Origin of the sequence: Devosia sp. (assembly GCF_028290435.1) — a bacterium.
In the GTDB taxonomy this organism is placed as follows: domain Bacteria; phylum Pseudomonadota; class Alphaproteobacteria; order Rhizobiales; family Devosiaceae; genus Devosia.
The window spans coordinates 54,893-109,238 of sequence record NZ_JAQGJV010000095.1 but is presented as its reverse complement, the minus strand read 5'-3'; the positions used below and the strand labels follow the sequence as shown (position 1 = coordinate 109,238).

Genomic DNA, 54,346 nt, shown 5'->3' with positions numbered 1-54,346 from the left:
ACGCCATGCGCGCCCAGGAAATCGCCCTAGCGACGCCCCTGCTCGATTATCTGCGCGGCAAGAATTCCGTCCGCCTCATCGGCCCCGACGATCCCGCCCTACGCGCCCCCACCATCGCCATCGCGCTTGACGAACCCGGCGCCGCCGTCGCCGCGCGCCTCGCCAAGCACGGCATCATGGCCGGCGGCGGCCACTTCTACGCCTATCGCCTGCTCGAGGCCCTCGGCATCGACCCCAGTCACGGCGTCCTGCGCCTGTCATTTGTGCACTACACCACGCCCGAGGAAATCACCCAGCTCATCGCCGCGCTGGATGCCGAGCTGAAGTAAAGACACCCTCACCCGGCCTCCGCTTCGCTCGGCCACCCTCTCCCCGAGGAAACATGAGAGGTCGCTGCCTTTCTATTCTTCTCCCCGTCGGGGAGAAGGTGGCGCGCAGCGCCGGGTGAGGGTGTCTGCCCTCCCAGCGCTCTCATCAAACCACCCGAAAGTCCCCATGCCCCGTCCCGCCGCCATTGCCCTGCTCCTGTTCTGCACCATGCTCTGGGGCTTCGCTTTCGTGGTGCAGAAATCGGCCATGCAATCCATGGGCCCGCTGACCTTTATCGGCCTGCGCTACCTGCTTGGCGGTCTCGTCATCCTGCCCGTCGCCCTGTTCGAGCGCCGCCGCCAGGCCGTCCATCTGACGCGCAACAACTGGCTGTTCATCGGCCTCATGTCGCTGGCCTTCTTCATCGGCTCCTGGCTGCAACAGGTGGGCCTGCTCACCACCACTGTCACCAATGGCGGCTTTCTCACCAGCCTCTATGTGCTGTTCGTCCCCGCCATTGCGCTGATCGCCTTTCGCACCTGGCCCCACCCGATCGTCTGGGTCGGCATGCCCATGGCGCTGATCGGCATCTACTATCTCAATGGCGGAGGGCTCGATCGCCTCAATGGCGGCGACCTCTGGATCATCATCAGCGCCCTGTTCTGGGCCTGCCACGTGCTGATGCTCGGCCATATCGCGCGCACCACCGGCCAGCCCATCCTGATTTCGTGCGTCAGTTTCCTCGCCGCCGGTGCCGTGGGCCTAGTCCTTGCCTTCATCCTCGAAACACCCAGTTTCGACGGCATCATGAATGGCTGGATGGAAATCGCCTATGCGGGCATTTTCTCCACCGCCATTGCCTTCACCTTTCAGGCCGTCGGCCAGCAATATGTGCCGCCCGCCAACGCGGCGATCATCCTGTCATCCGAAAGCCTGTTCGCCGCGCTCGGCGGTGCCCTGCTGCTCGGCGAGCGCCTCCCCGCCATCGGCTATGCCGGCGCCGCGCTGATCCTGGTCGCCATATTACTGGTCGAGATCGTCCCCGCGCTCAACGCGCGCCGAACACCCGCACCCGAGGGTCATTCCGCATAACGAAAGAGCCGATAGGTCTTGCAGATCACCAGCGCCACGCAGCCTCTCAGCTCAATCTCATCGTCGCCCACCTGGGTGATCGTCCCGCCCGCCGATTGCCCGAACAGGTGTAGGTCGCCCTTCCACTCGTTCGGCCCCGTTGCCTGCGCATGGTCGATCAGCAGCGTGTTGAGATAGGGCAGGTTCTCCGCGTTGTCGGCGCCATTGCCCAGCCAGATCAGCGTGCCGCACAGCTGCGTGCCGTCGCCGCACAGCTCCACCCGGTAGCGCGAGTCGCGCATCTCGATTTCCCAAGTGCCCACCGGCGATGCCGCAAAGGCCGCCGGCGCGATCGCCAAAACGGCCACTGCCACGGCACCGCAAAGGGCACGACGGACCCTCACTTGTCGTGCCGATACATCTGGTAGGTCTTGCACACGACCACGAACGCGCACCCTGAAAGCGTCATCTGATTCTCGCTCTGCTGGGTGATGCTGCCGGACATGTCGTATCCGAGCAGCCGGAGCTTGCCCTTCCACTTGCCCTCGCCCGCCTGCGCCATGCCGGTCGTCACCGGCGTATTCAGATAGCGCTGATACTGCTTGTTGTAATCGGCGTCGGACAGCCAGACCAGCGTGCCGCACAGCTTGGTGCCATCGCCGCAAAGCTGCAGCTGGATGCGCGTATCGCGCGTCTCCAGTTCCCACACCCCATTGGGCGACGCCAAAGCAGGCGCCACGCTTGCCACCACCAGTCCCACCGCGACGATCGCCTTACCAAAACCCCGCATGGAAATCTCCTGAACGCAAAGCCACCGATCGGTTCAGCCTGCCGTCACCAAGCTGAATGCCCGCTGAACAAGGCGGTTCCACCAGCCTGTCCACAGTCACATGCCCGTCATTGCCCTGTCATGCCCCGCTCATAGGCTGGTCTCGTTCCGGCCTTACCCCATTCGGCCCGAACCGCCCGGCCCCGCGTTTCCCCAACGCCGCACCGGGCATCTTAGAGAGCTTGGGCCGCCAGCCTAGCTCGGCCGACCCTAATCGGCATCTGGGCCGCCTTTCGGGGCGGCCGCTTTTTATGTGGACCAATCGCGTTTGCCCTCGCGCAAACCCCGCCGCTGCGGCACAACGAGCGCTGATCAATTCCCTGACGCGCGGTCCATGGCCAAACTCTATTTTTCCTACGCGGCAATGAATGCGGGCAAGTCCACCCTGTTGCTGCAGGCTGCCTATAATTACCGCGAAAGCGGTATGCGCCCCCTGCTGTTCACCTCCGCCCTCTATGCCGAAGGCGACGTCGGTCTCATCAGTTCGCGCCTGGGCATTTCCGAAGCCGCAGAACTCTATGGCGATGGCGACGACCTCTATCAGAAGATTCGCGATCACCAGGACGAAGCCAAGGTCGATTGCGTCTTCGTCGATGAGGCTCAATTCCTCACCCATGACCAGGTCTGGCAACTCGCGCGCGTCAGTGACCGGCTCAAGATACCGGTCATGTGCTTCGGCCTGCGCACCGATTTTCAGGGCAAACTGTTTCCCGGCTCCTCCGAACTGCTTGCCATTGCCGATGTCCTGCGAGAAATTCGCACCATCTGCTCCTGCGGCGCCAAGGCCACCATGGTGGTGCGCCAGGGCATGGATGGCCGCGTACTGACCGATGGCAACCAGGTTTCCATCGAGAAATCCGTCTACCTGTCCCTTTGCCGCCGGCACTGGGAAGAAGCTGTCGGCCGTTGGCCAGTCAAAGGACCCTGATCATGGACCGCTCGGCCACCGAACCCAAGGGCGACCTCACCATCCGCACCCTGGCCATGCCCGCCGATACCAATCCGGCCGGCGACATTTTCGGCGGCTGGGTGATGAGCCAGATGGATATTGCCGGCTCAATCGCGGCGCACGAGCGCACCAAGGGCCGCACCGTCACCGTGGCGGTCGAGGGCATGACCTTCATCTCGCCCGTCAAGGTCGGCGACGTGCTCTGCGTCTACACCACCGTCGAGCGTGTCGGCACCACGTCCATCACTGTCAGCATGGAGGCCTGGGCCCGCCGCAATCGCCTTGGGGATCGCGTCAAGGTCACCGAAGCCCGCTTCGTCTACGTCGCCCTCGACGATCACGGCATGAAGCGCAAGATCGAAGCCTGAGAAGCCGTTTGAAAACTTGCTTGGTGAGTGAGGTGGGTTTCGAGGACCAGAGCGCACCGTACTCCAGCCCATGAGCACCCGAAGGTCCGCGCTGCAAATACCACCGCAGAAGACCGCCAGAATGGAATTTCCAAGCAGTCTCTGAGCCTGCCTCCCTTGAATGGCCATAATGCTGAACGAATCCGTTCAGGTCGCGTTCAGCCTGTTCATGCTCAAACGTCATCAGGTCGCCATTGCGATCGCCATCGGGAGCCCCTCATGCCCACCTTCCGCCTTGCCATTGCCGCCTTCGCCGCCGCGATGTCCCTGATCGCCCTCGCCACTCCGGCTTTTGCCACGCCCGGCGTCACCCGCCAGGATGCCCAGGTTCTGTCCGAGCCCAATTCCGGCGCTGCATTTCTCGGCACCATTGGCGCATCGCAGCAGCTTGATATAATTGGCTGCAACGGCGTGTGGTGCAAGGTATCGGGCGGCGGTCTGACCGGCTGGATCGGCAAGGACTTCATCACCTTCAAGGGCATCATCCCCACCCCCACTATCGGCGTCGATTCCGGCAGCCAGCCGCCACGGCCCGGCAATAACGGGAACAATGGCGGCAACAATAACGGCCCCAGCTTCAATTTCGATTTCGGCTTCGGCAACGACAATCCAGGCCCATTCCCGCCGCAGCAGCAGCCGCGTCCGCCGCGCCCCCAGCCCTCGCAGCGCGCCCAGGCCTGCTTCTATAGCAGCACCAATTTCCGGGGCGACAGCTTCTGCGTCGATCGTGGCCAGAGCTACGCCTATCTGCCGGACGATTGGGACAATGAAATCCGCTCGGTTGAAATCTTTGGCCGCGCCCGCGTCGATCTGTGCCGCGACGAGGATATGGAAGGCGCCTGCGCCACCCTGCGCTCCAGCCAGTCGCGCCTGCCCAGCCAGATCGACCGCCGCGTCTCCTCGCTCGAGGTCTACTGAGTTCAGGGCTGCCGACCGGCGGCCCGGCAATTGGCCGGTGCAGGAACCCTTTGCACCGGCGCCCCGTTCCTAGCACAACATCCCACCTAATCTTCCGCGTGCCCGATTCCTGGGCACGCCGACTAAGCCCATCCATGGAGCGCCTTGATGAACCGCCAAACTCGCAGAATGCTGCTGAACCTTGCCACCGGCTTTGCCGTGGCCGCCGCTGCCGCACTCACCTTCCTCCCCGCAACCCAGGCAGCGCCGGGCGTCATTACCTCCAACGTCAATGTGCGTTCCGGCCCCGGTACCAACTACGCCGTTGTCACCGCCGTGCCGAGCGGCACGCAGGTCGATGTGCAGCGCTGTGACTCTGGCTTCTGCTATGTCGAAGGCCGTCGCATCTCCGGCTGGGTTTCCGCCCAATACCTCAGCGCCGGTGGCCGCCCCGTCAATCCGAGCAATCCGGGCGTGTCCTTCGGCTTCTCCGTCGGCGGCCCCGGCGGTCCCAACATCAATATCGGTGTCGGCAACGGCAATAACGGCCCCGGCCCCCGTCCGGGCAATAATGGCCCCTTCCCCGGCAATAACGGTCCATTCCCCGGCAATAACGGTCCATTCCCCGGCTTCCCCGGCAATGGTAACGGCCCCGGCCCGCGCCCCGGTGACAACTTCCCCGGCAATGGCCCGGGCACGCGTCCTCCCGTCTATCAGGATGCCGAAGTCTGCTTCTACGATCGCAGCCGCTTCCGCGGGAACAGCGAATGCTACCAGTCGGGCGACAGCGTCCGCGACCTTGGCCGCATGGCTGGCACCTTCCAGTCGATGGAAAATGAGGACGGCTTGAGCGTCCAGGTCTGCGCCGATCGCAACTTCCGCGATTGCCGCACCTACACCACCAGCGCCTCCTCCCTCAGCAGCTTCGGCGACGTGTATTCGGTCCGCATTCGCTAAAATGCTCTAACGCCACATCAAGCGCCGCCCCCTGGGGGTGGCGCTTTTTGTTTGCCTTTGGTAATTGCGGCTTGGATGTGGCAACCGCCCGCGCTACTATCGCGCCATCTTACGCCGATCCTGGGAGCCTTTATTCATGGTACTGCGCACGCGCCAAATCCTGCTTGCACTTATTGCGCCTTTGGTCCTGCTGTTCGCAGTGGCACCCGCAATGGCCGAAGGTCCCGGATACGGCACGCCCGCCTGGAGCACTCAGGACCTGACCCTACGCCAAGGTCCCGGCGGCCCTTATGACGTTGTCGGCGCCATCGCCGCCGACCAGGCCATCCTGGTCTATCGCTGCACCGTGCGGTGGTGCGTGGTTGGCCAAGGCCATGAACGCGGCTGGGCCCAGATCTCCAAGCTGAGCTTCGGTCTGTCCTCGGCCGGCCCGCTGAGTGGCCCGCGCCTGAACTATGGCCATGGCGGCCCCGGCCAAATCTGCTTCTTCGAAGGCCGCAACTATACCGGCGCCTCGGTCTGCATGACCTCCGGCAATGTCTACAACGACCTGTTGCTGTCCCACCTCGATAATCGCTTCTCCTCGGTGACCGTAGAGGGCCATGTCTCCGCTGCCGTCTGCCGCGACGCCGATTTCCAGTCCTATTGCACCCGCATCATCAAGAGCGAACCGGTGCTGGGACGCTATCTGAACGATGCCGTCTCCTCGATCCGCGTCTATTAGCTCAATAAAGCCAGCCGTTTATCGGCTGGCCCTCGCCACACATCATTAACTAGCCGGGCCGTAATCCGCCCGATTTCGATCACGTTATTTTCGCCTTCATAGGGTTTTTACTGACCCGCCCTGATGGTCTAGGTAATTAACGCCGAGACCATTATGCAAACTGTCCTCTCCACGCTGTTCTTCCATCACGACTTGCGCCTCGTGGTCCTTGCCGCTCTCATCTGCGCGCTATCCGCCTTCGCCGGCGTCACGCTGCTAAGTCACGCGCAAAAACTCAGGCCCGGCCGCACCCGCGCCATTTGGCTGGCGATCGCTGCCGGTTCGGTCGGCTTTGGCATCTGGGCCACCCATTTCGTGGCCATGCTCGCCTTCGCCATCGGCATGCCGACCGGCTATGACCTGTGGATGACGCTGCTCTCGCTGGCGCTCGCCATCGTGGTGACCGGCGGCGGCTTCTGGGTGGCCACGGCCGGCAGTCGACGCTCCGACAAGGCCTTGGGCGGCGCCATCGTCGGCATCGGCATTGCGGGCATGCACTATGTCGGCATGGTCGCGCTGATGATCGGCGGCAACATTGCCTGGGACACCACGCTGGTTGCTTCGTCGCTTCTCCTCGGCATGGTGTTCGGCGCCGCGGCCCTGCTGGTTGCTGCGCTCGGCACCGGCGTCAAATCCCGCTTCGGCGGCACGGCCCTGCTCACTCTGGGCATCTGCGCCATGCACTTCACCGGCATGGGTGCCGCTGGCATGCAAAACTGCTACGCCATCGTCAGCGCCGCCGATGCGACCCCCGAATATCTGGGAATAGCGGTGGCCATCGGCAGTATCATGGTCCTGCTCACCGCCCTCATGGCGCTGCGCCTCGATTTGCGCGAAGAAAAGCGCGCCGCCCTTGAAGGTCACCGCATGCGCGGCCTCGCCGATGCCGCCGTCGAGGGCCTGATGGTCTGCCTCAACGACAACATCGTCACGGTCAATGCCAGCTTCCGCACTCTGGTCGGCCAGAGTGACGACGAAGTCACCGGTAAGCCACTGTCGGCCTATTTCGATGAGACCACCTGCGCCGCCCTGCTCGCCCGGCACAATGTCGCCGTCGAAACCGATCTCGTGGGCCCCAAGGGCATGCGCATTCCGGTCGAGGTCATCCTGCGCAAGGTGGACTATAGCGGCAAGCCGCACCACGTTGTGGCCGTCCGCGATCTCAGCGCCCGCCGCCAGGCCGAGCAGCATATCCGCTTCCTCGCCCATCACGACGCGCTGACCGGCCTGCCCAACCGCGCCAGCTTCAATCGCCACCTGGAAAGCGAAATCGCCTTGGCGACGCGCCAGGGCCAGAGCTTTGCCGTGCTGTGCCTCGATCTCGACCGCTTCAAGGAGGTCAACGACCTGTTCGGCCACCCCTCCGGCGATGCCCTGCTGAAGCGGGTCGGCGAGTCGCTGCTCGCCACCATTGGCGACAAGGGTTTTGCGGCGCGCATCGGCGGCGACGAGTTCTCCGTCATCATCCCCGATATCGGCAGCCCGGCCCGCGCCGGCCGCATTGCCGAGCGCATTCTCGACGGCTTCCGTGACGCCAACCAGAACGCCGCCGACGGCACCCTGATCTCCGCCTCGATCGGTATTTCGCTGTTCCCCGACAATGCCGAAGACCCGCAACACCTGGTCACCCATGCCGATACCGCGCTCTACCGCGCCAAGCATGACGGCCGCGGCATCTACCGCTTCTTCGAAACCGAAATGGGCACCGCCGTGCGCGAGCGCCGCCTGATGGAAAACGACCTGCGCCACGCCATTTCCCGCCAGGAACTGCATCTGGTCTATCAGCCCCAGGTCGATATCGCCTCGGGCCTGGTGACCGGGTTCGAAGCACTGGTGCGCTGGGCTCATCCGGACCATGGCCAGATTTCGCCCAGCACCTTCATCCCCGTCGCCGAGGAAAGCGGGCTGATCATGCAGATCGGCGAGTGGGTCATGCTCACCGCCTGCGAGGAGGCCGCCTCCTGGTCCAGCCCCCTCTCCATCGCCGTCAATGTCTCGGCGGTGCAGATGCAGAGCGCCCAATTGCCCGAAATGATCGCCGAAATCCTGCGCAAGACCGGCCTGGCCCCCGAGCGCCTCGAGATCGAGATCACCGAGACGGCCCTGGTCCGCGATATCAACCGCACCCTGATCAGCCTGCGCCAGATCAAGGCCCTGGGCGTGCGCATCGCCATGGACGACTTCGGCACCGGCTATTCCTCGCTGGCCAACCTGCGCGCCTTCCCGTTCGACAAGATCAAGATCGACCAGTCCTTCATCAAGTCGGTCGACAGCAACGAGCAGTCCGCCGCCATCGTCCGCGCGGTCCTCGGCCTCGGCGCCGGCCTCAAGCTGCCGGTGGTGGCCGAAGGCATCGAACGGCGGGAAGAGCTCGATTTCCTGCGCGGCGAAACCTGCGGCGAAGCCCAGGGGTTCCTCCTCAGCCGCCCCGCCGCCATCGCCACTTTCGCCAATATCACCGAGGGTCGCGAAACCACTATCGAGGGCCTGGGCTGGGACACGCCGAAACAACTGCGCATCGTGAGCTGACTGTCGGCGGTCGCCTCCGGGCGGCCGCCCCACTATTCGCCAGCAGCGCCATTTCCCCAAAATCCAAATCCTGAGTATGCCAATGCGTCTCGGGCGCCACGGCAGAAACATCCTGCTTTTTGCTGGCAACAACCATGGCGAAGACTGAACCGCGCCTATAGATCACCTTGCGCCGTGGGAAACATACGCGCTGCAAGGAGACAAACATGAAACTGGTAAAGTCGATTATTGCTTTGGGCCTGCTGCAGCTGGCAGTGATGACCCCAACCTTCGCGCAGTCCGGCCTCGACGCCATCAAGTCCGCCGGCACGCTGCGCATCGGCACCGAGGGCACCTATGCGCCGTTCACCTTCCATGACGATACCGGCGCCCTCGTGGGCTTCGACGTCGAAATCGGCCAGGAAATCGCCAAGCGCCTGGGCGTCAAAGCCGAGTTCGTCGAAGGCAAGTGGGATGGCCTGATCGCCGGCATCGATGCCAAGCGCTATGACGCTGTCATCAACCAGGTCGGCATCAATCCCGAGCGCCAGGCCAAATACGATTTCTCCGAACCCTACATCGCCTCCAAGGCCGTGCTGGTCGTGCGCGGCGACAATACCGCCATCACCAGCTTCGCCGATCTCGCTGGCAAAAAGTCCGCCCAGACCCTGACCAGCAATTTTGGCAAGCTCGCCACCGAGAGCGGCGCTGAACTCGTCGGCACCGACGGCTTCGATCAGTCCATTGCCCTGGTCATCGACGGCCGCGCCGATGCCACCATCAATGACAGCCTCTCCTTCTACGATTTCAAGAAGCAGAAGCCCGATGCCAACGTGAAGATCGCCGCCACCCAGGACGCCGCCGACCATTCGGGCGTGTTGATCGCCAAGGGCAATCCCGAACTGCTCGCCGCCATCAACGACGCCCTGGTCTCGATCAAGGCCGACGGCACCTACGCGACGATCTCCCAGAAATACTTCGGCGCCGACGTCTCCAAGTAATCTTCACCTCTCCCTTTGGGGGAGAGGTCGACCCTTTTGGGTCGGGTGAGGGGGCCTTTACCGGGTGCGCTGCCTGGGAAAGGCCCCCTCACCCGTCGCTGCGCGCCGACCTCTCCCCCAAAGGGAGAGGTGAAGGACGCCGCCCAAAACTCTCCCCTCACCGACCCACTAATGCTATCGAGACTCATCCACGTCTCACGGGGACCCATCCATGCCGCACTGGCTCGACCTGATGCTGACCTCCCTGCTGCCGCTCCTGCGCGCCGGCATCCTCTTCACCGTGCCGCTGACCCTGCTCTCCTTCGCCCTCGGCCTCGCCGTCGGCTTCATCGCCGCCATCACCCGCCTCTTCGGCCCCGCGCCCCTCTCGGCCATCGTCAAATTCTACGTCTGGGTCATTCGCGGCACGCCGCTCCTCGTCCAACTCTTCCTGATCTTTTACGGCCTGCCCAGCATCGGCATCGTCCTCGACGCCTTCCCCGCCGCCCTGATCGGCTTCACCCTCAATGTCGGCGCCTATACGTCCGAGATTATCCGCGCCGTCATCACCGCCGTGCCCAAGGGCCAGTGGGAAGCCGCCTTCTCCATCGGCATGACCTGGCCGCAAGCCATGCGCCGCACCATCTTGCCCCAGGCCAGCCGCATCGCCGTGCCGCCCCTGTCCAACACCTTCATCGCCCTCATCAAGGACACATCGCTGGCCGCCGCCGTCACAGTGCCCGAGCTGTTCCAGGCCGGCCAGCGCATCGTCGCCACCACCTACGAGCCGCTGATCATCTATATCGAAGTCGCCATCATCTACCTGGCGCTCAGCTCCGTCCTCTCCACCCTGCAGACCCGTCTGGAAAAACGCCTCTCCCGCTATGGCGGCCACATGGAGGCCGCCTCGTGATCACCCTCGACCACATTCACAAGAGCTTCGGCGACCTCACCGTCCTCAACGATGTCAGCGTCGCCGTGCGCGAAGGCGGCGTCACCGCCCTGATCGGCCCCTCCGGCGGCGGCAAGAGCACCCTGCTGCGCTGCGTCAATCTCCTCGAAATCCCCCAATCCGGCCGCGTGCAGATCGATGACGCCGTGCTGGATTTCAACCCAAAATCCCACCCCCACCGCGACGCCATCCTGCGCCTGCGCCGTCACACCGGCATGGTATTCCAGAATTTCCAGCTTTTCCCGCACCAGACCGCGCTGGAAAACGTCATGGAATCCCTTCTGACAGTCCTCAACTGGCCCAAGGACAAAGCCCGCACCCGCGCCCTCGAACTGCTCGACAAGGTCGGCATGTCCCACAAGGCCGATGCTTGGCCCACCAACCTCTCCGGCGGCCAGCAACAGCGCGTCGCCATCGCCCGCGCCCTCGCCCCCTCCCCCAAAGTCCTCCTCTGCGACGAACCCACCTCCGCCCTCGATCCCGAACTCGCCGGCGAAGTCGTCGACGTCCTGGTCCAGCTCGCCCGCGAAGGCACCACCATGCTCATCGCCACCCACGACCTGCGCCTCGCCGCTGCGATCGCCCACGACGTGGTGTTTTTGGAGCGGGGCGAAGTGGTGGAAGCGGGCGCGGCCAGCCAGGTGTTCAACGCGCCGGTGCAAGCTCGCACCAAGCAGTTTGTCGTCACATTGGGCGCGCCATCCCAGGCTTAGGCGCCTACTTTGGCTGCGCCACCCGCTTCGGCACGAAGACCGCGACGCAGACCGTCGCCAGCGCCAGAACCAGCATGGCGATGAAGGTCAAGTGCAGCGCGCCCTGCAGCACGAGGCGGACCGATCCTTCGGCGGCGACAACATCCCCCGTTCGGCCGAGCAACTGGCGCAGTTGATCCTCACTCACGCCCTGTCCCGCCGACACCTGCCAAAGTCCGAAATTGAGCACAGCGCCCATCACCGCAGCACCGAGCGTGCTGCCGAGATTGCGCGAGAACAGGTTGGACGCCGTGCCCGCCCCACGTTCATGGGCAGCGGCCTCGCCCTGGATCACCAGCAGTGCCGAGACGGTAATAAGCCCCATGCCAAAACCCATGATCAGCGAAGCAATGCCCGCCTGGATCGGGGAACTGTCGGGCCCCATGAGCGTCAGGACCAGGGCCCCGATGGGCTGCAGGACGGCGCCGGTGAGCACGAGGGGACGCGCACCCAGATGATAGAAAATCCGCGCCGCGATAGTCGCCCCCATTTGGCCAGCCCAGCAGCATCGTGGTCAGCGTAAAGCCCGCGACCATCGCCGATTGCCCCAGCACGCCCTGCACGTAGATCGGCAAGAAGGTGGTCAGTCCCATCAACGACATGCTCGCGAGCACGGTGACACCATTGGCCGTCGCGATCGAAGGGCGCCGCCACAACTCCAGCGAAATCATCGGATCCGGCGCCCGCCGCTCCTGCAAGACGAACAGCACTGCCGCAACCGCAAAAACAATGACGCAGCCGGCGAGCAGCAGCATCGAATTGCCGCCCTCGGTCAGCGCCAGCATCAATGCGGCGATGGCGATGGCGGACAGGATCGCCCCGACGATATCAACGGATCCGCCCTTCTTGCGGGCTGGTTCGCGCAGAAAACCTAAATAGATCGCCGCGGCCACAAGCCCGATCGGAATATTGATCCAGAACACCCAGGGCCAGGAGATGGCGTGGACGATGAAGCTGCCAAGCAATGGGCCGCTGACCGCAGAGACCGCCCAAACCGCAGCCAGATAACCCTGCACCTTGCCGCGCTGCTTGCCCGGATAGAGATCGGCGATGATGGTCATGGCGGCCGGTTGCATCGCGCCCGCACCGACGCCCTGGATCAGCCGCGCCACGATCAGCATCGGCAATGACGAGGCCAGGCCCGCCAGGATCGAGCCTGCAAGGAATACCCCGATGCCGAGCAAAACGATCGGCCGGCGGCCATAGATATCGGCAAACTTGCCGAACACCACAGTCACTGCCGTCGTTGCCAGCAGGTATGATGAGAACACCCAGCTATAGAGCGACAGTCCGCCCAGATCGGCGACGATCTGCGGCATGGCGGTCGACACGATAGTGGCCTCGAAGGCGACCATCGCCATCGACACCATGACGGCGGCCAGAATGGGCCAGCGGAGCGGGCTCGTGGCGGTCGGCACATCGGCCTCGCCCTGCGTTGACGTCGTGCTAATTGCTCGCATCCTAATGATTTATCGGCTGATCTCTCGCACTTCCATTGCGGAGTCGCAAAGGCAAAGTCGGCAATCACGCCAGATTTGACCGCCACTCTGCGCCAGCCTACGCTTCTCCACAAACGGGAACGGCACCAATGGCCGCGCGTTAGCCGAGGCAAGACTTGCCTTCGGCACGTCGTCCGGATCGCTGAGGAGACAGCATAGCATGGGCATTTTCGACAACATCAAGGACCGCATTTTCGGTCACCACCCCTCACCCGCCGCAATCCCAACCGCCGCGGCGACGCCCGCCGCCAGCCCCGCCCCCACCGGCGTTGCTTCGACAACGCCCAACGTGCAGGCCGCGCAGCAGGCTGCGCTTGATGCCGGCAAGGCCGCCGCCGAAAAGTCCATCGCCGATGCCGTTGCTGCCAACGCCGCCGCTGCCTCGAAAACCCAGACGGCCGCCGCCACTACACCCCAGGCCACCGCTCCCAGCACCACTCAGAGTGTCGATGTCGCCGCTGTCCTCGATGCCGCCGTCGCCAAATCCGGCCAGACGCTGCACTGGAAAACCTCCATCGTCGACCTGCTCAAAGCGCTTGACCTCGACAGTTCGCTCACCGCCCGCAAGCAGCTTGCCGACGAACTCGGTTATACAGGCGACCAGTCCGACTCCGCCGCCATGAACATCTGGTTGCACAAGCAGGTCATCACCAAGCTCGCCGCCAATGGCGGCAAACTCCCCCCCAGCATGCTCGCCTGATTGCCCCTTATCGCGCGCCGCCAATCCAGGCGGCGCGTTAGCCGCGATACCGCCATCAGTGCTGACACGATCTGTCAGCACCCCCGTTCCCTCTCCGTTCATGGAATGCTAAGGTCAGCGGAACATTGCATTCCGACGCAACGTTCCCCATCTTATCGATCTCCCAAGTACCACGGTGTCCCATGGCCTCCGACAAATCTGCCCGCCCGGGCAAAGCCGAGTTCTCCATCGAGGAGTTCTTCAGCGAGATCGAAAAAGCCGAGGACATTGCGGCCAATAAGCCCCTCTACGCCGAGCGCATGCGCAACAAATCCCGCATGGACTGGGAAAAGATCGAGGCTGCCCGCAAGGTTGAGGCCGACGCCGCCGCTGCCGCCAAGGAGGCTCTCAAGGCCGAAAAGGCTGCGCAGCGCAAGCTGACCGCGCTGGAAAAGCGCCGCACCACCAAGTCCAGCCACGATAACGCCACCGGCATGGCCCCGAAAACCGGCAAGACCAAGATCAACTCCGTCGATCGCATCGACTTCGACGGCATGGGCGAAAGCCCCCAAGCCGGCTTCGGCCACATGCCCTCGCCCGAGGCAATGAGCGCCCGCGACATCTCCCGCGCCGCCGCCAAGGATCCCGAAACCATCGGCAAACTGCGGGACGCCCTCTCCAGCGCCCGCTCGAAATCCGGCTCCAGCCGCACCGTCGAGGACGCCCAGACCGTCGGCGTCACCGCCACCGTCAAGGCCCTCGAACAGATCATCCTGCATGGCCGCAAGGAAGTCGAAGGCTCCTCCCCCTGGATGCCGCATCGCCCCACCCGCCCGGTCCGTACCGCCTCCGTGCCCTTCCGCATGGTCACCCCCTACACCCCCGCCGGCGACCAGCCGACCGCCATTGCCGAGCTGGTGGAAGGCGTCAACAATGGCGAAACCGACCAGGTCCTGCTCGGCGTGACCGGCAGTGGCAAAACCTTCACCGCCGCCCAGGTCATCGCCCGCACCAACCGCCCCGCGCTCATCCTCGCGCCCAACAAAACCCTCGCCGCCCAGCTCTATGGCGAGTTCAAGTCCTTCTTCCCCGATAACGCCGTCGAATACTTCGTCTCCTACTACGATTACTATCAGCCCGAGGCCTACGTTCCTCGCACCGATACCTACATCGAAAAAGAATCCACCATCAACGAGCAGATCGACCGCATGCGCCACTCGGCCACGCGCTCGATCCTGGAACGCGACGACGTCATCATCGTCTCCTCGGTCTCCTGCATCTACGGCATCGGCTCGGTCGAGGACTACACCGCCATGACCGTCGATCTGGGCAAGGGCCAAAAAATCGACCAGCGCGAGCTGCTCGCCAAGCTCGTCGCCCTGCAATACAAGCGCGGCGATACCGGCTTCGTCCGCGGCACTTTTCGCGTCCGCGGCGATACCATCGAAATCTTCCCCGCCCACTATGAAGCCGCCGCCTGGCGCGTCAGCCTGTTCGGCAACGAGATCGAGTCCATCGCCGAATTCGATCCCCTCACCGGCAAGAAATCCGCCGATCTCACCTTCATCCGCGTCTACGCCAATTCCCATCACGTGACGCCCCGCGCCACCATGAACCAGGCCATCAAGCTGATCCGCGCCGAACTCGCCGCGCGCCTGCAGGAGCTCAACGGCGCCGGCCGCTTCCTCGAGGCCCAGCGCCTCGAACAGCGCACCCTGTTCGATCTGGAAATGATGGAAGCCACCGGCTCCTGCGCCGGCATCGAGAACTATTCCCGCTACTTCTCCGGCCGCCGCCCCGGCGAGCCGCCACCGACGCTGTTCGAATATCTCCCCGATAACGCCCTGGTCTTCGTCGACGAAAGCCACGTCACCATCGGCCAGCTCGGCGCCATGTATCGCGGCGACTTGCGCCGCAAGGCGACCCTGGCCGAATACGGCTTCCGCCTGCCCTCCTGCATGGACAATCGCCCGCTCCGCTTCGAGGAGTGGAACGCCATGCGGCCGCAATCGGTCTATGTCTCGGCCACCCCCGGCAAATGGGAGATGGACCAGACCGATGGCGTCTTCGCCGAACAGGTCATCCGCCCCACCGGGCTGATCGATCCCCCGGTCGAAATCCGCCCCGCCAAGGCCCAGGTCGATGACGTGGTCGACGAAATCCGCGAAACCAACAAGAAGGGCTACCGCACCCTCCTCACCGTCCTCACCAAGAAAATGGCCGAGGACCTGACCGAATACCTGCACGAACAGGGCATTCGCGTGCGCTATATGCACAGCGACGTCGACACCATCGAGCGCATCGAAATCATCCGCGACTTGCGCTTGGGCGGCTTCGACGTCCTCGTCGGCATCAACCTCCTCCGCGAAGGCCTCGACATCCCCGAATGCGGCCTCGTGGCCATCCTCGATGCCGACAAGGAAGGGTTCCTGCGCTCCGAAACCTCCCTGATCCAAACCATCGGCCGCGCCGCCCGCAACGTCGACGGCAAGGTGATCCTCTACGCCGATCGCGTCACCGGCTCCATGGAACGCGCCCTCGCCGAAACCAACCGCCGCCGCGACAAGCAGACTGCCTACAACACCGAACACGGCATCACCCCCGCCTCGGTCCGCTCCAACATCCACGACATCGTCGACAGCGTCTACGAACGCGACCACGTCACCATCTCGATTGGCAAAGGCAAGGACGGCAAGGAACAGGTCCAGGTCGGCGCCAACCTCGCCGCCGTCATCAAGGACATGGAAGCCCAGATGCGCGAAGCGGCCACTAACCTCGAGTTCGAAAAGGCCGCAAGGCTGCGCGACGAGGTGAAGCGGCTAAGGGAGATGGAACTGGATACGCTGTCGGGCGAGGTGAACTAACCCTCCCCCAACCCCGATGGAATTCCTCCCCCTTCCAGGGGGAGGTTAGGTGGGGGCCTTCCCTCCACCGCGTTCTCGGCCACCCCCACCCAGCCTCCCCCTTACCAAGGGGGAGGAGCAGAAAGCCTTGCCGCAACCTCTATCGATTCCTCCCCCTCCCAGGGGGAGGCTAGGTGGGGGTCTCTCGCCCATCCCGCCCATCCGGCTCCCCCAAAATCCCCCTCAACACCTCAAACACCCCCTCCGCATTCCCCATCACATCATCATTGCTAAACCGAACCACCCGATACCCCAGCCCCTCCAAAAACGCCGTCCGCCCTTCGTCCCGCGCGATGCCCTCGCCCGAATAATGGCTATCCCCATCAATCTCGATCACCAGCTTTTCGCGCTTGCAGACGAAGTCCACCACGAACGGCCCAATCGGCGCCTGCCGCCTGAAATGCCATCCATTGACACGCCACGAATGCAGCACCGCCCAACAGCGCTGCTCCGCCCCTGTCTGATTGCGCCTGAGCCGCCGCGCGAAGCTGACCCGATCTTCCATACCGCCTGCAGCTTAGCACCACCACGGCCCAACGCGAGCGCCGAACACCCCACCCCGATCCCTCCTCCCCCAGGGGAGGGCCAGGTAGTTGCCGCTTAAGTCAGCAACGGCCTTGTTCACTGGAAAAGCGTCACTGATCGAGATCTGGGATTGCGTCGGGCCCTAGCGTGATTATCTATAAACAAAGGGGGAGATGTTGCGTCATGGAACGTTGTGCCAAAAATCACAGAGGCGGAAATGCAAAAAACTGTGTGAGGGACATCATTGCCTAATCTTAGCGCGAGGCTTCACCCGACTAGGTCCATTGTAATACCCTTCTTGGCCGGCGCCGCCGGTGCATTCGCCGCGATGCTATTTGTCGGGCTTTTAATTTATTGGCTAACCGACTTCCAGTTTCTCCATCAGGATGCGTGTGGCACCTATAACGGCAGTACGTTTTGTGTGCTTGACGACCGCTGGGATACGGAGACGTACCTCTCTACTATCTCATCGTTCTATGGGACAATTATCACCGTTCTAGTAGGATTACTTGCGTTTGTAGCCGCCTTTGCTTTCTTTGCTGTTCGCGCTTCGGCTCTCAGCCACGCCGAAGAAAAAGTTAGCGAGGAGGTCCATCGTTATTTCACGGATAGCAAGGTCGGCGATGAGCGGATTCGAACAATTTTGGACGAACTTTCGAAGGTGAGGAACCAGTCAATCGCGAACAGGGTGGATGTTATCGAGACGCAACTTTCTGAACAGGGCCTCCTGACTTTGTCCGACCTTGAGGTTCAGGAATGAAGAAGCGTCCCAACCGGCCCATGGATCCTATGCTTATAGAGCAGGGTGAGCCTCTATCCGCACCATCGATCGTCCAGCAAAGTGCTTCGGCATTAGACACGCCCGAGCGAATTATCGCATTTTGCAGGAGCGCGGGGCTCATAAACGGAGTGGAAACGGATATCGAGGCGCTTATTAGATTAACCCCTAATCTAGAGTTGTCATACGCCGATATTTCTCCAAACGACGCCTACATAGAAAAAGTCGATGATGGGAAATATAAGATCGTCATTAATTCTGGACACCCCCGTACTCGTCAAAGATTTTCTATGGCGCACGAGTACGTACATTTTCAGATGCATCGATCAGAAATCGAGAAAATGCCCAAGGGTGAGATGATAATGCACCGAAACGATGAGCGTAATCGCATTGAATACCAAGCCAATCGATACGCAGGTATCATCCTGATGCCAGAAGACAGTTTTAGAGCGGTGTCACTGGCAGAGCATGGCAAAGTAGAGGCCATCGCGTCAAAATTCGGCGTGTCCTCACTTTCAGTTAGGTTCAGAGCGCGGGACTTGGGGATTGCTGGGCATGGACTCTGATTACGTCCTCATGCTCAAAACTGCCCAGTCAGAGCTGCGCGCCTGGAAGAACCTTCCAAAGTCCGTTAAGGACCACATTCTTCCCGTTGTCGAGCTAAGTCGCGGCCGAAAAGCAAGTCGCGATGACGACTTGGACGGACCCAGCCTAAGAAATTTGCCAGGCGCATATGCCTTTCGAAGGAGCGCGACCAACACATTTGAAACGCTAAAAGATCAAGGGACTATAATTCTTGACGTGACTAGGGAGGACTCGCTTTCTTGCCACGAGCTTGATGCCCTTTCCGATTCTACTGACGGTTATCAGGCTTGGCGAGATTTCGTCGCGTCGTCTGCAAAAGTTGTGAATTCTATTATTCCAACAATTATCATAAACCCGAAGGATACAGACACCCCTCAGCAATATTCACAGGATCTGTTCGCTCAGATAGACGCACTATTTCAGTCATATCCTGGAGTGGCGTATAGAGCTTCCGTACTAGAAGATTCAGATTTTCTCTATGATATTTCATTATTACGAGACAGAATAAATATAAATATCGACAACGGGAAAAAATTTATACTGATAATGGATCACGAATTTATCAGGCCAAGTACTGGAACGATACACGCCGTTAGAACGTCTGGGCTCGTTAATAGAGCATTCGACTTGATTCCGGGCGCCAATGTCGTGATCATGGCTACTTCATTTCCTAAAAGCATTGAAGACATCGGCAATTCCGAGCATGATACTTTTCCTATTGAGGAGAGGTATCTGTTTGAACAGGTTAAGAATAACACAAAATCTGAAAACTACAAAGTCACCTATGGAGACTACGGGTCAATAAATCCGCAACGTAATGATATGATAACTACTGGATGGCGACCAAGAATCGACTTTCCAACCCCAAATAGGAGAACATTTTATTACCGCGAAAAGAGAAATATGATCGGCCGAGACACAATTACCAACAAGCCGATATATGACGACTATTCCTCTCACTACAAATCAGTTGCTAATAAGGTAATTTTGGATCCACAATTCGCTGCTCTCCCTAACTCATGGGGCTGCGACCAGATCATGTTGGCGGCGAATTCCATCGTGCCTGGAAAAAACCCGTCCTTTTGGATTTCTGTGAGGATGGAGATCCATGTCCAGCAGATGGTTCGCACACTCAACAATGTCGGCTCTGATGTAATTACAACATAGCGAACGCCGCCATTCCGGCGCAGACAGGAACCATTCAGAGATCGCGGCACGGCCGCCCGGTCGCCGCAACGCCCTCCACCGCGCCCCACCCCACGCCCAACGCCCTCCGGGCCGATGGCCCTCGCCCCAAAAACTTCTCCCCGCCCACCTTACCCGCGCCTATCCTCCTCCGCCCCTGCGGAGAAAAACCCATGCTCGACCACGACAAGCGCGCCGCCTATCCGTTGGTGATCCGCTACCTGACCCTGATCGAGCGCTTTGAGCCGGCGCTGCGCGATCTGGGCGTTCGCGCCCGCGCGCATCCCAAAGAACCCGCGCCGCCGGTGCTGGTCGCGCTGGTGGCCCACCTCATCGCCCAAACCTACCGCATCGTCTCGCGCGAACCCTTCGGCCGCCGCCTCGCCCGCCTGAAGCCCGATGCCACGCTCAGCTTTGCCGAACTCCTGCTGCGGCTGGAGGAGGCCGATGCCGCCCTCTGCGCCTTCAAGAGCCTCTACTTCCGGACCTCCGAGTTCGGGAAAGGCGAGTGGTGGACCTTCGGCGACGACTGAGAGACTGTTTGCAAATTCGCTCTGGTGAGTCAGATGCGGTGGTTTTCGAGAACCGGAGCGCAGCGTACCTTTGGGTACGTGAGCACCGGAAGCGCAGAAAGCCGCTGCAGATGGCCGCCAGAGTAGAATTTCCAAACAGTCTCTGATCTGTCCATCTTGTCCCCGTACCAAAATCCCATGCGATGATGCTCCCGTTCCCGCCACACACGCGGCGCCGACGAAGCGCCGGGCGGGAAGACGGTGGAGTCGGGGTCGCCCGGCTCATGCATGGACGCTGACAACCGGTCCGGCCCGCTGCGGTCCGCCTTCGGAGCCTAAAACTCCCGGGGCGCTGCACTGGATAGCCAGCCCCAAAAGGGTGGCCGCTCGATGCGCATGCAGCAAAAACCGATCGTGGTGAGCGGCTTTCGTCTCACTCTAAAAATTACCCAGAGGCGAAAGCCGCTCACCGCCGTGTTCCCCGCAGGCTCGCGCCGTGCGGCGCTTGCGCATGTCGCCATCAATTCGCCGCGGGCGCGCCGCATCCTGGCGCCCTTCGGAGAAACGAGCATCATGCGCGCCGCCCTCATCCTTGCCATCGCCCTCATCGCCACGCCGGCTCTGGCGCAGCCCACCGCGCGCGTCAGCGGCGGCACTATCCAGGTGCGCAGCGGCCCCGGCACCGGCTATTCCAGCATCGGTGTGCTGCCCAATGGCACCGAGGTGACGCTGGACCGCTGCACCCGCACGGGCGCCTGGTGCCTCGTCACCAATACCGGCTGGGTCCGCGCCAGCTACCTGGTCGGGCAGGCCGCCAAGGTCAACGCCACCCCGCCCGATCTGCTGTTCGAGGACCCGCTCGGGTTCGGCCGTCACCGGCGCTTTCCATTCTGAACGCAGATGAACGGTGCGCTCAGGCACGGTTCAATCGCCATCCCTCAGAACTGTGTCCAAGGCAGACGACTGCCACAACCAGACACACAGAGGGATTTCCCCATGAACAAGTTCACCACCGCCCTGCTCGCCGCCGCCGTCCTCGTCGCTTCCGCCTCCGCCGCCATGGCGTCGCCTGGCGTCGTCACCGGCAATGCCAATGTCCGCGCCGGCGCTGGCACCGGCTACCCGGTCATCTCGTCGGTCCAGTATGGCCAGCCAGTCGATATCGAATATTGCGCCGGCAACTGGTGCCACGTCTCCAAGCCCGGCCGCGACGGCTGGGTCTCCGCCAGCTACCTCGCCACCGATAACGGCTGGGGCAACCATCGCCGCCACACTGGCTGGGGCAACAATGGCGGCTGGGGCAATAACCACGGCGGCTGGAACACCCACAACACCGTCGGCATCAACACCTGCGTCTCCGGCCAGAACGCCTCGTTCTGCCTCGGCTTCTGATTCGGCCCGACGCATCCAGCACCCCCGCCCAGGCGGGGGTGTTTTGTTTTGGATCACCCCGGCGCGAAAAATATCGCCCGCAACCTCATCGCCGCCCGCCCGTTCGCCTCCCACAACCAAGGAGGCTCACATGGCCAAGGAACATCCCAACGACAGCGACCTGACCCCCGACGAAGTCGAAGACCGTATCTGGGAGCTGGCGAAAAAGATCGACATCTGCATGTTCACCACTTGGGACGGCGAAAACCAGCGCAGCCGCCCGCTCTCCGCCCGCGTCTACCGCGACGAACACGCCATCTATTTCCTGGTCGATATCGAAGGCCACAAGAACGGCGAGATCGAGCGTTTCCCCACCGTCTCGCTCGCTTGGGTCGATAGTGGCGGCCACAAATACGTCGTCATCGCCGGCAAAGCCAAAATCAGCAACGACCGTGCCAAGATCAAGGATTTGTGGACCGATTTCGACAAGGCCTGGTGGGAGAACGAGAATGATCCCTCCATTCGCCTCCTGACCGTCACCCCCAACGATGGCGAACTCTGGGACAGCCCCAATCAGCTCGTCGCGAGCGCCAAAATGCTCGTCGCCGCTGTCACCGGCAAAGCCCCCGATTTCGGCGACAACGCCAAAATCAAGCTATAGCCAGCCTGAAAGCTCCCGGCGGACCATGGACTCGATCATGTCCATGCCGCCGGGACTATCATTGAGACACGGAATATAGGCGAATTGCTCGCCACCCGCATGCATGAACGTCTCGCGCCCCTGCATGGCAATTTCCTCCAGCGTCTCGATACAGTCCGCCGAAAACGCCGGCGCCAGGATTGCGATCTTCTTTATCCCCCGCCCCGGCAGCGCCGCTAAAGTCACGTCCGTATACGGCTCAAGCCATTTGGCCCGGCCGAACCGGGATTGAAACGTGACCATGAGCCTGTCCCTGTCCCAGCCCAAATGCTCGCGCACCAGCCGCGTCGTCTTGAGGCACTGGCAGTGGTAGGGGTCGCCGCGCTCCAGATATTCCACCGGCATGCCGTGATAGCTGGTCACCACCAGGTCCGGCACAAAATCCAGCTTCGCCACGCCCTCTTGGATCGACCGCGCCAGCGTCTCGACATATTTCGGATCGTCGAAATAGGCCGGCGCCGTGCGCACGGCCGGCTGCCAGCGCATCTTGCCCAGCACTTCGAAGGCCTTGTCATTGGCGGTCGCCGTCGTCGTTGCCGAATATTGCGGATAGAGCGGCACCAGCAGGATCTTCTGGCAACCCGCCTGCTGCATTGCTTTCAGCCGCGCCTCGGTCGAGGGATTGCCATAGCGCATGGCGAAATCGACAATCACATTGTCCTCGCCTGCAAACCGCTGCGCCAGGCTTTCGGTCTGCTGGCGCGTGATCACACGCAGCGGGCTCTCGTTTTTCTCCTTGTCCCAGATCTGCGCATAGGCGTGGCCGCTCTTTTGCGGGCGGAACGACAGGATGATCAGGTTGAGAATTGGCCACCACAGCCAGCGTGGCGTCTCGATGACCCGCTGGTCGCTGAGGAATTCCTTGAGATAGCGCCGCACGCTCCAATAGTCCGTCGCCTCGGGCGTACCGAGATTGAGCAGCAAAACGCCGATCTTGGGCTTGGCCACGGGCGGGTGATTGGCAGGCAAATGATCGGACATGGAGCGCCGCAGTCTGGAAAGGTTCTAGGAATTTGGCCGCACCATAGCCGCTCCCGCCCCAATCGCAAGGCGGCGATGGGTCGCGCTTACAAGCTCGCGATGACCAACAGCACCCCAAACGCCAGCACCCCAAAGGCCCCCAGCAGTTCCGCCCACCACACCAGTGCGCCCATGAACGGATTGTCCACGCCCCCGATCCGCTGCGCCAAGCCCTTGGCGGTGACCGCGATGGTGGCCAGCACTGCTACGGTGATCGCCGTGCCGGCACCCATCAGGAACACCGCCAGGATGCCGGCGGGCAGCAGACCCTGCGACAGCGCGAAGGCCAAAACCACCAGTGCCCCTGAACAGGGCCGCAGCCCAACGGCGAGGACAACGCCGATCTGCTCGCGCCAACTGCCGGTCGCCGCACTGGGCGGCACGATATGCATGTGGTCGTGATGCTCATGCTCGGCCTCAGCCGCATGATGGTGGTGATGCTCATGGTCATGATGATCGTGATCATGCGCGCCGTGGTGGTCGTGATGATGGTGCTCGTGCTCACCATGCAGATGGCCGCGCGCCTTGGCCGCCATGTCGTCGGGGGCATGATGATGATGCCCATGGCCCAGATTGAACAGCTTGCGCACCACCAGCCACAGCCCAAGCAGCGCCACCATGCTGTAGGAGATGATACCGATCCAGTTGGCCGCGACGTCCATCGCCATGCTGGTCATGCCCAGAATGCTCGCAGCGATCAGCACGAACGCCACCGCGACCGCCGATTGGATCATCGCCGAAATCACGCTCAGTGTGATGCCGCGCCGCATCTGCGTTTCGTTGGCCAGCACATAGGACGAAATCACCACCTTGCCGTGCCCCGGCCCGGCAGCGTGAATGATGCCATAGAGAAAGCTCAACCCACCCAGCAGCCAGAACGCGGTCCAGTCGGTCTTGAGCGAAGCCAAAGCCTGGTTCATCGCCTGGTAGAATTCGCGCTGCTGCGTCTGCAGCCAAACCGTGAAGCCGTTATGCGGCAGGTTCAATCCAGGTTCCTTCGGAGGGCCGCCGAATGGCAGAGAGGGCGAATGCGCCGGGGCCTGGGCCACCTGGTTGACTGCATCCAGCGCCGAAACCGGCGCGGGGGCAGCCACGCCGTTGCAGGTAATGACGATCATGCCCTGCGTGCCGCGCATCGCGGCGGCGAGGTCCGGCGGCAATTCCATCACGTCCGGCCCCAGCGAGAACAGACGGTCCTGCAATGCCTGGTCCATCTCCTTGGGCGGCTCGAGTGTCACCCCACAGCCGGGCGGCGCATTCTCCAGCGTCACGTCGCGGGCATCCGCAAAGGTGATGGCCACATAGTAATCCGGGTCATAAACCCCCAACTCGAACCGGTTGGCCATTGGCTGCGGATTGGTCACCGTCAGCCCATAGGTGAGCGTCGTGCGGCCGTTCTCATAAACAAAGCGCTGGTCGCCGTCGGCGGTGAATTTCAGCGGATTATCTTGCGTGCCCGCATAGGTATAAAAGCCGTATTCCGTCAGGCCCTTGAGATTGTCGTCCGCCAGCGGCTGCAATTCTTCGGGGCTGGTTTCGCGGTCGCCATTGGTATCAAGCCCCTGCACCACCCACGACGAAAATGCCTCGTCGAAGGTCCAGTTGTGCTTGAGACCCACAACGGCTCCGGCATCGTTGAACACCACCGTGACCTTGGCATCGATGAAAATGTGCGGATGCGCCGCGGCGGGCAGCACGAGAACCAAAGCCATGACGCAAAGCGCCATAAACCACGCCGCTGCCCGGCGTCCAAACTGCACAACCGCCAATTGCTACCCCTAGCTGATCGGGTGCGTGGCGAACCAGTCGACCAGATGATCGATCAGTGCGCGGACCTTGCCGGCGAGATGCCGGCGGTGCGGATAAACCGCCTGCAGCGTCTGCCCGGTGGGCACAAATTCGGTCAAGACCGGCACGAGTTCACCCGACGCCACTTTCGGATCAGCCAGGTAGGATGGCAATGCGGCAAAGCCAAGGCCCATGATGGCCGCCTGCCGGGCCGCCAGGGGAGAATTGACCCGCACCGGTCCGGTGACCGGCACCGATACGGTCTTGCCGTCCTCGAAGAACCGCCAATTCGCCTGGCCCTGCAGGTTGGTATCGACGATACACGGAAGATTGCGCAAATCTTCAGGATGCTTGGGCACGCCATGCACCTCGAGCAGCGATGGCGCTGCGCCGATGAACAGGTGCATGTCGGCGATCTTGCGCGCGATCAGCGAACTGTCGGCCATGGTCGAAATCCGCAGCGCCACGTCGATCCCCTCATCGACCAGATCGACATAGCGATCCTCCAGCCGCAGATCGAGCGTCACCTTGGGATATTTAGCCAGATAGGCGAAAATCGCGGGCGCCAGCGTATCTTCGCCGAAATTGCGCGGCGCCGAGACCCGCAGCAGCCCGCGCGGCTCCGAGGTCTGGTCGGTAATGGTGGCGTCCAGATCGTCCAATTGCTGCAGCAGCGAGCTGGATTCGCGATAATAGGCCTCGCCCGCCTCGGTCAGGCTCAGCTTGCGTGTGGTCCGGTTCATCAACCTCACGCCGAGATAGTCTTCGAGATCGGTGACATATTTGCTGAGTAGCGCCTTGGAGCGGCCATGCTGGCGCGCCGCCGCCGAAAAGCCGCCCGAGTCAAAGACTTGCACGAAGGCGCGGATGCGCGCGAGGTCTTGGGTCATTGCCCGGTACTCCGGCCTGTCGGCGATTGCGGTGCCAATCTGGCACTCCGTTTCGGCATCCACCGACGCATAACTCATCTGCGTCCTGTGAACAATAACGGGGCTTGGTCGTGCCACGATTAACGATAGACTGGATGGCAGATCGACGCATGCCTGGAGTTCAGACTATTTTCCCGCCTATGTCTCGACCCTCATCCCGATCATCGCTTTACCGGCTCATCGAGGCCGGCCAATTGGCGCATCAGGCCCTCCTGGTGCCCCTGCGCGAGCGCGGATTGGAGCCGGGCGATGACGCCGTGCTGTTTGAGCTGGCCCGTTCTGGCACCACCGAGACGGCGCTCGCCGCGCAACTGGGCCTGCCGCAGGACGCACTCGATGCCCGGCTCGCACGCCTGATCGGCCGCGAACTGGTCGGCCGCCAGGCTGTCGGCCCCGAGCTGGCGCCCGGTCTGGCCCTCACCGAACGCGGCGTGCGCATCCGCAACGCCCTGGCCGATCACTGGACCCAGCTCGAAGAAGCGCTGATGGGCGAGCTCAAGCCCAAGCACCGCAAGAAATTCGCCGGCACCCTCAAACGTTTCGTCGAGCTGCTGCGTTTATAGCTCGAGCCAAGATGACCGAGCCATTCAGGTTCGGTTCAGGCAAGACGCCGTTATGTAGGGCCACGGGCGATGAACGCCCCCTGAGTAAGGAGTTCAGAACATGGCTTTGAACAGGAAAATACTTGCTGCCGGGCTTGCCGCTTTGGCACTGCTGGGCACCAGCATTGCCGCCTCTGCGGCTCCCGCCTTCGTCACCGGCAACGTCAATGTGCGCTCCGGTCCCGGCACCGGCTATTATGCCATCGACACCATTCGCCGCGGCGAACAGGTAGATGTGCAATATTGCCAGGGCAGCTGGTGCTTTGTCGAAAAGCGCGGTCCCGACGGCTGGGTTTCTGCCAGCTATCTCGATCGCGGCCGCCCCAACCGTCCGGGTCGCCCCGATTGGGGCAATAACGGTCCCGGCTGGGGCAATGGTCCCGGCTGGGGTAACGGCCCAGGTCGCCCCGACTGGGGCAATAACGGCCCAGGCTGGGGCAACGGTCCGGGTTGGGGCAATGGCCCCCATCGTCCCCGTCCGCGTGACAACGGCAGCGTTTGCTTCAACGGGCCTGACGGCTACGTCTGCCTCGGCAACTAACTAGAATTAAGCGCCGCCCTTCGGGGCGGCGCTCTTCATTTCATTCGACCTTGATGCGCTCGATATCGATGCCCTGCTTTTCCAGCGGCGCCCGCATTTGTCGGGATAAAAATTCGTTGAGCCCATAGATGGCCACCGCCGCGACAACCGCCGCAATGGCAAAACCGCGAATACCGTCCTGCGTCGCCGCCACAATGGCCGCGAAAGTGCCCACCCCCGCCACACCCAGCAGCACCCACGCCTTGCGCTCGCCGGCAATGCGCAGATTGCGCGCGCCCATATGCAGCAGATCGCGCAATTCGCTGTCGCTCATCGACACCAAAGCGCGGTTGCTGCGCTCGCGCCTGATCGTTTCGATATAGGCATCGACCCGCCGCAAGGTCAGCGATTCCCGCTCATCGGTGCGCTTGCCGCGCGTAAACAGCGTCCAGCCGCCGCCAACCAGCAATAACACCAGCGCCAGTTCAATCAGCCAGGCCATTTTCCACGCTCCCACGATCCATGCCGATGACATGCCCCTCAACGGCGCGCAGTTCAAGACCAAGGCTACGCAACCGTGCAGCGCCCTGCCTCGTTGTGCTGCCGAGAAACGCGAAAAGGATTGTGACCATGGCCAGCACGGCTGCGAACACCGAGACCAAATCCACCAAGCCCGCTCCGCGCACGGCAAGCGCCAAGCCGGCAGCGACCAAGGCCGCGCCCGCCAAAAAACCGGCGGCCAAGCGGGCAGCGCCGGCAAAGGCTCCAGCCAGCACTGCCAAGCCGGCGGCTCGCGCTAAACCCAAGGACACCGGCAAGAATCTCAAGCATCACGGCGAACACGTCGATCGCATCTGGGAACTCGCCAAGCGCATCGGCGTCTGCATGTTCGTCACCTGGGACGGCGAGCGCCAGCGCAGCCGGCCGTTGCAGGCCAATGTCGACCGCGACGAACACGCCATCTATTTCCTGATCGACGCCGATGGCCATAAGGACGACGAGGTGCGGAATTTCCCCATCGTCACCCTCGCTTTCGCCGATATTCCACATTCCAAATATGTGTCGATCACCGGCAAGGGCACCGTCGAAAATGACCGCGCCAAGGTCAAGGAACTCTGGTCGCCCTTCGCTCAGGCCTGGTGGGACAATGCCGATGATCCGGGCATCCGCGTCATCAAGGTCGAACCCCAGGATGCCGAACTCTGGGACAGCCCCGGTCGCGTCGTCACGGCAATCTCCATGCTTGCCGCCGCCGTGACCCGCCGGTCCCCTAAAATCGGCGAGAACGCCAAGGTCAAGCTCTGACCAATTGCATTCCGTGGGGCGGCCAGGCCGCCTCACCTCCTAGGCATCGCGCCCGGCGACAACCTCATTGACCACCTTCACGCGGTTGATCCGCTCCCGCGCCATCACCACCAGCCCCGCCGCAACGATGACCGCCGCGCCCAGCAGCGACACTCCGTCGATCAGATGCCCAAACACCGTCGCGCTCAGCACGATTGCCCAAGGCAGCGAGAAATAGTTGAACGGCTGCAACACACTAGCCGGTGCCATCGACAGTGCGACCGTCATCAGCCCATGCCCCGCACATGTCGTGCCCATCACCACCACCACCATGGCTACGGTAGGCCAATCCATCGGCTGCCAGAAGAACACCCCCACCACGCTCGACAGCACCAGCCCGACAGCACCCGCATAGGCCATGCTCGTGGGTGCCGAATCCACGGCGCTGACCTTGCGGGTGATGACGATATACAGCGCATAGAGCGTTGAGGACGCCACGGCGAACCCGACGCCCCAGTCCAGGGGCAACCCGCCGGGCCGCACGATCACCATCGCTCCGGCAAACCCGACCACGACGGCAACGAGCCGGAACACGCCGACCTTCTCACCCAGGATCGGAATGGCAAATAGCGTCACCAGAAGCGGATAGATCAGGCTGATCGATTGCAACTCCGCCAGCGGCACGCTGCGCAACGCCAGTGCGAACAGCCAGATATCGGCCATCAGCAGCACGCCCCGAAAAATCTGCCACCAAGGCGCCTTCGATGCGAATGCCTGTCGCAGCGGGGCCTGCCGCATCACCAGCACCAGCGAAAACAGAGCCAGGCCCCAATAGCGCATCATGGTGATCTGGAACGGGGAGTAGTCCTGCACCAGCATTTTGGAGACCGCGTCCTGCACGCCGAAAACGCCGATGGTGATCAGGGTCAGGATAATGGCGCGAGCGACATTGTCGCCACGGGTCGCGGCTATGGGAGTGGTCATGAATAATGCTGGCTATGAGGAAAACGGCGCCCCGGGCCGAACCGGCCGGGACGCCAATGCAATAGAACGAAAATCAGGCTTTCGCCATGCTCGACTTGATGGCGCCGACGATGGCCGTCAGGATGCCGCCGCCAACGAGGCCGGTCACGGCCTGCCCCGCCAGGGCGCCGCCATTCAGCCCGCCAGCCGCAGCCGTGGTACCGTCCGCCGCCGCAGCGCTGGCCATACCGACCAGCCCATCGAGGCCCGGAATCTTGGTCGCGAGCCAGGTAGCCGCGAGGCCCCCTATGGCGCCGGCGATCGAATTGCCGACTGGCCCGAGATTGAGCGACTTGATCACCTGCGCGATGACGTTGCCGCCGGCCCCGCCAGCGATCAACTGCACCAGAAGTGGTACGATAGCTTCCATCTCAACATTCTCCCCAAATGTCCCGCGCGACCCCCCGTCGGCGGTAACAACATGGTGAGGCTACGCCTGATTCTAGTCCAACAAAAGGACAGCGCCACTGCCTGAATTGCGCTACTGACAGCCCTTGTCCAGGCTGTGGCGTTCCCTCTCTGCGCACAGCGTTGATGCGTGCAGCCAAAGCAGCTTATGGTCCGCTGCCTGTTCCAACCTGATCGACCATGACGAATCAAACCGAGCCATCGCCAAGCCACTCAGTCGCCCTTGTCACCGGCGCCAGCGACCGCATTGGCGCAGCCATCGCCACGCGCCTGGCCAGCGCCGGTCACGCCGTGATCATCCACTACCGCTCCGACGCCGAGGGCGCGCGCGCGGTGCGCTCCAAAATCGTCAAGGCCGGCGGCAGGGCCGCAATCGTCAAATCCGATCTCGCTAAGCGCAGCCAGCGCGCCGGCCTGATGGAGCGCGCGGCCAAGCCGTTCGGCGCGCTCACGGTTCTGGTCAACAACGCCTCGGTGTTCGACCCCGACAGTGCCCGCGACCTCGACGAAGCCCTATGGGACCAGCACTTCGCCGTCCACGCCGAGGCTCCGATCTTCCTCGCCCGCGACTTCGCCGCCCAGCTCCCCACAGGCGCCCAGGGCAACATCGTCAACATCATCGACGAGCGCGTGCTGCATCTGTCGCCCGCTTATTTCAGCTACACGCTGTCCAAGTCAGTGCTGTGGACCGCCACGCGCACGCTTGCCCAGTCACTGGCTCCCAATATCCGCGTCAACGCCATCGGCCCCGGCCCTGTCCTGCCCCATTCCCGGCAGGATCAAGCCGCGTTCGACAAGCACGTCGCCACCCTGCCTCTGCAGTGCCATGCCGGCCCCGACGAGATCGCCACCGGCGTCATGATGTTGCTGCAAATGCCGTCGATGACCGGCCAGATGCTGGCGCTCGACGGCGGCCAGCACCTCGACTATGCGGCACGCCGCGGACCGACCCCACGATCATGACCGACACACCACCGCCCAGCGGCCACGAGGTCATCAAAGCCCTCGTTCGCACCCTGCCCACCTCGCCCGGCGTCTATCGGATGATCGATGCCACCGGCGAGGTCATGTATGTGGGCAAGGCGCGGAACCTCAAGGCGCGCGTCACCAATTACACGCGCCCCGAAGCGCTCGAACTCCGCCTGCAACGCATGATCGCCGCCACGGTGACCATGGAATTTGTGCGCACGGAAACCGAGTCCGAAGCGCTGCTGCTCGAAGCCAATCTGATCAAGCGCCTCAAGCCGCGCTTCAACGTGCTGCTGCGCGACGACAAGAGCTTCCCCTACATCCTGATCGCCACCGATCACCCCGCTCCCGAACTGCTCAAGCACCGCGGCACCCGGCGTCGCCCCGGCCACTATTTCGGCCCCTTTGCGTCAGTCACCGCCGTCAACCGCACCATTGCCAGCCTGCAAAAGGCCTTCCTGCTGCGCAATTGCTCGGATAGCTTCTTTTCCGCTCGCACCCGCCCCTGCCTGCAGCACCAGATCAAGCGCTGCTCGGCCCCCTGCACCGGTGAGATCTCCACCGAGGGCTACGCCGAACTGGTGAACGAAGCCCGGGAATTCCTCAGCGGCCGATCGCAAGGCGTGCGCGACCACATGCAGAAGGACATGAACGAGGCCGCCGAACAGCTCGACTTCGAGCGCGCCGCCCTGTTGCGCGATCGCCTCGGTGCCCTCGCCCTGATCCAGTCCCAGGGCGACGCCACCGCTAAGTCGGTGGAAGAGGCCGACGTCTTCGCCATCCACCACGAAGGCGGCCAGTTCTGCGTTCAGGTGTTCTTCTTCCGCGCCTTCCAGAACTGGGGCAACTACGCCTATCGCCCGCGCGCCGACTCCTCGCTCAGCGACGCCGAAGTGCTCGAAGCCTTTATCGGCCAGTTCTACGAAAGCCGCACGCCACCGCGCTTGGTGCTGATCAGCCACGAATTGTCCGAACACGACCTCATGGAAGAGGCCCTGACCTCGCGCGCCGACCGCCGCGTCTATGTGGAAGTCCCCAAACGCGGCGAAAAGCGCGACCTGGTCAATCACGCCCTCAACAACGCCCGCGAAGCCCTCGGTCGCCAATTGGCCGAAGGTGCCACTAACCGTACCCTGCTCGAAGGCGTTGCCGAATGCTTCGGGCTGGATGAACCGCCCCGCCGCATCGAAATTTACGATAACTCGCACATTTCGGGCACCAATGCCGTCGGCGCCATGGTGGTCGCGGGCGAAGAAGGTTTTTCCAAAAAGCACTACCGCACCTTCAACATCAAATCCGATATTTCCGCCGGCGACGATTTTGGCATGATGCGCGAAGTGCTGACCCGCCGCTTCACCCGGCTCGCCAATGAAAACGACGAAGAGGCCGCCGAAGACGAAGGCGGTGGCATGCCCGAATGGCCAGATGTCGTCTTCATCGACGGCGGCGCCGGCCAAATGAGTGCCGTGCGCGGCGTCATCGCCGAAATGAACCTGCAAAAGGAAGTCACCTTCATCGGCATAGCCAAGGGTGAGGAGCGCGACGCCGGCCGCGAAAAATTCTTCATGGAAGGCCGCGAAGCCTTCATGCTGCCCCATCGCGACCCGGTGCTCTATTACGTCCAGCGCCTACGCGACGAAGCCCACCGCTTCGCCATCGGCACCCACCGCGCCAAGCGCAAGAAGGACGCCGTTGCCAATCCGCTCGATGAAATCGAAGGCATCGGCCCCACCCGCAAGCGCGCCTTGCTCAACCATTTCGGCTCCGCCAAAGCCACGGGGCGAGCATCGCTGCAGGACCTCGCCGCCGTCCCCGGCATCTCCGACGCCATGGCGCAATTGATCTACGATCACTTCAACAAGGGCTGATGTCGAAACCGATCGCGCTCGCTCGTCGCGATGATGAACATACCGGAGAGGACCCATGAAGTTCATCACCTTCGTCACCACCACCAATCCCGCCGAGGCTGGCTCGCCGCCTCCCGCTCTCATGCAGGCCATGGTGCAGCTCGGCATGGAAGCCGGCGCCCGTATGGTTGAGACCGGCGGCATGTCGGACACCGCCACCGTCAAGGTTCGCGGCAAGCAGATGCTCACCGACGGCCCCTTTGCCGAAACCAAGGAACTGGTGGGCGGCTATGCCATCTATGAGTTGCCCTCCGAAGCCGAAATCGTGGCCTGGGCCCAGCGCTTCGCTGGCCTGCACCGCCAGCATTGGCCCCAATGGGAAGGCGAAATCGCCATCCAGCAGTTCCACAATTTCGGCATGCCAAGCCGAGATCGCTAGCCCACTGACATCACCCTGGCCGAACCCCTTCCCACCTCACTCATCAAAGAGAGGCTGGGAAGGTGTTCTATATCCGCCAACGTCGTAGCGCTCCCCACTCGACTCCGTCCCCGCCTCGCGCTATACCCTCCGCATGATCCGTTCCGCCGCCACATTCTCGTTTTGGTATTTTAGCTATCCGAGGCTGGCGGAGGCAGGGACGCGCTTGATCTAATCCAAGTTCGACAACAACCCAAAAAGCCGCCGCCAGCTCACCCTGGCGGCTTTTTTTATGCCGCCGGCTGGTCCCGATCCCCGAGGAGACTACCGTGCTGAAAACCACCGACGACCTGCGCATTCTTGAAATTACCGAGCTCACCACCCCTATCGAGGTGATGCGCCAGCATCCGCGCACCGATACGGCCACCCGCACGGTGCTGAGCGCCCGCCACGCCTTCCACTCCATCCTGCATGGCCAGGATGATCGCCTCGCCGTCATCGTCGGCCCCTGCTCGATCCACGATCCTGCCGCCGCCATAGACTACGCCAAGCGCCTTGCTGCCCTACGCGAACAGCTCGGCGACCGCCTCGAAATCATCATGCGCGTCTATTTCGAGAAACCGCGCACGACCGTCGGCTGGAAGGGCCTGATCAACGATCCCAATCTCGATGGCAGCTTCCACATCGATCAGGGTCTGCACATCGCCCGCAGCCTGCTGCTCGAGGTCAACAATCTCGGCCTGCCCGCCGCCTGCGAATTCCTCGATATGACCACCCCGCAATACATCGCCGATCTCGTGAGCTGGGCCGCCATTGGGGCGCGCACGACAGAAAGCCAGATCCATCGCGAACTGTCCTCGGGCCTCTCCTGCCCGGTCGGTTTCAAGAACGGCACCGATGGCAATGTCCGCATCGCGTTGGACGCTGTCGCCTCCGCCGGCCAGCCCCATCATTTCATGGCCGTGACCAAGAATGGCCGCTCCGCCATCGCCTCCACCACCGGCAATGACGACTGCCACATCATCCTGCGCGGCGGCAAAACGCCCAATTACGACGCCGCCAGCGTCAACGATGCCTGCGCCGAAGCCATCAAATCCGGCCAGGTGCCCGTGCTGATGATCGACGCCAGCCACGCCAACTCCTCCAAGAAGCCGGAAAATCAACCCCTGGTCCTTGCCGACATCGGCGCCCAGCTCGCCGCCGGCGACCGCCGCATTATCGGCGTCATGCTCGAATCCAACCTCGTCGCTGGCCGGCAGAACCTCGTCCCCGGCCAGGACCTGGTCTACGGCCAATCCATCACCGACGGCTGCATCGATTGGGATACCACCGTGACGGTGCTGCAGGATTTGGCCGATGCGGTGACAGCCCGCCGCGCTGCGACGAACCAGGCGGTGGCCTGAACAAAAACAAGCAGTCGACACCCTCCCCCTTGCGGGGAGGGATCAAGGGTGGGGGATGCTTAGCCCCAATCTCGCATCGTGGCTCCGAACACCCCCACCCATCCTCCCCCGTCAAGGGGGAGGTGCCGCTCAGTGAACGGGCGAGATCGCGTTTCCATTCCCCTTGACCCCCTCCCCCCATTCCTGTTGTCTCCGCCCATGGCCCAATCTCCGCTGACGCAGATTCCAAACCTCATCACCATCGCCCGCATCCTGGCGATCGTGCCCATCATCGCTCTGGTGATGACCGGCGACACCAACCTCCGCCTGATTGCCCTGATCCTCTACATTCTCGCCGCCGCCAGCGACTGGCTCGACGGCTATCTGGCGCGCAAATGGAACCAGACCTCCCCGCTCGGCCGCATGCTCGATCCCATCGCCGACAAACTTCTGGTCGGTCTGCTGATCGCGGCACTGGCCTGGGACGGCAGCCTCTCCGCGCTCGACATGATCCCGGTCCTCGCCATCCTGTTCCGCGAATTCTTCATCTCGGGCCTGCGCGAATTCCTCGGCAACACCAAGGTCGTGCTCAAGGTCACCCAATTGGCCAAGTGGAAAACCACCGTCCAGCTCCTCGCTCTGGCCATCGTTTTGCTCGAGCGCATCGTGCCCGGCCTTGGCCTCGTCAGCGACATCGTGCTCTGGCTGGCAGGCATCCTGACCGTATGGACCGGCGCCCAGTATCTGCTCGCCTCCTGGCCGCACCTGTCGGGCGATGCCAAGTGAAGGTGCTCTACTTCGCCTGGCTGCGCGAGCGGCTGAACCTGAGCGAGGAAGACATCGCCTTCCCGCCCGAAGTGGTCACCACCGGCGACGTTATCGCCTTTCTCGCCGCCCGCGACGAAGCCGGTGCCCTGGCATTCGAGCGGCCGGCCATCTTCAAGACGGCACTCGATGCCCGGATCGTGCCCCACGGCACCCCGCTGGCGGACGCAAAAATCATCGCCCTGCTACCCCCCATGACCGGAGGCTGACATGGATATCCGCGTCTCCGAAACCCCGTTCGATCCCGGTGCCGAAAGCAACGCTTTCCTCGACCGCGGCAAGGCCGCCGGCGCCGCCGTGACCTTTACCGGCCTCGTCCGCTCGCTCCCCGATGATCCGATCATCGCCCTGACGCTGGAATGCTACCCGGAACTGGCCATCCGCCAGCTCACCGCCATTGCCACCGAGGCAGTGACACGCTTTTCGCTCGCCGATATCACCGTCATTCATCGCTATGGCCGCATGCTGCCGGGCGAACCCATCGTGCAGGTTATGGCCCTCTCGGCCCACCGCCAGGCTGCCTTCGATGGCGCCCAAATGGTCATGGACTACCTCAAGACCGACGCGCCATTCTGGAAGAAAGAGACCACCGCCACCGGCGAACACTGGGTCGAAGCCAAATCCGCCGATGACAGTGCAAAGGCCCGCTGGGAGGCCTGACGCAGTGGTGCGTCCCGACCTCAAATGATAGTGTGACCGCCTCATGCGGAGGGCAGCATGTCGGAAAGCTATATCGATTCCCCCACGGTCAAGCGGCTGTCGACGCTGACGCCCTGGCGCACGGCCGTGGCCATCGCCTTCGATTGGGCCGTGATCATCGCCGCTATCGTCATCAGCCAGTGGGCCGGCAATATCCCAGTCTACCTACTCGCCGTCGCCGTCATCGGCGGCCGTATGCATGGCTTCGGCGTGCTGCTACACGAATTCGCTCACTACCGCTTCATCGACAAGCGCAAGGACCTCAGCGACTGGGTTTGCGACCTGCTTCTGAGCTGGCCGATCCTGACCACCATCGGCGCCTATCGTCGCAATCATCTGGCCCATCACCGCTATACCAACACCGACAAGGACCCCGATTGGGTCATCAAGCTGGGCAACCGGAAGTTTACCTTCCCGCAAAGCTGGCAGCATGGCGTGCTCACTATGCTGAGCTACCTCTTTGTCGTCGGCTCCATCATCGACGTGTTCAGCATTGCCCGCCGCCTCGGCGCGCTGGAGCAGCAGCCATTATCCTACCGTCTGGCGCGCCTCGGCTTCTACATCGCCTGGGCAGTGATCTTCACCCTCACCGGCACCTGGATGGGCTTCCTCCTCTATTGGGCTGTGCCGTATCTCACGACCTTCTTCCTGCTCATGCACATCCGCAGCGTCGCCGAGCATTTCGGCAGCATGGATTACAGCCACGAACTGGGCAGCACCCGCAGCGTCATGCCATTCTACTGGGAGCGCGCCTTCTTCGCCCCGCATAACGTCAACTACCACCTCGAGCACCATCTCTATCCGAGCGTGCCGTTCTACAATCTACCGGCGCTGCACCGCGCGCTGATGCAAAATCCTGCCTACGTCGCCCGCGCCCACAACACGCGCGGCTATACGGTCGGGTTGGTGCGCGAGACCCTCTCCGGCGCCCAACCCGCCCCGATCAAAGCCTGACCCCCAAAACGAAAAACCCCGCCACATGGGCGGGGCTCAAATATCGATTGCTGCAGGCTTATTCCGCGGCGACCCGCTTGGGCTGAACCTCTGCCGTATAGGCGTCGATCAGTGTGCGGCAGGCTTCCGCCGGCTTGAACCGGAACTCGCCGATTTCTGAAACCGGCGTCACTTCCGCGGCCGTGCCGGTCAGGAAGCATTCATCGAAATTGCTCAGCTCTTCGGGCTTCATGTGCCGCTCGGTGACCGTATAGCCATTGCGGCGCGCCAGATCGATCAGCGTCTGGCGCGTGATGCCATTGAGGAAGCAATCCGGGGTCGGCGTAACGATGTCCTTGCCCTTGATGAAGAACACATTGGCGCCAGTCGCCTCGGCCACATAGCCGCGATAGTCCAGCATCAGCGCATCCGCATAGCCATTGGCCATCGCTGCGTCCTTGGAGAGCGTGCAGATCATATAGAGACCTGCAGCCTTGGCCGACGACGGAATAGTTTCCGGCGACGGGCGTTTCCACTTGCTCCATTCCAGCCGAATACCCTTAAGGCGCTCTTCGATGGTAAAATAGCTGGGCCACACCCAGGCGGCGATCGCCAGGTGCACGGTGTTATTGCGCGCCGGCACGCTCAGTTCTTCCGAACCGCGCCAGGCGACGGGACGGATATAGCCGTCGACGAGGCCATTCTTGGCCAACACGTCGCGGCAGGCCTGATCGATCTGATCGGCCGAATACGGAATGGTGAAATCCAGCGTTTTGCCCGATTGGATCAACCGCTCGGTATGCTCGCGCAGCTTGAAAATCTCGCCGCCATACGCGCGTTCACCTTCAAAGACGCTGCTGGCATAATGCAGACCGTGCGTCAGCACGTGGATCTTCGCATCTTTCCACGGCACAAATTTACCATCAAACCAGATCCAGCCTTCGCGCTGGTCCATGGGCACGCCCGCCATGAGATCCTCTTTCAAATAATTAAGAATTGGCTTCGCCTTGAGCGTAAGCCCGATTGCGCCGATCATGCATCAGCCCCAAGCCCTTGGCAAACCTCAACGGCTTTGGGATAAGAAACATTGGCGTTCCCGATAGGAAGACAATGGCAGCGAACCAAAACAATGTCAACAAGGCTGACATAAATATTGACGCATCGCTGACTGCCGCCATGCCCCTCGACGTCATGGGATTGTTCTTTTTTGCCTATCGCGATTTCGTCGGCGATGCCGATGCTTTGCTGGAGCGACAGGGGTTTGGACGCGCGCACCACCGGGTGCTGTATTTCGTCAACCTGCGGCCCGGCATGCCCGTCGCCGACCTGCTCGATATCCTCAAGATCACCAAGCAGAGCCTGGCCCGGGTCCTGCGCCAACTGATCGACAACGGCTATATCGAGCAAAAGACCGGCCACAATGACCGGCGCCAACGCCTGCTGCACGCTACCGAAAAGGGCAAGCAGTTCTTCGCCGTATTGTCGGAAACCCAGGCCAGCCGGATCGACGCCGCCATCGCCAGTCTCCCCCCCGATTCCGGCCGGATTGTGCGGCGCTTCATGGTTGGGATGGTCGAACCCGGCGACCGCGCGGTGCTTGATCGCCTGAACCTCACCGAAGGCCTTTAGCCCAAATCAAGAACATCAATAATCGGCTTGCGTGAGACCGATTATTCCCACGATTATCTGAAGCGGCCCCGCGGGACTGGTCTGCCTTGAGCCACGAAAAAGTTGGCCAGCCGCTAAAATTCTCCTGCTTGAGTGGCAATCATACCTATGCCTAATATTGCCTACGAAACGTTCGGAGGGACGTTTTCACGGGGGAGTTCTGGATGTATTTGGACCAGGATGCTGCCGATATGCGGCCGCCGGCTAATCTTCGGCTGCGCCTACGCCACGCCGAGGAGGTTGTTACCGAGGGGCTCGTCAACAATGGCCGTGACCAGTTCGTGCTGGCGGCCTTGGAGTACCAGTCTGTTCTGGCCGATCCTGACTTCGATGCGGATCATGCCTACGGCTCCGAAGTCCAGGCCAGCCTGGGCGCCGTCCTCTGCCTGATTGCCCAGACCGAACAGCCCGGCCCCAGAAGCCTGCACTATCTGGCGCGAGCCCAAGCCTTGCTGGGCAAGGCGCTCGATCGTTGCCAGAAAACCGTGACGCCGCTGGCTTGGGCGCGAACCCGCGCCAATCTGTCCATCGTCCTGCTGACCCGCTATGAGCAGACCAGCGCCTCCGACGATTTGTTCACCGGCTTGATGACACTCGACGGTGTTGCGGAAGCCTTCGCGCGCGCAGGTGATTTCGAAGCCGAGGGCTGGGTGCACAGCATCAGCCGGCGGCTGGATGATCTGCGCATCTCGCGACGTTAGAGCCGCAAATGCGAACGATGCGCTAGCCGCGCCCGAGTTCTTCGCTGCGTTGCCGCGCTGCCGCCACCGCACGCGCCATCAATGGCGTCAGCCCGTCTTCGCCCATCAGCACGGCCAGCGCTGCAGCCGTAGTCCCGTTCGGCGAGGTCACATTCTGGCGCAGGGTCGCTGCCGGTGCCGGATCGGCCTCCATCAGCGCCGCCGAGCCGATCACCGTCTGCCGCGCCAGACGCATGGCGACGTCAGGCGATAACCCCTGCTGTTCGCCCGCCGCGGCCAGAGCCTCAACGAGATTGAAAATATAAGCCGGACCCGATCCCGAAACCGCGGTCACCGCATCCAGATCGCTTTCGGCATCGAACCACACCACCTGCCCGGCAGCAGCCAGCAAGGCATCGGCAGCCGAGCGATCATTACTGTCGACACCCGCTCCCGCCACCGCGCCCGTAATGCCCTTGCCGATTTGGGCTGGCGTATTGGGCATCGTGCGCACGATACGATCAGTGTCAAACCCGCGCTGCAAACGTGCGATGTTGATCCCCGCCGCGATGGAAACGACCAGCGTTTGCGGCCCGATTGCGGGCTGCAACGACGTCATGACCGCATCGATGATCTGCGGCTTGACCGCCAGCACCAGCACATTTGGCAGCAGCCCAAGCGCCTCGGCATAAAGCTGTAGCCCATAATCTGCCGCCAGTTGCTTGGCGGCCTCGCCAGCCATCGGATCGACCAGGATCAGATTGCTGCTCGCCAGCCCGGCGTCGAGCCAGCCCTGCGCCAGCGCCAGGCCCATCTTGCCGGCTCCCACCAACATGACCGGGCCGATGGTGGCAAGCGATACGCTCACGCTTCGCCTACGGTTTCGAACATCACATGGCTCAGCGCATCGGCCGCCGTCTTGCCGGCCCACACCACAAACTGGAACGCCTGGTAATACAGGTCGCAACTATCGGTAGCTGAGCGGAGCAGCGCCTCGCATTGCTGCGGCGACACCTCCGCCCCACCGGTCAGCAGGTGCGAATTGCGGAACAGCACCACGCCTTCCTTGTTCCAGATGTCGAAGTGGCCGATCCACAACTGCTCGTTGATGAGCGAGATCAACTGCTTGATTTCGCTGCGCCGCCCTTCAGGCACCTTGAGGTCGAACGCGCAGGCAATGTGCAGCGATTCAAGGTCCTGCATCCAGTTGAACGAGACGTGATAGTCGCTCCAGCCGCCGCGCACCGAAATCGAAATCTCGTCGGCGTCCTGACGCTCAAAAGTCCAGTCATTGATCGACGCAATATGCTCGATGATGTCCACCGGGTGAACGATGCGATCGGGCTCGACCTGAAGCAGAGACATAAACGTTTCCTGGCTTGGCAACGCGTGAAGGGGCGGCCACGTGGGCCGGAAAAGTACTCAGGTTCACTGGCCGCACGCACTTTAGGCTTACGAATCGTCCTGATGATTTGACCCTACACCGCCCCACTGATTCAGGGGACGACCGGTCCGTCAGGGACGGCAATCTCTTGTGGATGATCGGACCGCTATCGTTAACAACTCGTTAACACACGCGACCCACAGGGACTTTGCGCCCGAGTGTGTCCGTGGCGCATCGGCGACGGCACAGCCGGCATGAAATGCCTCAGAACATGCCTTCCGGGCCCGCCCACCCGGTCGTGATCGCCTTGACCCAACTGGCAAACCCGTTTGCGCGCGCCTGCGCGGCCGCAGCTTCGGTATCGTACGGCACAACATTGATCCGGCTCAGCCATCGCCCCTGGCGCCGCTCCAGCAGCCCATAGCGCGCATCGGGCGAGCCATGAACCAGTTGCAGCCCGACGCTGCCCGGATTGAAAATCAGCCGACCGTCCCGCAACCGCACCGACCGCGCCATATGGGTATGCCCGCACAACAGCACCGGATAATCGATCCCGTCGGCGTGGGCCGCGACGCTGGCTTCGCTCGGCAGCGTCGTCACGCGGTCATGCCAGAAGTTATCCAGCCACGCAGTTTCGTCGCTGTGCGGCGTGCCGTGGCACAGGAACACCTCGCCACCCACGACAGCGGTCGCCGGCAAGTCCGCAAGCCAGCTCTTCTGCCCGGCGCTCAACTGAGCCGCCGCAAACTGATCGACCCGGTCTGCCTGCCGATCAGTCGCAATCACCCAGCGATCGTGATTGCCCCGGATCACCGGGCCATCCAGCGTCATCAGCCGGTCCGCCGCCCCGGCGGGATCGAGCGGCCCGCTGACATGGTCACCCAGGCACACGATCCCGTCGACACCCTGCAACGCGATATCGGCCAGCACAGCGTCAAGCGCCAGCCGGTTACCATGCACGTCCGAAATAACGGCTAGCCGCACTCTTATTTGGTCTTGGGCTTGGCGCTCAGCGCCGCGATTTCCTTGCGCAATGCGTCTATTTCTTCGCCCTGCACCTGCACCAGCTCGCGCAGCGCGTCAAAATCTTCGCGCTTGACCAGGTCCATATCGGCGACGAAACGCTGGGCCTGCGATTTGACCGCGGTTTCCACTTCGCGGCGCACGCCGCCCGCAACGCCAGCGGCCTCGTTCATCACCCGGCCGATATCGTCGAAAATCCTGCTGCTCTGTGCCATGGCGTTCGCCTCTCGTCTGGTTCTGCTGAACTGCTTCGCCCAGATATGTAAGCGAGCGCTGCCGACTTGACCAGAGCGGGCGAAGCGGCAATGGTCCGGCCAATCAGTGCGGAGCCGACCTTGCAATTCCCCAATATCGACCCGATTGCGTTTTCCGTCGGCCCGCTGTCCGTCCGCTGGTATGCGCTGGGCTATCTGTTCGGCACGGGACTTGGTGCGCTCTATGCCCGCAGCCTCCTCGCCCGCCGCTCGCTCTGGGCCGACAATGCCCCGCCCTTCAAGCCCGGTGAAATCTGGGATTTCGCCTTCTGGACCATGCTGTCCATCGTCATCGGCGGCCGCATCGGTTATGTGCTGTTTTACAATCTGCCGATGTACCTGGCCAATCCGCTCGAGATCATCAACACCCTCGATGGCGGCATGTCCTTCCACGGCGGCGCCATCGGGCTGATGCTGGCGGCGATCCTGTTCACCCGCTCCAAGGGCGGCAATTGGCTGTCCTCGCTTGATATGATTGCCGCGGTCAGTACCATCGGTATTTTCCTCGTCCGCATCGCCAATTTCATCAATGCCGAGCTCTACGGCGCCCCCACCACCCTACCTTGGGGCGTGATTTTCCCCACCGATCCGCAGCAAGTGCCGCGCCATCCCAGCCAGCTCTACGAAGCCGCGCTCGAAGGCTTGCTGCTCTTCCTCGTCATCCGCATCGCTACCCACGTCTTCTTCGCCCTGCGCAGGCCCGGCCTCGTCGCGGGCATTTTCGGCATCGGCTATGGCCTCGCGCGCATTGCCGTCGAGTTCGTGCGCCTGCCGGACGTGCAGATCGGCTACCTCTATGGCGGCTGGTTCACCATGGGCATGCTGCTCTCCATCCCCTTCGTCGTCCTCGGCCTCGCTCTGGTCGCCTATGCCATGCGGTCGCGCCGTGCCCGATAGTCCTACCCTCCCCGAACTCATCGACATGCAGATCCGCACCACCGGCCCGATGTCGGTGGCGACCTATATGGGTCTGTCCCTGACTCATCCCCACAAGGGCTATTACAAGGGCGCCGACCCGCTTGGCGCCAAGGGCGATTTCATCACCGCACCCGAAATCTCGCAGATGTTCGGCGAACTCCTGGGCTTCTTCTTCGTCAATCTCTGGCAACAGATGAGCCAGCCCAAAGAGTTCACCCTGCTCGAACTCGGCCCCGGCCGCGGCACGCTGATGGCCGACATGCTGCGCGTCGCCTGTCGCGCCGAAGGCTTTCGCGATGCGCTCGACCTGCGCCTGTTCGAAACCAATCCCTCGCTCATGGCCGAACAGAATGCGCGGCTCGAGGCCTACGATCCCAAATGGATCGACGGTTTCGACAAGGTCGGCCCCGGCCCGCTGCTGGTGGTCGCCAATGAATTTTTCGACGCCCTGCCCATCCGCCAATTCGTCCGCACCGATCAGGGCTGGCACGAGCGCATGGTCGGCCTCATCGAGGGCAAGCGCGCCTTCGGCCTCTCCCCCACGCCCCTGCCGCCCAGCGTCATGCCCGACGCCGTCGCCAAAGCGCCACCCAACGCAATCTATGAAGTCGCCTTCGCCGGCTCCGAAGTCATGACCCGGCTCGCAGGCACCATCTCGACCCAGGGCGGCGCCATCCTCGCGATCGACTACGGCTATGCCACGACCCAAACCGGCGAAACCCTGCAAGGCGTCCGCCGCCACGCGTATGCCGATGTGCTCGAATCCCCCGGCGACACCGATCTCTCCGCCCATGTCGATTTCGACGCCCTCGGCATCGCCGCCCACAAGGCCGGCCTCGCCGTCCAGCCGCTTGTATCGCAAGGCCAGTTCCTCGACCGCCTCGGCCTCGGCGACCGCGCCAAGGCCCTCGCCCTCGCCAATCCAGCCTCCGCCGCCGATATCGCCGCCGCCCGCAAACGCCTCACCGCGCCTGACCAGATGGGCGAGCTGTTCAAGGCCTTCTGCGCCGCCAGCCCCGGCCTTTTCCCCCCGGCCTTCTCCGCATGACCGCGCCGTTCGAAACCAGCCCGATGCTGGCGGCGCTCCCCAGCATCCGCCACGGCTTCTTCGGTCGCAATGGCGGCAAATCCACCGGCGCCTTCGCCAGCAACAACATGTCGATCAGCCTTGGCGACGACCCCGAGACGGTCGCCTACAATCGCCGCAACGCCGCCGCTGCTCTGGGTTATGTCCGCCGCAATCTTTTCCTCGTCAAACAGACCCATTCAAGCATCGTCCGCGTCCTCACCCAGCAGCCCAACGACGACGTCGTGGTCGAAGCCGACGCCATGGTCACCAACCTGACCACCATCAGCCTCGGCATCCTCACCGCCGACTGCACCCCGATCCTGCTTGCTGATCCCGAAGCCGGCATTATCGGCGCGGCCCATGCCGGCTGGCGCGGCGCAGTCGATGGCATCATCGGCAACACAGTTCAGGCCATGGTCCAGCTCGGCGCCCAGCCCAGCCGCATCACCGCCGCCTTCGGCCCCACCGTCACCGCGCCCAATTACGAAGTCGGCGACCAGTTCCGCGTCGATTTCCTCAAGCTCCACCCCACCGGCGATCGCTTCTTCGTCACCCCACCGGGCGGCAAGCCGCATTTCGATCTGCCCGCTTTCGTCACCGAACAGCTCAATCAATCCGGCATCGATTCTGTCGATCGCGTCGGCTCATGCACTTATGGCGCGCCGAACCGCTATTTCTCCCACCGCTATGCCACCCACCAGGGCACCACAACCGGCCGGCAAATCTCGATTATCGGCCGCGCCTAAGGCATCGGCCCGAGAAGTGGGCGCCGGTTTTCGGGAATGCCGATGCAAAAACAGCTGCTATGCGTTGGCTCTAGCCAATGCATAGGCCTTATTCACCTCTCATCCATTTGTCACATTGCGTACCCGCAACGCACGGGCTAAAGAACCCACGAAACTGGTAACTCCCGCTAAAGCGGGTGTTGTTGAGACAGGATCGTGCAATGAAGCTGGTCACAGGCAATTCCAACCGTGCCCTCGCCGAATCCGTCGCCAGTTACCTGGAACTTCCGCTAACCGATTGTACGGTCAAGCGCTTCGCCGATAAGGAAATTTACGTCGAAGTCCACGAAAACGTCCGTGGCGAGGATGTATTCATCCTGCAATCGACCAGCTTCCCGGCCAATGACAACCTGATGGAATTGCTGATCCTGACCGATGCGTTGCGCCGCTCGTCAGCCCGCCGCATCACCGCCGTGCTGCCCTATTTTGGCTATGCACGGCAGGACCGCAAATCGGTCTCGCGCACGCCCATCTCCGCCAAGCTCGTGTCCAATCTGATCACCGAAGCCGGCGTCAACCGCGTCATCACGCTGGACCTGCATGCGGCCCAAATCCAGGGCTTCTTCGATATCCCCACCGACAATCTCTATTCCGCCCCGGTGATGGTCCGCGATATCAAGGATAATTACGATAACGCCAACGTCATGATCGTCTCGCCCGACGTCGGCGGCGTGGCCCGCGCGCGCGCCACCGCGCAGCGCATCGGCGCCGATCTGGCCATCGTCGACAAGCGCCGCCCGCGCGCCGGCGTCTCCGAGGTGATGAACATCATCGGCGACGTCTCGGGTAAGCACTGCATTCTGATCGACGACATCGTCGATAGCGGCGGCACGCTGATCAACGCTGCCGAAGCCCTGCTCAAGGCCGGCGCGCTCGAAGTGTCCGCCTACATCACCCATGGCGTGCTCTCCAACGGCGCTGCCGAAAGGATCGCCGCATCCAAGCTCAAGGAGCTGGTGATCACCGACTCGATCGAGGAAACCGATCTGGTCCAGACCGCCCACAACATCCGCCGCATCTCCATCGCACCTTTGATCGGCGAAGCCATCGCGCGGACCGCCAGCGAGCAGAGCGTATCCAGCCTGCTGGACTAAACCGCTGCAGAAACGCTGGTTATTCCCCCCCTACGGCGCCATTCCCGCGAAAGCGGGAACCCATTCTTCCCGCCACGCCCTCGTGGTTCGAGGCTCGCTTCGCTCCCACCTCACCATGAGGGATACTGAAGCAGCGCAATTCTATCAGCAACCCTCATGGTGAGGTGCGAGTACTTCACGAGCCTCTAACCACGAGGGCGTGCCACAAAATCCCCGCCATTCGAGCACAGCTCTCATGGCCTTCTCACCTAAGTTTCTGCCACTGGCAGAAACTTGCCTGCGGCCGGCTCGAAGTGTCGAAATCAGCCTTCCTCGCGCGACATTGTCATGCCCCTCTATGCCGGGTCACGAAAGGAACGCACCATGAAATATCTGCTGATGCTCTATGCCGACGAGAAGGCCGGTGCGCAGATTCCGCCAGCCGAAATGAACAAGTTCATGGACACGATGTACGCCTATGAGGCAGCACTGACCAAGGCCGGCGTCTTCGTCTCCACCGCGCCACTCCGGCCAACCACAGCCGCCAAGACCATCAATATCGAGCACGGCGAGCTCAAGGTCCATGACGGCCCCTATGCCGAGACCAAGGAGCAGTTCGGCGGCTATTACATTATCGATTGCCCCGACATGGACGCCGCGGTGTCCTGGGCCGCCCAATGCCCCGCCGCCACCTGGGGCAAAATCGAAATCCGCCCCTACACCGAATATTCGCGCGAATAATTCCGACCCCGGTCGAAATGGTCATCGCCTTCCCGACATTGCAGTATCGGAGCATGATGCTCCGGCTTTCACGGGAGAACGACGATGCAATACATGCTTTTGATCCACGGCGACGAAGTCAAGATGAACGCGGCCACGCCCGCCGGCGCCAGCATGAGCCCCGATTACGCAGCCTTTAACGAAGCCATGGGCAAGGCCGGCGTCATCATCGGCGGCGAGCGCCTGCGCCCGACCACCGAAGCCGTCAGCGTCCGCGTTGCCGGCGACAAGACCGAAGTGCTCGATGGCCCCTATGCCGAGACCAAGGAACAGCTCGGCGGCTATTACGTGATCGATGTGCCGGACATGGACCAGGCCATCGCTTGGGCCGCCCGCTGCCCCGCCGCCCGCAACGGCACCATCGAGGTCCGCCCGGTCTGGCCGACCCGCTGAAAATTTCGACACAATAAAAAGTCGAAAAAGCGCCACTCGCCCCGACATCACCATGTCGGGGCATGGTGCCCCGGAGAAAAACCGAGAGACCCAACATGCGCTACATGTGCCTGATCCATCACGACGAAGCCGCCCTTGCCGCCGCCCCGCCCTCGCTCTGGGGTGAGTATGCCGCCTTCAACGAAGCCATGGCCAAGGCCGGCATGACCTCCGGCGAGGGCCTTGAGCCTTCGAGCAAAGCGACCAGCGTCCGCGTCAACGCCGGCAAGAAGACCGTCATCGACGGCCCCTATGCCGACACCAAGGAGCAGTTCGCCGGCTATTTCATCGTCGATGTGCCCGACCTCGACGCGGCCCTCGATTGGGCTGCCCGTTGCCCCAGCGCCCAATATGGCACTGTCGAAGTGCGCCCGATCAAGGCCTGGAAATAGGCATGAGCCGCGACGAGGCCAGCCAGACCGCCGAACGGGTCGCCCGCGAAAGCTACGGCCGCCTCGTCGCCTATCTCGCCGCCCGCACCCGCGATGTTGCGGGTGCCGAAGACGCGCTGGCCGAGGCCTTCGCCACGGCCCTGCGCATGTGGCCCGCCGAGGGCGTGCCGCAAAACCCCGATGCCTGGCTGCTCACGGTCGCCCGCCGCCGCCAGACCGATGCGGCACGGCGCCGCCACACACGAACCGCCGGGGAGGCGCATCTGCAGCTCATGGCCGACGAAATCGACGACGCCGCCCAAAACCCCGATGAGATCCCCGATCGCCGCCTGGCGCTGATGTTCGCCTGCGCCCATCCAGCCATCGAACGCGGCATGCGCGCCCCGCTGATCCTGCAGACCATCCTTGGCCTCACCGCTCAGGATATAGCGTCCGCCTTCCTGATTTCCCCCGCCACCATGGGCCAGCGCCTGGTGCGCGCCAAGGGCCGCATCAAGGATGCCGGCATTCCTTTCAACATCCCCGACCGCGAGGCCCTGCCCGAACGGCTCGATGCCGTACTCGAAGCCATCTATGCCGCCTATGCCAAGGGCTGGGGCGAAATTGATGGCGCGGGCGCCCCGCTGGCCGAAGAAGCCATCTGGCTGGGCCGCCTCGTGGTCTCCCTGCTGCCCACCGAGCCTGAGGCCAAGGGCATGCTGGCCCTCATGCTCTATGCCGAAGCCCGTCGCGCCGCTCGCCGCGACCCCAACGGCGCCTATGTGCCGCTCGACCAGCAAAACACCGCCCACTGGGACGATTGGCAGATCGACATGGCCGAAACCCTGCTGCGCGAGGCCAACGCCGCCGGCCCAAGCGGGCGCTACCAGATCGAAGCCGCCATCCAGTCTGCCCATGTCGCCCGTCGCCGCGCCGGCGCTCCCACCTGGCCCGCCATCGCCGCGCTTTACGACCACCTCTATGGGTTGACCCAATCCCCCGTGGTCGCCCTCAACCGCGCCGCCGCCTACGCGGAACTGGAAGGCCCCGACGCCGCCCTGGCCCTTCTCGACACCCTCGCCGCCGACAAGCGCATGGCCGACTACCAACCCTACTGGGCCGCCCGCGGCCACCTGGCCGCCCGCGCCGGCCGCAAGGACGACGCCCACGAGGCGCTGATCCTGGCCATAGGCCTCTCGTCTGACGAAGCCGTGCGGCAATACCTTTACAAGCAGTTGGAAGCTCTGCGGGATGGCTAGGGCTTCACCTCTCCCTTCGGGGGAGAGGTCGACCCTCTGGGGTCGGGTGAGGGGGCCTTTACTGGGTGACGCGCTTAGGAAGGCCCCCTCACCCGGCGCTGCGCGCCGACCTCTCCCCCGAAGGGAGAGGTGAAGCAGACCAATCCCTTGCCCCACCTCGGCGATTAGGCTATAGCCCGCGCCATGAAGCGCTCGTCACCCCTGGAGGACGGGCGCGTATGCTGTTGTAGTGACGCATACACCAACCAGAATGGATTTTTCCATGGCTGCGACCAAAGAGCTTAAGGCTCAGGCGCGTGAGGGAGTGGGCAAGGGGGCCGCTCGCGAACTGCGTCGTCAGGGACTCGTTCCCGCTGTTATCTACGGTGACAAGAAGCCCCCCGTCACCATCTCGATCGCCTACAAAGACGCGATGAAGTACATCTATGCCGGTGGCTTTTTGTCCCACGTCATCGAACTCGATGTCGATGGCACCAAGCACTCGGTCATTCCGCGCGACTACCAGCTTGATCCGGTTAAAGATTTCGCCATCCACGTGGATTTCCTCCGCGTCGGCAAGGGCACCAAGCTGAACGTGCAGGTGCATGTGAACTTCATCAACGAAGAAGCCAGCCCCGGCATCAAGCGCGGCGGTACGCTCAACGTTGTCCACCACACGCTCGATCTGACCGTCAATGCCGACAATATCCCCGAAGAGATCACCGTCGATCTGACGGGCCTGGATATTGGCGACACCATCCACCTGTCCTCGATCAAGCTGCCGGCCGGCGTCACCGACCACAGCCATGAAGAAGACGTCACCATCGCGACCATCGTTGCCCCTTCGGCACTGAAGTCGACTGAAGGCGGCGAAGCTGAAGCCGAAGCGACCCCAGCCGCTTAATCGGCTCGTATCGTTTTGCTATTGCATCGAGGCGGCCTTAGGGTCGCCTCGTCTGTTTTGGGAAGCCGCAAATGAAACTGCTCGTTGGCCTCGGCAACGCTGGCGATCAATATCGCAACAACCGCCACAATATCGGCTTCATGGCCGCCGACGCGATCCATCGCGAATATGGTTTTGGCCCGTGGCGGAGCAAGCATGCTGGACTTCTTGCTGAAGGCCAGATCGGCGGCGAGCGCGTATTGCTGCTCAAGCCGCAGACGATGATGAATCTGTCGGGCAGCAGCGTCCAGCAGGTCGCCCAATTCTACAAAATCGCCCCCAGCGACGTCACCGTGCTTTATGACGAACTGGACCTCGTCCCCGGCAAGGTGCGCGTCAAGATTGGCGGCGGCAATGGCGGCCATAACGGCCTGCGCTCGATCGATCCGCAGCTCGGCACCGACTATCGCCGCGTGCGCCTCGGCATCGGCCATCCCGGCGCCAAGGAAATGGTCATCCACCATGTTCTCGGCGATTTCGCCAAATCCGACCAGCTCTGGCTCTCTCCCCTGCTCGACGCCATCGCCAAACACGCCGGCATGCTTCTCTCGGGCGACGACAACGGCTTCATGAACAAGATCGCCCTGGCCACCAAAGCCAGTGACGAGCCCGCTCCGGAAAAGTCCGCCCCCAAAGCGCAAAGCCATATCAGGCAAGCCCGCGAGCCCAAGCCGCAGGCAGCCGTGCCCGAAACCGGCCCCATGGCCGCTATGCTCAAGAAGCTGTTCAAGGGCGACTAACGCGGCGCCACTGCACCCGCCGGGCACTACGTCACCCCACCCATTGCTTTGCTGTAGCACAACGCCTCCCCACCCACGGTGTCACCCCGGCGCAGGCCGGGGCCTAGCCCGAGATGGAGCGCCAGCCGCAAGGTGGTTGTGTTATCCGTCGATCTGGCGGTGCAATCCACGATCGCAGGATGGGCTCCGGCCTGCGCCGGGGTGACACCGAGAATGGGGGACGCCTTTGTGCCTCTTACCCAACTAATCCCCACCCCAAATTCCTGCGCTATCCTCCCCACGATATCTCCACATCGGCTGCGGGTTCGCGACGAACGGCCGTGGGGAGTTTGGTGGGAGGGGGCGCGGTCGCGCGATCCCTGGGCCAGCGCGACGTTCGTCATCTCACTTCAAAAGGGATGGCCACGTTCGGACGGCCAGAAACCCCATCGCATGCGGCGAGGCGCTGTCTCGCTTATCTACAAAACCATGAGGCACGTCTCGCCGCATGCCGCAGCCTACCCGCCAACCGCAGGGCTCCCACCCATGCGGCGTCAAACCACGCCCGCGCATTGACTTATCCGCGCATTCCAACCATGTGGAGGCCAACACAATCCGGAGTTTCCCATGGGTTTCAAGATGGGCATTGTCGGCCTGCCGAATGTCGGCAAGTCGACCCTTTTCAATGCGGTCACCCGCACCGCCGCAGCGGCCGCGGCGAATTTCCCGTTCTGCACCATCGAGCCCAATGTCGGCGACGTTCCGGTGCCCGATAACCGTCTGCAAAAGCTGGCCGCCATCGGCAAATCGGTGAACATCCTGCCCGCGCGCATGAGCTTCGTCGATATCGCCGGCCTGGTGAAGGGCGCGTCCAAGGGCGAAGGCCTGGGCAACCAGTTCCTCGCCAATATCCGCGAATGCGACGCCATCGCCTACGTTCTGCGCTGCTTTGAGGATGGCAACATCATCCACGTCGCCAACAAGGTCGATCCTTTGGCCGATGCCGAAGTGGTTGAAACCGAGCTGATGCTCGCCGATCTTGAGAGCCTGGAAAAGCGCTACAAGGGCCTGGAGAAAAAGGCCCAGCAGGGCGACAAGGAAGCCAAGCTCACGCTCGAGCTGGTTGAAAAGGCGCTGGTGCTGCTGCGCGAGGGCAAGTCTGCCCGCTTCGTCAAGCGCCTGCCCGAGGAAGAAAAAGCCTTCCAGGAATTGCAGCTGCTGACCTCCAAGCCGGCGCTCTATGTCTGCAATGTCGATGAAGCCTCCGCTGAAAACGGCAATGCCATGAGCAAGCTGGTCGAAGACTACGCCCACAAGCACGATGCCGGCGTCGTCATCATCTCGGCCGAAATCGAGAGCCAGCTCGCTCAGCTCCCCGACGCCGATCAGGCCGAATATCTGGAATCGCTGGGCCTGCATGAAGCCGGCCTAAACCGGCTGATCCGCGAGGCCTATGCGCTCTTGGGCCTGCAGACCTATTTCACGGTCGGCCCGAAGGAAACCCGCGCCTGGACCATCCACAAGGGCGACAAGGCCCCGGCCGCCGCCGGCGTCATCCACTCCGATTTCGAACGCGGCTTCATCCGCGCCCAAACCATCGCCTATGACGACTACGTCACCCTGGGCGGCGAAGTCCCCGCCAAGGAAGCCGGCAAGGCCCGCGACGAAGGCAAGGAATACGTCGTCAAGGACGGCGACGTCATGCTGTTCAAGTTCAACACGTAAGGTCGAGCGCGGGGCGGCTTACTGCACGAGGTCGCCCCACTCCTCCCTCCACAGCGCATCGTCTTCGAGCCAGACGAACACGCCGAGCAGATCGTGTTGCGCCCGCAAGAGCCCGGCGCGAAACAGGGTCAAATCCGGATCATCGGGGACCGAGGAGGTCTCCTCGTTAGGGGCCGACACATAGGCCATCGGCAGCTCTGCTTCCCACCAGATCCGCACCATGGCACCCCATTCCGGCGCCTCCGAAATCTGGTTCACGCGATAGTAGACTTCCCGCATGGCGACACCATTTGTTGACCATACCAGCCTCCGCAGAAGGTCCTAATCTGCCGCCACTATCTGTGTCAGCACTTCACCCAATGGCAGACTTATCCTCGCCGGTTCGTTCCGCGCTACAATGCCACCTGTGCTAGACCAGTATCCGCATGGTGGCCCCAGCGTCACTGCCACCAGCTTGCCCCTTCTCCCCAAACATGGCATATCCGGTTGACGTATAGGTAACCCTGATGCCCAATTCGATAACCGCTAATCGCCGCCATTACGAAGACCTCGCCGTTGGCGAAGTGATCGATCTCGCGCCGACCACTGTCACCAAACAGATGATCTTCGACTTCGCGCGCGAGTTCGATCCCTTGCCCTTCCATCTCGATGAAGCGGCCGCCAAGACCTCATTGCTGCGCGGGCTGGCCTCCAGCGGCTGGCAAACGCTGGGCCTGACGCTGGCCCGGCTGAGCGCGAGCTTTCTCAATTCCATCGCCTCCGAAGGCGGGCTCGGTTTCACCGATCTCAAGTGGAAGCGGCCGACCATGGTCGACGACACCATTTCGGGCACGGCGACCATTTCAGCCTTGCGCCGCAGCAAGTCGCGGCCGGGCAGCGGGATCGTCACCATCGATCTCGACGTGCGCAACCAGCGCGGCGAAAGCATCATGACCATGACGCTCGCCAACCTGATCGCGGTGCGTCACCCCGAGGCCGTGCCGATGCACGAAATTCCCTATGACCGCCCCTCCGGCCACGAAGGAGCCAAGTCATGACCCGCTGGTTCGAGGACATCAACGAAGGCGAGGTCTTCCCGCTGGGCGACCACACCTTCACTAGGGACGCGATCATCGCCTACGCGAAAATCTACGATCCGCAGTATTTACACATCGACCCGGAAGCCGCCAAGCTGGGGCCCTTTGGCGGTCTCGTTGCGTCCGGCGCGCAGACGGCCATGGTGGGACAGCGGCTGATGGTGGACGCCCTGTTCGCCGAAGCAGATCGGCTGCGCGCCGCGGGCCAGGAGCCCGGTGTCGGCGGGCCATCCCCCGGCGGCGAGAAAATCGAGTTCAAGGCGCCTGTGCGGCCCGGCGACACGCTCACCTATAGCCTGACCACGCTGGGCAAACGCGTTTCCAATTCGATTCCCGGCTGGGGCGTGTTGAGCAACGAAATCACCGCCATCAACCAGCAGGGGGAGCTGGTGTACCGCGCCGTTTTCGCCAGCTTCCTCAAGCTGCGCGGAGCGTAGCCGAATGCCTTGCAGGCTTTTTTGCTTCCCCGCGCGACAAAAAACGCGATTGCATCACCGCGATCACGCTCGCCCCTTGAAAGCGCCGCACAGCCCCTGCACTCTCTGGCCCATGCGCCGAATCGCCCTGACCATCACCGCCGCCGCTCTTCTGGCCACTCCAGCCTATGCCCAAAGCTATGTGGGCAATTGGGGTTGCCGTGACTCCACCACCAACCATGCCGGCGTGCTGACCATCTATGGCGATGTCTATGGCTTCGCCTCCGCCACCTTCGGCGATACCGCTTCGGGCACCGGCACTGTTTCCGGCTACCAGGATGGCGTCGGCTTTACCGATGGCCCGCTCAAGACCGCCAAGGGCATCGAGGCCGGCCGTATCGTGCCCGACCCCAATGCGGGCGTGGCGCTGCAGCTCGAAACCAAAGACGCCATCGTCATGCTCTGCCTCGCTCATTGAGATGAGCTGCGGCTAGGCTTATCCTCGTCTTATGCTGCTGACTTATCCTGTCAGCACCGGATGGCACTCTTTGGGTGTCAACGAGGAGACCCGCCATGCCCCTGATCGCCACCTGCCATTGCGGCGCCACCAAGATCGAGCTACCGCATCCGCCCAGCCGGGCCGGCGAATGCAACTGCACGTTTTGCGGCCGCACCGGCGCGATCTGGGGCTATTACCAGCCGGGTGAAATGACCGTGCTGTCGGACAGCGAAGGCAAATTCTATTCCGCCAGCGACAACGGCAACGAACACCACTTCTGCGCCAATTGCGGCATGCAGACCTGGGGCGTTTCGCCCGATTGGGCCTCGCTGTACAACAATGACGGCACGCCCAAGGACCCCAACAATCCCAATGCCTTCCCCACCAAGCAAAGCTTCGCCGTCAACCTGCGGCTGATCGACGATTTCGACTGGTCGAGCGTGACGGTGGAAAAAATGGACGGCCGCAATAGCTGGTAGTTCTTCACCTCGCCCTCCGGGGAGAGGTCGACCCTCTTGGGTCGGGTTAGGGGGCC

General features: G+C 62.6%; 65 protein-coding genes (1 of these 65 only partly in view). 48 read left to right on the top strand and 17 right to left on the bottom strand.

The features are described 5' to 3' along the window. Positions 1-329, top strand: the 3' portion of a protein-coding gene (locus JWP26_RS21550) for an aminotransferase class V-fold PLP-dependent enzyme (protein WP_299732859.1). The gene continues 904 nt to the left of window position 1, outside the view; only the last 329 of its 1,233 coding nucleotides appear in the window; its start codon lies off the left edge, out of view; its stop codon occupies positions 327-329. Between the two features lie 166 nt (positions 330-495). Continuing rightward, positions 496-1,401, top strand: coding sequence for a DMT family transporter (locus tag JWP26_RS21545; protein WP_299732856.1), 906 nt, complete (start codon positions 496-498; stop codon positions 1,399-1,401). On the opposite strand, the gene JWP26_RS21540 is transcribed toward JWP26_RS21545, so the two are convergent. Together JWP26_RS21540 and JWP26_RS21535 are read right to left on the bottom strand one after the other, a co-directional pair. After that, positions 1,389-1,748: a DUF2147 domain-containing protein gene (locus tag JWP26_RS21540; protein WP_299732853.1), complete on the bottom strand. Its 360-nt coding sequence runs from the start codon at positions 1,746-1,748 to the stop codon at positions 1,389-1,391. The genes JWP26_RS21545 and JWP26_RS21540 overlap by 13 nt on opposite strands. Positions 1,749-1,780: 32 nt before the next feature. Further along, positions 1,781-2,170, bottom strand: a complete 390-nt coding sequence (locus JWP26_RS21535) for a DUF2147 domain-containing protein (RefSeq protein ID WP_299732851.1) — start codon at positions 2,168-2,170, stop codon at positions 1,781-1,783. 373 nt (positions 2,171-2,543) lie between these two features. Between JWP26_RS21535 and JWP26_RS21530 the strand changes: the two genes are divergently transcribed. The 9 genes from JWP26_RS21530 (at position 2,544) to JWP26_RS21490 (ending at position 11,335) form a co-directional block, all read left to right on the top strand. Then, entirely contained in the window at positions 2,544-3,137 is a 594-nt protein-coding gene (locus tag JWP26_RS21530) for a thymidine kinase (RefSeq protein ID WP_299732849.1), read from the top strand. Positions 3,138-3,139: 2 nt separating this feature from the next. Continuing rightward, positions 3,140-3,526, top strand: coding sequence for an acyl-CoA thioesterase (locus JWP26_RS21525; protein ID WP_299732847.1), 387 nt, complete (start codon positions 3,140-3,142; stop codon positions 3,524-3,526). A 258-nt stretch (positions 3,527-3,784) separates the two neighbouring features. Beyond that, complete coding sequence (locus JWP26_RS21520) at positions 3,785-4,483, top strand: SH3 domain-containing protein (RefSeq protein ID WP_299732845.1); 699 nt, start codon at positions 3,785-3,787, stop codon at positions 4,481-4,483. A 147-nt stretch (positions 4,484-4,630) separates the two neighbouring features. Next, the gene (locus JWP26_RS21515; protein WP_299732843.1) at positions 4,631-5,419 is read left to right on the top strand and encodes an SH3 domain-containing protein; all 789 of its coding nucleotides are present in this window, start codon (positions 4,631-4,633) and stop codon (positions 5,417-5,419) included. Positions 5,420-5,555: 136 nt separating this feature from the next. Next, positions 5,556-6,143: a peptidase inhibitor family I36 protein gene (locus JWP26_RS21510; RefSeq protein ID WP_299732840.1), complete on the top strand. Its 588-nt coding sequence runs from the start codon at positions 5,556-5,558 to the stop codon at positions 6,141-6,143. 153 nt (positions 6,144-6,296) lie between these two features. After that, the gene (locus JWP26_RS21505) at positions 6,297-8,711 is read left to right on the top strand and encodes an EAL domain-containing protein (protein ID WP_299732837.1); all 2,415 of its coding nucleotides are present in this window, start codon (positions 6,297-6,299) and stop codon (positions 8,709-8,711) included. Between the two features lie 206 nt (positions 8,712-8,917). Further along, positions 8,918-9,691 carry an amino acid ABC transporter substrate-binding protein gene (locus tag JWP26_RS21500; protein ID WP_299732834.1) on the top strand — a complete coding sequence of 258 codons (774 nt, stop codon included), beginning with the start codon at positions 8,918-8,920 and terminating at the stop codon, positions 9,689-9,691. Positions 9,692-9,902: 211 nt separating this feature from the next. Further along, positions 9,903-10,583 (top strand): amino acid ABC transporter permease, encoded by a 681-nt coding sequence (locus JWP26_RS21495; protein WP_299732831.1) that lies wholly within the window; start codon positions 9,903-9,905, stop codon positions 10,581-10,583. Next, entirely contained in the window at positions 10,580-11,335 is a 756-nt protein-coding gene (locus JWP26_RS21490; protein WP_299732828.1) for an amino acid ABC transporter ATP-binding protein, read from the top strand. The genes JWP26_RS21495 and JWP26_RS21490 overlap by 4 nt, the downstream gene beginning before the upstream one ends. Before the next feature lie 4 nt (positions 11,336-11,339). Here the strand turns inward: JWP26_RS21490 and JWP26_RS22450 are convergent, their stop codons facing one another. Together JWP26_RS22450 and JWP26_RS21485 are read right to left on the bottom strand one after the other, a co-directional pair. Beyond that, positions 11,340-11,699: a hypothetical protein gene (locus JWP26_RS22450; RefSeq protein ID WP_367184196.1), complete on the bottom strand. Its 360-nt coding sequence runs from the start codon at positions 11,697-11,699 to the stop codon at positions 11,340-11,342. Further along, positions 11,641-12,834 carry an MFS transporter gene (locus tag JWP26_RS21485; protein WP_367184195.1) on the bottom strand — a complete coding sequence of 398 codons (1,194 nt, stop codon included), beginning with the start codon at positions 12,832-12,834 and terminating at the stop codon, positions 11,641-11,643. Before JWP26_RS21485 ends, JWP26_RS22450 begins: the two co-directional genes overlap by 59 nt. A 385-nt stretch (positions 12,835-13,219) precedes the next feature. Between JWP26_RS21485 and JWP26_RS21480 the strand changes: the two genes are divergently transcribed. Continuing rightward, on the top strand, positions 13,220-13,573 hold the full coding sequence (locus tag JWP26_RS21480; protein WP_299733029.1) for a DUF3597 domain-containing protein: 354 nt from the start codon (positions 13,220-13,222) through the stop codon (positions 13,571-13,573). A 182-nt stretch (positions 13,574-13,755) separates the two neighbouring features. Beyond that, positions 13,756-16,416 carry an excinuclease ABC subunit UvrB gene (uvrB, locus tag JWP26_RS21475; RefSeq protein ID WP_367184194.1) on the top strand — a complete coding sequence of 887 codons (2,661 nt, stop codon included), beginning with the start codon at positions 13,756-13,758 and terminating at the stop codon, positions 16,414-16,416. 169 nt (positions 16,417-16,585) lie between these two features. On the opposite strand, the gene JWP26_RS21470 is transcribed toward uvrB, so the two are convergent. Then, positions 16,586-16,960, bottom strand: coding sequence for an endonuclease domain-containing protein (locus JWP26_RS21470; protein ID WP_299732825.1), 375 nt, complete (start codon positions 16,958-16,960; stop codon positions 16,586-16,588). Positions 16,961-17,278: 318 nt separating this feature from the next. Between JWP26_RS21470 and JWP26_RS21465 the strand changes: the two genes are divergently transcribed. The 7 genes from JWP26_RS21465 (at position 17,279) to JWP26_RS21435 (ending at position 22,072) form a co-directional block, all read left to right on the top strand. Continuing rightward, entirely contained in the window at positions 17,279-17,740 is a 462-nt protein-coding gene (locus JWP26_RS21465) for a hypothetical protein (protein ID WP_299732822.1), read from the top strand. Then, on the top strand, positions 17,737-18,324 hold the full coding sequence (locus JWP26_RS21460) for an ImmA/IrrE family metallo-endopeptidase (protein WP_299732820.1): 588 nt from the start codon (positions 17,737-17,739) through the stop codon (positions 18,322-18,324). The genes JWP26_RS21465 and JWP26_RS21460 overlap by 4 nt, the downstream gene beginning before the upstream one ends. Beyond that, the gene (locus JWP26_RS21455) at positions 18,314-19,510 is read left to right on the top strand and encodes a hypothetical protein (RefSeq protein ID WP_299732818.1); all 1,197 of its coding nucleotides are present in this window, start codon (positions 18,314-18,316) and stop codon (positions 19,508-19,510) included. Before JWP26_RS21460 ends, JWP26_RS21455 begins: the two co-directional genes overlap by 11 nt. 191 nt (positions 19,511-19,701) lie before the next feature. Further along, a complete protein-coding gene (locus JWP26_RS21450; protein ID WP_299732816.1) occupies positions 19,702-20,061 on the top strand; it encodes a hypothetical protein in 360 nt (119 codons plus the stop codon). A gap of 369 nt (positions 20,062-20,430) precedes the next feature. Next, a complete protein-coding gene (locus JWP26_RS21445) occupies positions 20,431-20,934 on the top strand; it encodes an SH3 domain-containing protein (RefSeq protein WP_299732813.1) in 504 nt (167 codons plus the stop codon). A gap of 102 nt (positions 20,935-21,036) precedes the next feature. Further along, positions 21,037-21,432, top strand: coding sequence for an SH3 domain-containing protein (locus tag JWP26_RS21440; RefSeq protein WP_299732810.1), 396 nt, complete (start codon positions 21,037-21,039; stop codon positions 21,430-21,432). 130 nt (positions 21,433-21,562) lie between these two features. Beyond that, on the top strand, positions 21,563-22,072 hold the full coding sequence (locus tag JWP26_RS21435; RefSeq protein ID WP_299732807.1) for a pyridoxamine 5'-phosphate oxidase family protein: 510 nt from the start codon (positions 21,563-21,565) through the stop codon (positions 22,070-22,072). On the opposite strand, the gene hemH is transcribed toward JWP26_RS21435, so the two are convergent. The 3 genes from hemH to JWP26_RS21420 form a co-directional block, all read right to left on the bottom strand. Beyond that, complete coding sequence (gene hemH / locus JWP26_RS21430) at positions 22,067-23,092, bottom strand: ferrochelatase (RefSeq protein WP_299732804.1); 1,026 nt, start codon at positions 23,090-23,092, stop codon at positions 22,067-22,069. The genes JWP26_RS21435 and hemH overlap by 6 nt on opposite strands. Before the next feature lie 86 nt (positions 23,093-23,178). Beyond that, positions 23,179-24,843 (bottom strand): DUF1007 family protein, encoded by a 1,665-nt coding sequence (locus JWP26_RS21425; RefSeq protein WP_299732801.1) that lies wholly within the window; start codon positions 24,841-24,843, stop codon positions 23,179-23,181. Between the two features lie 66 nt (positions 24,844-24,909). Then, positions 24,910-25,809: a LysR family transcriptional regulator gene (locus JWP26_RS21420; RefSeq protein WP_299732798.1), complete on the bottom strand. Its 900-nt coding sequence runs from the start codon at positions 25,807-25,809 to the stop codon at positions 24,910-24,912. Positions 25,810-26,042: 233 nt separating this feature from the next. On the opposite strand from JWP26_RS21420, the gene JWP26_RS21415 reads away from it, so the two are divergent. Both JWP26_RS21415 and JWP26_RS21410 read left to right on the top strand, forming a co-directional pair. Next, positions 26,043-26,411, top strand: a complete 369-nt coding sequence (locus JWP26_RS21415) for a hypothetical protein (protein ID WP_299732795.1) — start codon at positions 26,043-26,045, stop codon at positions 26,409-26,411. A 100-nt stretch (positions 26,412-26,511) separates the two neighbouring features. Further along, the gene (locus JWP26_RS21410; RefSeq protein WP_299732792.1) at positions 26,512-26,991 is read left to right on the top strand and encodes an SH3 domain-containing protein; all 480 of its coding nucleotides are present in this window, start codon (positions 26,512-26,514) and stop codon (positions 26,989-26,991) included. Positions 26,992-27,031: 40 nt separating this feature from the next. Here the strand turns inward: JWP26_RS21410 and JWP26_RS21405 are convergent, their stop codons facing one another. Next, positions 27,032-27,472, bottom strand: a complete 441-nt coding sequence (locus JWP26_RS21405; protein ID WP_299732789.1) for a hypothetical protein — start codon at positions 27,470-27,472, stop codon at positions 27,032-27,034. 128 nt (positions 27,473-27,600) lie between these two features. Here JWP26_RS21405 and JWP26_RS21400 point away from each other — a divergent pair, with 128 nt between their 5' ends. Continuing rightward, entirely contained in the window at positions 27,601-28,275 is a 675-nt protein-coding gene (locus JWP26_RS21400; protein WP_367184192.1) for a pyridoxamine 5'-phosphate oxidase family protein, read from the top strand. A 39-nt stretch (positions 28,276-28,314) separates the two neighbouring features. Here JWP26_RS21400 and JWP26_RS21395 read toward each other — a convergent pair whose 3' ends face one another. Both JWP26_RS21395 and JWP26_RS21390 read right to left on the bottom strand, forming a co-directional pair. Further along, positions 28,315-29,238, bottom strand: a complete 924-nt coding sequence (locus JWP26_RS21395) for a DMT family transporter (RefSeq protein WP_299732786.1) — start codon at positions 29,236-29,238, stop codon at positions 28,315-28,317. A gap of 73 nt (positions 29,239-29,311) precedes the next feature. Continuing rightward, positions 29,312-29,647, bottom strand: a complete 336-nt coding sequence (locus tag JWP26_RS21390) for a hypothetical protein (protein WP_299732783.1) — start codon at positions 29,645-29,647, stop codon at positions 29,312-29,314. 218 nt (positions 29,648-29,865) lie between these two features. Here JWP26_RS21390 and JWP26_RS21385 point away from each other — a divergent pair, with 218 nt between their 5' ends. The 8 genes from JWP26_RS21385 (at position 29,866) to JWP26_RS21350 (ending at position 36,779) form a co-directional block, all read left to right on the top strand. Beyond that, complete coding sequence (locus JWP26_RS21385) at positions 29,866-30,648, top strand: SDR family oxidoreductase (protein ID WP_299732780.1); 783 nt, start codon at positions 29,866-29,868, stop codon at positions 30,646-30,648. Beyond that, positions 30,645-32,522, top strand: coding sequence for an excinuclease ABC subunit UvrC (gene uvrC, locus JWP26_RS21380; RefSeq protein ID WP_299732777.1), 1,878 nt, complete (start codon positions 30,645-30,647; stop codon positions 32,520-32,522). The genes JWP26_RS21385 and uvrC overlap by 4 nt, the downstream gene beginning before the upstream one ends. A 55-nt stretch (positions 32,523-32,577) precedes the next feature. Continuing rightward, positions 32,578-32,940: a YciI family protein gene (locus JWP26_RS21375; RefSeq protein ID WP_299732774.1), complete on the top strand. Its 363-nt coding sequence runs from the start codon at positions 32,578-32,580 to the stop codon at positions 32,938-32,940. Positions 32,941-33,248: 308 nt separating this feature from the next. Continuing rightward, positions 33,249-34,322: a 3-deoxy-7-phosphoheptulonate synthase gene (locus tag JWP26_RS21370; RefSeq protein ID WP_299732771.1), complete on the top strand. Its 1,074-nt coding sequence runs from the start codon at positions 33,249-33,251 to the stop codon at positions 34,320-34,322. A gap of 198 nt (positions 34,323-34,520) precedes the next feature. Further along, positions 34,521-35,087 (top strand): CDP-diacylglycerol--glycerol-3-phosphate 3-phosphatidyltransferase, encoded by a 567-nt coding sequence (gene pgsA, locus JWP26_RS21365; RefSeq protein ID WP_299732768.1) that lies wholly within the window; start codon positions 34,521-34,523, stop codon positions 35,085-35,087. Continuing rightward, positions 35,084-35,335 (top strand): MoaD/ThiS family protein, encoded by a 252-nt coding sequence (locus tag JWP26_RS21360; protein WP_299732765.1) that lies wholly within the window; start codon positions 35,084-35,086, stop codon positions 35,333-35,335. The genes pgsA and JWP26_RS21360 overlap by 4 nt, the downstream gene beginning before the upstream one ends. A gap of 1 nt (position 35,336) precedes the next feature. Then, positions 35,337-35,786 (top strand): molybdenum cofactor biosynthesis protein MoaE, encoded by a 450-nt coding sequence (locus JWP26_RS21355; RefSeq protein WP_299732762.1) that lies wholly within the window; start codon positions 35,337-35,339, stop codon positions 35,784-35,786. 57 nt (positions 35,787-35,843) lie between these two features. Beyond that, positions 35,844-36,779, top strand: coding sequence for a fatty acid desaturase family protein (locus tag JWP26_RS21350; RefSeq protein WP_299732758.1), 936 nt, complete (start codon positions 35,844-35,846; stop codon positions 36,777-36,779). A gap of 58 nt (positions 36,780-36,837) precedes the next feature. Here JWP26_RS21350 and JWP26_RS21345 read toward each other — a convergent pair whose 3' ends face one another. Then, positions 36,838-37,728 (bottom strand): branched-chain amino acid aminotransferase, encoded by an 891-nt coding sequence (locus JWP26_RS21345; protein WP_299732755.1) that lies wholly within the window; start codon positions 37,726-37,728, stop codon positions 36,838-36,840. A gap of 140 nt (positions 37,729-37,868) precedes the next feature. On the opposite strand from JWP26_RS21345, the gene JWP26_RS21340 reads away from it, so the two are divergent. Both JWP26_RS21340 and JWP26_RS21335 read left to right on the top strand, forming a co-directional pair. Continuing rightward, positions 37,869-38,387, top strand: a complete 519-nt coding sequence (locus tag JWP26_RS21340; protein ID WP_367184190.1) for a MarR family winged helix-turn-helix transcriptional regulator — start codon at positions 37,869-37,871, stop codon at positions 38,385-38,387. Positions 38,388-38,590: 203 nt separating this feature from the next. After that, a complete protein-coding gene (locus JWP26_RS21335; RefSeq protein WP_299732752.1) occupies positions 38,591-39,127 on the top strand; it encodes a hypothetical protein in 537 nt (178 codons plus the stop codon). A gap of 22 nt (positions 39,128-39,149) precedes the next feature. Here the strand turns inward: JWP26_RS21335 and proC are convergent, their stop codons facing one another. From proC to JWP26_RS21315, 4 genes are all read right to left on the bottom strand, one after another. Next, positions 39,150-39,941, bottom strand: coding sequence for a pyrroline-5-carboxylate reductase (gene proC / locus JWP26_RS21330; protein WP_299733023.1), 792 nt, complete (start codon positions 39,939-39,941; stop codon positions 39,150-39,152). Between the two features lie 29 nt (positions 39,942-39,970). After that, positions 39,971-40,471: a YbjN domain-containing protein gene (locus JWP26_RS21325; RefSeq protein ID WP_299732749.1), complete on the bottom strand. Its 501-nt coding sequence runs from the start codon at positions 40,469-40,471 to the stop codon at positions 39,971-39,973. 283 nt (positions 40,472-40,754) lie between these two features. Then, positions 40,755-41,474, bottom strand: coding sequence for a metallophosphoesterase family protein (locus JWP26_RS21320; RefSeq protein WP_299732746.1), 720 nt, complete (start codon positions 41,472-41,474; stop codon positions 40,755-40,757). Positions 41,475-41,476: 2 nt separating this feature from the next. Continuing rightward, positions 41,477-41,728, bottom strand: coding sequence for an accessory factor UbiK family protein (locus JWP26_RS21315; RefSeq protein ID WP_299732743.1), 252 nt, complete (start codon positions 41,726-41,728; stop codon positions 41,477-41,479). Positions 41,729-41,818: 90 nt separating this feature from the next. Here JWP26_RS21315 and lgt point away from each other — a divergent pair, with 90 nt between their 5' ends. The 11 genes from lgt (at position 41,819) to ychF (ending at position 51,820) form a co-directional block, all read left to right on the top strand. Further along, positions 41,819-42,664: a prolipoprotein diacylglyceryl transferase gene (lgt, locus tag JWP26_RS21310; RefSeq protein WP_299732740.1), complete on the top strand. Its 846-nt coding sequence runs from the start codon at positions 41,819-41,821 to the stop codon at positions 42,662-42,664. Then, positions 42,654-43,733, top strand: coding sequence for an SAM-dependent methyltransferase (locus JWP26_RS21305; RefSeq protein ID WP_299732737.1), 1,080 nt, complete (start codon positions 42,654-42,656; stop codon positions 43,731-43,733). Before lgt ends, JWP26_RS21305 begins: the two co-directional genes overlap by 11 nt. Next, entirely contained in the window at positions 43,730-44,500 is a 771-nt protein-coding gene (gene pgeF / locus JWP26_RS21300; protein WP_299732734.1) for a peptidoglycan editing factor PgeF, read from the top strand. The genes JWP26_RS21305 and pgeF overlap by 4 nt, the downstream gene beginning before the upstream one ends. A gap of 200 nt (positions 44,501-44,700) precedes the next feature. Next, positions 44,701-45,633 (top strand): ribose-phosphate pyrophosphokinase, encoded by a 933-nt coding sequence (locus JWP26_RS21295; protein WP_299732732.1) that lies wholly within the window; start codon positions 44,701-44,703, stop codon positions 45,631-45,633. A gap of 363 nt (positions 45,634-45,996) precedes the next feature. After that, on the top strand, positions 45,997-46,353 hold the full coding sequence (locus JWP26_RS21290) for a YciI family protein (RefSeq protein ID WP_299732730.1): 357 nt from the start codon (positions 45,997-45,999) through the stop codon (positions 46,351-46,353). An 84-nt stretch (positions 46,354-46,437) separates the two neighbouring features. Further along, positions 46,438-46,785, top strand: a complete 348-nt coding sequence (locus JWP26_RS21285) for a YciI family protein (RefSeq protein ID WP_299732728.1) — start codon at positions 46,438-46,440, stop codon at positions 46,783-46,785. Between the two features lie 95 nt (positions 46,786-46,880). Next, a complete protein-coding gene (locus tag JWP26_RS21280) occupies positions 46,881-47,216 on the top strand; it encodes a YciI family protein (RefSeq protein WP_299732726.1) in 336 nt (111 codons plus the stop codon). 2 nt (positions 47,217-47,218) lie between these two features. After that, entirely contained in the window at positions 47,219-48,454 is a 1,236-nt protein-coding gene (locus JWP26_RS21275; RefSeq protein WP_299732723.1) for a DUF6596 domain-containing protein, read from the top strand. 262 nt (positions 48,455-48,716) lie between these two features. After that, positions 48,717-49,337, top strand: coding sequence for a 50S ribosomal protein L25/general stress protein Ctc (locus tag JWP26_RS21270; RefSeq protein WP_299732720.1), 621 nt, complete (start codon positions 48,717-48,719; stop codon positions 49,335-49,337). A gap of 71 nt (positions 49,338-49,408) precedes the next feature. After that, positions 49,409-50,116 carry an aminoacyl-tRNA hydrolase gene (gene pth, locus JWP26_RS21265; protein WP_299732717.1) on the top strand — a complete coding sequence of 236 codons (708 nt, stop codon included), beginning with the start codon at positions 49,409-49,411 and terminating at the stop codon, positions 50,114-50,116. 606 nt (positions 50,117-50,722) lie between these two features. Next, positions 50,723-51,820 carry a redox-regulated ATPase YchF gene (ychF, locus tag JWP26_RS21260; RefSeq protein WP_299732714.1) on the top strand — a complete coding sequence of 366 codons (1,098 nt, stop codon included), beginning with the start codon at positions 50,723-50,725 and terminating at the stop codon, positions 51,818-51,820. Positions 51,821-51,838: 18 nt separating this feature from the next. Here ychF and JWP26_RS21255 read toward each other — a convergent pair whose 3' ends face one another. After that, a complete protein-coding gene (locus JWP26_RS21255) occupies positions 51,839-52,099 on the bottom strand; it encodes a hypothetical protein (RefSeq protein ID WP_299732712.1) in 261 nt (86 codons plus the stop codon). Between the two features lie 227 nt (positions 52,100-52,326). Here JWP26_RS21255 and JWP26_RS21250 point away from each other — a divergent pair, with 227 nt between their 5' ends. The 4 genes from JWP26_RS21250 (at position 52,327) to JWP26_RS21235 (ending at position 54,290) form a co-directional block, all read left to right on the top strand. Next, positions 52,327-52,857: a MaoC family dehydratase gene (locus JWP26_RS21250; RefSeq protein ID WP_299732709.1), complete on the top strand. Its 531-nt coding sequence runs from the start codon at positions 52,327-52,329 to the stop codon at positions 52,855-52,857. Further along, positions 52,854-53,333 carry a MaoC/PaaZ C-terminal domain-containing protein gene (locus tag JWP26_RS21245; RefSeq protein WP_299732706.1) on the top strand — a complete coding sequence of 160 codons (480 nt, stop codon included), beginning with the start codon at positions 52,854-52,856 and terminating at the stop codon, positions 53,331-53,333. Before JWP26_RS21250 ends, JWP26_RS21245 begins: the two co-directional genes overlap by 4 nt. 112 nt (positions 53,334-53,445) lie before the next feature. Continuing rightward, the gene (locus JWP26_RS21240; RefSeq protein ID WP_299732703.1) at positions 53,446-53,790 is read left to right on the top strand and encodes a hypothetical protein; all 345 of its coding nucleotides are present in this window, start codon (positions 53,446-53,448) and stop codon (positions 53,788-53,790) included. Positions 53,791-53,885: 95 nt separating this feature from the next. Continuing rightward, the gene (locus JWP26_RS21235; RefSeq protein WP_299732700.1) at positions 53,886-54,290 is read left to right on the top strand and encodes a GFA family protein; all 405 of its coding nucleotides are present in this window, start codon (positions 53,886-53,888) and stop codon (positions 54,288-54,290) included. The last annotated feature ends 56 nt before the right edge of the window (positions 54,291-54,346 follow it).

Excerpts from the sequence above, each read along its gene's own strand:
- JWP26_RS21240 (WP_299732703.1), top strand. The coding sequence starts at position 53,446 with ATGCGCCGAATCGCCCTGACCATCACCGCCGCCGCTCTTCTGGCCACT.
- JWP26_RS21385 (WP_299732780.1), top strand. The coding sequence starts at position 29,866 with ATGACGAATCAAACCGAGCCATCGCCAAGCCACTCAGTCGCCCTTGTC.
- JWP26_RS21435 (WP_299732807.1), top strand. The coding sequence starts at position 21,563 with ATGGCCAAGGAACATCCCAACGACAGCGACCTGACCCCCGACGAAGTC.
- JWP26_RS21335 (WP_299732752.1), top strand. The coding sequence starts at position 38,591 with ATGTATTTGGACCAGGATGCTGCCGATATGCGGCCGCCGGCTAATCTT.
- JWP26_RS21420 (WP_299732798.1), bottom strand. The coding sequence starts at position 25,809 with ATGACCCAAGACCTCGCGCGCATCCGCGCCTTCGTGCAAGTCTTTGAC.
- JWP26_RS21355 (WP_299732762.1), top strand. The coding sequence starts at position 35,337 with ATGGATATCCGCGTCTCCGAAACCCCGTTCGATCCCGGTGCCGAAAGC.
- JWP26_RS21445 (WP_299732813.1), top strand. The coding sequence starts at position 20,431 with ATGCGCATGCAGCAAAAACCGATCGTGGTGAGCGGCTTTCGTCTCACT.
- JWP26_RS21500 (WP_299732834.1), top strand. The coding sequence starts at position 8,918 with ATGAAACTGGTAAAGTCGATTATTGCTTTGGGCCTGCTGCAGCTGGCA.
- JWP26_RS21515 (WP_299732843.1), top strand. The coding sequence starts at position 4,631 with ATGAACCGCCAAACTCGCAGAATGCTGCTGAACCTTGCCACCGGCTTT.
- JWP26_RS21245 (WP_299732706.1), top strand. The coding sequence starts at position 52,854 with ATGACCCGCTGGTTCGAGGACATCAACGAAGGCGAGGTCTTCCCGCTG.
- uvrC (WP_299732777.1), top strand. The coding sequence starts at position 30,645 with ATGACCGACACACCACCGCCCAGCGGCCACGAGGTCATCAAAGCCCTC.
- JWP26_RS21395 (WP_299732786.1), bottom strand. The coding sequence starts at position 29,238 with ATGACCACTCCCATAGCCGCGACCCGTGGCGACAATGTCGCTCGCGCC.
- JWP26_RS21440 (WP_299732810.1), top strand. The coding sequence starts at position 21,037 with ATGAACAAGTTCACCACCGCCCTGCTCGCCGCCGCCGTCCTCGTCGCT.
- JWP26_RS21460 (WP_299732820.1), top strand. The coding sequence starts at position 17,737 with ATGAAGAAGCGTCCCAACCGGCCCATGGATCCTATGCTTATAGAGCAG.
- JWP26_RS21315 (WP_299732743.1), bottom strand. The coding sequence starts at position 41,728 with ATGGCACAGAGCAGCAGGATTTTCGACGATATCGGCCGGGTGATGAAC.
- JWP26_RS21325 (WP_299732749.1), bottom strand. The coding sequence starts at position 40,471 with ATGTCTCTGCTTCAGGTCGAGCCCGATCGCATCGTTCACCCGGTGGAC.
- JWP26_RS21270 (WP_299732720.1), top strand. The coding sequence starts at position 48,717 with ATGGCTGCGACCAAAGAGCTTAAGGCTCAGGCGCGTGAGGGAGTGGGC.
- JWP26_RS21345 (WP_299732755.1), bottom strand. The coding sequence starts at position 37,728 with ATGGCGGGCGTGCCCATGGACCAGCGCGAAGGCTGGATCTGGTTTGAT.
- pgeF (WP_299732734.1), top strand. The coding sequence starts at position 43,730 with ATGACCGCGCCGTTCGAAACCAGCCCGATGCTGGCGGCGCTCCCCAGC.
- JWP26_RS21235 (WP_299732700.1), top strand. The coding sequence starts at position 53,886 with ATGCCCCTGATCGCCACCTGCCATTGCGGCGCCACCAAGATCGAGCTA.
- JWP26_RS21545 (WP_299732856.1), top strand. The coding sequence starts at position 496 with ATGCCCCGTCCCGCCGCCATTGCCCTGCTCCTGTTCTGCACCATGCTC.
- JWP26_RS21340 (WP_367184190.1), top strand. The coding sequence starts at position 37,869 with ATGGCAGCGAACCAAAACAATGTCAACAAGGCTGACATAAATATTGAC.
- JWP26_RS21290 (WP_299732730.1), top strand. The coding sequence starts at position 45,997 with ATGAAATATCTGCTGATGCTCTATGCCGACGAGAAGGCCGGTGCGCAG.
- JWP26_RS21525 (WP_299732847.1), top strand. The coding sequence starts at position 3,140 with ATGGACCGCTCGGCCACCGAACCCAAGGGCGACCTCACCATCCGCACC.
- ychF (WP_299732714.1), top strand. The coding sequence starts at position 50,723 with ATGGGTTTCAAGATGGGCATTGTCGGCCTGCCGAATGTCGGCAAGTCG.
- JWP26_RS21450 (WP_299732816.1), top strand. The coding sequence starts at position 19,702 with ATGCTCGACCACGACAAGCGCGCCGCCTATCCGTTGGTGATCCGCTAC.
- JWP26_RS21255 (WP_299732712.1), bottom strand. The coding sequence starts at position 52,099 with ATGCGGGAAGTCTACTATCGCGTGAACCAGATTTCGGAGGCGCCGGAA.
- JWP26_RS21285 (WP_299732728.1), top strand. The coding sequence starts at position 46,438 with ATGCAATACATGCTTTTGATCCACGGCGACGAAGTCAAGATGAACGCG.
- JWP26_RS21530 (WP_299732849.1), top strand. The coding sequence starts at position 2,544 with ATGGCCAAACTCTATTTTTCCTACGCGGCAATGAATGCGGGCAAGTCC.
- JWP26_RS21495 (WP_299732831.1), top strand. The coding sequence starts at position 9,903 with ATGCCGCACTGGCTCGACCTGATGCTGACCTCCCTGCTGCCGCTCCTG.
- JWP26_RS21470 (WP_299732825.1), bottom strand. The coding sequence starts at position 16,960 with ATGGAAGATCGGGTCAGCTTCGCGCGGCGGCTCAGGCGCAATCAGACA.
- JWP26_RS21485 (WP_367184195.1), bottom strand. The coding sequence starts at position 12,834 with ATGCGAGCAATTAGCACGACGTCAACGCAGGGCGAGGCCGATGTGCCG.
- JWP26_RS22450 (WP_367184196.1), bottom strand. The coding sequence starts at position 11,699 with ATGGGGCTTATTACCGTCTCGGCACTGCTGGTGATCCAGGGCGAGGCC.
- JWP26_RS21295 (WP_299732732.1), top strand. The coding sequence starts at position 44,701 with ATGAAGCTGGTCACAGGCAATTCCAACCGTGCCCTCGCCGAATCCGTC.
- JWP26_RS21520 (WP_299732845.1), top strand. The coding sequence starts at position 3,785 with ATGCCCACCTTCCGCCTTGCCATTGCCGCCTTCGCCGCCGCGATGTCC.
- hemH (WP_299732804.1), bottom strand. The coding sequence starts at position 23,092 with ATGTCCGATCATTTGCCTGCCAATCACCCGCCCGTGGCCAAGCCCAAG.
- JWP26_RS21375 (WP_299732774.1), top strand. The coding sequence starts at position 32,578 with ATGAAGTTCATCACCTTCGTCACCACCACCAATCCCGCCGAGGCTGGC.
- uvrB (WP_367184194.1), top strand. The coding sequence starts at position 13,756 with ATGGCCTCCGACAAATCTGCCCGCCCGGGCAAAGCCGAGTTCTCCATC.
- lgt (WP_299732740.1), top strand. The coding sequence starts at position 41,819 with ATGGTCCGGCCAATCAGTGCGGAGCCGACCTTGCAATTCCCCAATATC.
- JWP26_RS21280 (WP_299732726.1), top strand. The coding sequence starts at position 46,881 with ATGCGCTACATGTGCCTGATCCATCACGACGAAGCCGCCCTTGCCGCC.
- pth (WP_299732717.1), top strand. The coding sequence starts at position 49,409 with ATGAAACTGCTCGTTGGCCTCGGCAACGCTGGCGATCAATATCGCAAC.
- JWP26_RS21250 (WP_299732709.1), top strand. The coding sequence starts at position 52,327 with ATGCCCAATTCGATAACCGCTAATCGCCGCCATTACGAAGACCTCGCC.
- JWP26_RS21405 (WP_299732789.1), bottom strand. The coding sequence starts at position 27,472 with ATGGCCTGGCTGATTGAACTGGCGCTGGTGTTATTGCTGGTTGGCGGC.
- JWP26_RS21455 (WP_299732818.1), top strand. The coding sequence starts at position 18,314 with ATGGACTCTGATTACGTCCTCATGCTCAAAACTGCCCAGTCAGAGCTG.
- JWP26_RS21275 (WP_299732723.1), top strand. The coding sequence starts at position 47,219 with ATGAGCCGCGACGAGGCCAGCCAGACCGCCGAACGGGTCGCCCGCGAA.
- JWP26_RS21350 (WP_299732758.1), top strand. The coding sequence starts at position 35,844 with ATGTCGGAAAGCTATATCGATTCCCCCACGGTCAAGCGGCTGTCGACG.
- JWP26_RS21425 (WP_299732801.1), bottom strand. The coding sequence starts at position 24,843 with ATGGCTTTGGTTCTCGTGCTGCCCGCCGCGGCGCATCCGCACATTTTC.
- proC (WP_299733023.1), bottom strand. The coding sequence starts at position 39,941 with ATGTTGGTGGGAGCCGGCAAGATGGGCCTGGCGCTGGCGCAGGGCTGG.
- JWP26_RS21390 (WP_299732783.1), bottom strand. The coding sequence starts at position 29,647 with ATGGAAGCTATCGTACCACTTCTGGTGCAGTTGATCGCTGGCGGGGCC.
- JWP26_RS21410 (WP_299732792.1), top strand. The coding sequence starts at position 26,512 with ATGGCTTTGAACAGGAAAATACTTGCTGCCGGGCTTGCCGCTTTGGCA.
- JWP26_RS21400 (WP_367184192.1), top strand. The coding sequence starts at position 27,601 with ATGGCCAGCACGGCTGCGAACACCGAGACCAAATCCACCAAGCCCGCT.
- JWP26_RS21505 (WP_299732837.1), top strand. The coding sequence starts at position 6,297 with ATGCAAACTGTCCTCTCCACGCTGTTCTTCCATCACGACTTGCGCCTC.
- pgsA (WP_299732768.1), top strand. The coding sequence starts at position 34,521 with ATGGCCCAATCTCCGCTGACGCAGATTCCAAACCTCATCACCATCGCC.
- JWP26_RS21535 (WP_299732851.1), bottom strand. The coding sequence starts at position 2,170 with ATGCGGGGTTTTGGTAAGGCGATCGTCGCGGTGGGACTGGTGGTGGCA.
- JWP26_RS21510 (WP_299732840.1), top strand. The coding sequence starts at position 5,556 with ATGGTACTGCGCACGCGCCAAATCCTGCTTGCACTTATTGCGCCTTTG.